57 protein-coding genes and 2 pseudogenes (2 of these 59 running past the window's edge) are annotated in these 55,759 nt (G+C 70.8%); 38 read left to right on the plus strand and 21 right to left on the minus strand.

What is annotated here, in order from left to right; translation table 11 throughout:
• The 4 genes from IPZ69_RS12250 to IPZ69_RS12265 all read left to right on the plus strand — a co-directional run.
• Nucleotides 1-71, plus strand: partial view of a ferredoxin gene (locus IPZ69_RS12250; RefSeq protein WP_235454102.1) — the 3' end only. The gene continues 157 nt to the left of window position 1, outside the view; the window shows 71 of its 228 coding nt (coding positions 158-228); its start codon lies beyond the left edge, outside the window; its stop codon occupies nt 69-71.
• On the plus strand, nt 68-1,459 hold the full coding sequence (locus IPZ69_RS12255) for an NAD(P)/FAD-dependent oxidoreductase (protein WP_235454103.1): 1,392 nt from the start codon (nt 68-70) through the stop codon (nt 1,457-1,459). Before IPZ69_RS12250 ends, IPZ69_RS12255 begins: the two co-directional genes overlap by 4 nt.
• 13 nt (nt 1,460-1,472) lie before the next feature.
• The gene (locus IPZ69_RS12260; RefSeq protein ID WP_235454104.1) at nt 1,473-2,693 is read left to right on the plus strand and encodes a cytochrome P450; all 1,221 of its coding nucleotides are present in this window, start codon (nt 1,473-1,475) and stop codon (nt 2,691-2,693) included.
• Nucleotides 2,694-3,105: 412 nt separating this feature from the next.
• On the plus strand, nt 3,106-3,318 hold the full coding sequence (locus tag IPZ69_RS12265; RefSeq protein WP_235454105.1) for a DUF397 domain-containing protein: 213 nt from the start codon (nt 3,106-3,108) through the stop codon (nt 3,316-3,318).
• Nucleotides 3,319-3,350: 32 nt separating this feature from the next.
• On the opposite strand, the gene IPZ69_RS12270 is transcribed toward IPZ69_RS12265, so the two are convergent.
• Both IPZ69_RS12270 and IPZ69_RS12275 read right to left on the minus strand, forming a co-directional pair.
• Nucleotides 3,351-4,181: a helix-turn-helix domain-containing protein gene (locus IPZ69_RS12270; RefSeq protein WP_235454159.1), complete on the minus strand. Its 831-nt coding sequence runs from the start codon at nt 4,179-4,181 to the stop codon at nt 3,351-3,353.
• Nucleotides 4,182-4,452: 271 nt separating this feature from the next.
• Entirely contained in the window at nt 4,453-4,770 is a 318-nt protein-coding gene (locus tag IPZ69_RS12275; RefSeq protein ID WP_235454106.1) for a hypothetical protein, read from the minus strand.
• Between the two features lie 588 nt (nt 4,771-5,358).
• Between IPZ69_RS12275 and IPZ69_RS12280 the strand changes: the two genes are divergently transcribed.
• The 3 genes from IPZ69_RS12280 (at nt 5,359) to IPZ69_RS12290 (ending at nt 8,492) form a co-directional block, all read left to right on the plus strand.
• The gene (locus tag IPZ69_RS12280) at nt 5,359-6,066 is read left to right on the plus strand and encodes a trypsin-like serine peptidase (RefSeq protein ID WP_235454107.1); all 708 of its coding nucleotides are present in this window, start codon (nt 5,359-5,361) and stop codon (nt 6,064-6,066) included.
• Between the two features lie 203 nt (nt 6,067-6,269).
• Complete coding sequence (locus tag IPZ69_RS12285) at nt 6,270-7,757, plus strand: alpha/beta hydrolase (protein ID WP_235454108.1); 1,488 nt, start codon at nt 6,270-6,272, stop codon at nt 7,755-7,757.
• 51 nt (nt 7,758-7,808) lie between these two features.
• Nucleotides 7,809-8,492, plus strand: coding sequence for a formylglycine-generating enzyme family protein (locus IPZ69_RS12290; protein ID WP_235454109.1), 684 nt, complete (start codon nt 7,809-7,811; stop codon nt 8,490-8,492).
• Here IPZ69_RS12290 and IPZ69_RS12295 read toward each other — a convergent pair.
• Entirely contained in the window at nt 8,489-8,962 is a 474-nt protein-coding gene (locus IPZ69_RS12295) for a hypothetical protein (protein WP_235454110.1), read from the minus strand. The two genes, IPZ69_RS12290 and IPZ69_RS12295, sit on opposite strands and share 4 nt — an antisense overlap.
• Before the next feature lie 122 nt (nt 8,963-9,084).
• Between IPZ69_RS12295 and IPZ69_RS12300 the strand changes: the two genes are divergently transcribed.
• Nucleotides 9,085-9,702, plus strand: coding sequence for an NADPH-dependent F420 reductase (locus IPZ69_RS12300; protein WP_235454111.1), 618 nt, complete (start codon nt 9,085-9,087; stop codon nt 9,700-9,702).
• 44 nt (nt 9,703-9,746) lie between these two features.
• Nucleotides 9,747-10,754 (plus strand): zinc-binding dehydrogenase, encoded by a 1,008-nt coding sequence (locus IPZ69_RS12305; RefSeq protein ID WP_235454112.1) that lies wholly within the window; start codon nt 9,747-9,749, stop codon nt 10,752-10,754.
• A 25-nt stretch (nt 10,755-10,779) separates the two neighbouring features.
• On the opposite strand, the gene IPZ69_RS12310 is transcribed toward IPZ69_RS12305, so the two are convergent.
• Nucleotides 10,780-11,376, minus strand: a complete 597-nt coding sequence (locus tag IPZ69_RS12310; RefSeq protein WP_235454113.1) for a TetR/AcrR family transcriptional regulator — start codon at nt 11,374-11,376, stop codon at nt 10,780-10,782.
• A 188-nt stretch (nt 11,377-11,564) separates the two neighbouring features.
• Here IPZ69_RS12310 and IPZ69_RS12315 point away from each other — a divergent pair, with 188 nt between their 5' ends.
• Nucleotides 11,565-12,083 (plus strand): hypothetical protein, encoded by a 519-nt coding sequence (locus IPZ69_RS12315; protein WP_235454114.1) that lies wholly within the window; start codon nt 11,565-11,567, stop codon nt 12,081-12,083.
• On the opposite strand, the gene IPZ69_RS12320 is transcribed toward IPZ69_RS12315, so the two are convergent.
• Complete coding sequence (locus IPZ69_RS12320) at nt 12,062-12,448, minus strand: hypothetical protein (RefSeq protein WP_235454115.1); 387 nt, start codon at nt 12,446-12,448, stop codon at nt 12,062-12,064. The two genes, IPZ69_RS12315 and IPZ69_RS12320, sit on opposite strands and share 22 nt — an antisense overlap.
• A gap of 238 nt (nt 12,449-12,686) precedes the next feature.
• Between IPZ69_RS12320 and IPZ69_RS12325 the strand changes: the two genes are divergently transcribed.
• From IPZ69_RS12325 to IPZ69_RS12335, 3 genes are all read left to right on the plus strand, one after another.
• Nucleotides 12,687-13,214, plus strand: coding sequence for an SMI1/KNR4 family protein (locus IPZ69_RS12325; protein WP_235454116.1), 528 nt, complete (start codon nt 12,687-12,689; stop codon nt 13,212-13,214).
• Between the two features lie 169 nt (nt 13,215-13,383).
• Entirely contained in the window at nt 13,384-15,114 is a 1,731-nt protein-coding gene (locus IPZ69_RS12330; protein ID WP_235454117.1) for an Ig-like domain repeat protein, read from the plus strand.
• 218 nt (nt 15,115-15,332) lie between these two features.
• Nucleotides 15,333-15,719, plus strand: coding sequence for a hypothetical protein (locus IPZ69_RS12335; RefSeq protein WP_235454118.1), 387 nt, complete (start codon nt 15,333-15,335; stop codon nt 15,717-15,719).
• Between the two features lie 73 nt (nt 15,720-15,792).
• Here IPZ69_RS12335 and IPZ69_RS12340 read toward each other — a convergent pair whose 3' ends face one another.
• The gene (locus IPZ69_RS12340; RefSeq protein ID WP_235454119.1) at nt 15,793-17,307 is read right to left on the minus strand and encodes a sensor histidine kinase; all 1,515 of its coding nucleotides are present in this window, start codon (nt 17,305-17,307) and stop codon (nt 15,793-15,795) included.
• Between the two features lie 203 nt (nt 17,308-17,510).
• On the opposite strand from IPZ69_RS12340, the gene IPZ69_RS12345 reads away from it, so the two are divergent.
• The 3 genes from IPZ69_RS12345 (at nt 17,511) to IPZ69_RS12355 (ending at nt 19,200) form a co-directional block, all read left to right on the plus strand.
• Nucleotides 17,511-18,164, plus strand: coding sequence for a response regulator (locus tag IPZ69_RS12345; RefSeq protein ID WP_235454120.1), 654 nt, complete (start codon nt 17,511-17,513; stop codon nt 18,162-18,164).
• A gap of 132 nt (nt 18,165-18,296) precedes the next feature.
• On the plus strand, nt 18,297-18,506 hold the full coding sequence (locus IPZ69_RS47740; protein ID WP_374293262.1) for a hypothetical protein: 210 nt from the start codon (nt 18,297-18,299) through the stop codon (nt 18,504-18,506).
• Between the two features lie 103 nt (nt 18,507-18,609).
• A complete protein-coding gene (locus IPZ69_RS12355; RefSeq protein ID WP_235454121.1) occupies nt 18,610-19,200 on the plus strand; it encodes a S1 RNA-binding domain-containing protein in 591 nt (196 codons plus the stop codon).
• A 121-nt stretch (nt 19,201-19,321) separates the two neighbouring features.
• Here the strand turns inward: IPZ69_RS12355 and IPZ69_RS12360 are convergent, their stop codons facing one another.
• Together IPZ69_RS12360 and IPZ69_RS12365 are read right to left on the minus strand one after the other, a co-directional pair.
• The gene (locus IPZ69_RS12360) at nt 19,322-21,205 is read right to left on the minus strand and encodes a trypsin-like serine peptidase (protein ID WP_235454122.1); all 1,884 of its coding nucleotides are present in this window, start codon (nt 21,203-21,205) and stop codon (nt 19,322-19,324) included.
• 184 nt (nt 21,206-21,389) lie between these two features.
• Complete coding sequence (locus IPZ69_RS12365) at nt 21,390-22,061, minus strand: hypothetical protein (protein WP_235454123.1); 672 nt, start codon at nt 22,059-22,061, stop codon at nt 21,390-21,392.
• A 386-nt stretch (nt 22,062-22,447) separates the two neighbouring features.
• Between IPZ69_RS12365 and IPZ69_RS12370 the strand changes: the two genes are divergently transcribed.
• A complete protein-coding gene (locus IPZ69_RS12370) occupies nt 22,448-23,302 on the plus strand; it encodes a class I SAM-dependent methyltransferase (RefSeq protein WP_235454124.1) in 855 nt (284 codons plus the stop codon).
• Nucleotides 23,299-23,601, plus strand: coding sequence for a hypothetical protein (locus IPZ69_RS12375; protein ID WP_235454125.1), 303 nt, complete (start codon nt 23,299-23,301; stop codon nt 23,599-23,601). Before IPZ69_RS12370 ends, IPZ69_RS12375 begins: the two co-directional genes overlap by 4 nt.
• Nucleotides 23,602-23,662: 61 nt before the next feature.
• Here the strand turns inward: IPZ69_RS12375 and IPZ69_RS12380 are convergent, their stop codons facing one another.
• The gene (locus IPZ69_RS12380) at nt 23,663-24,526 is read right to left on the minus strand and encodes an enoyl-CoA hydratase/isomerase family protein (protein WP_235454126.1); all 864 of its coding nucleotides are present in this window, start codon (nt 24,524-24,526) and stop codon (nt 23,663-23,665) included.
• A gap of 90 nt (nt 24,527-24,616) precedes the next feature.
• Here IPZ69_RS12380 and IPZ69_RS12385 point away from each other — a divergent pair, with 90 nt between their 5' ends.
• Nucleotides 24,617-24,982, plus strand: a complete 366-nt coding sequence (locus tag IPZ69_RS12385) for a MerR family transcriptional regulator (RefSeq protein WP_235454127.1) — start codon at nt 24,617-24,619, stop codon at nt 24,980-24,982.
• 27 nt (nt 24,983-25,009) lie between these two features.
• Here IPZ69_RS12385 and IPZ69_RS12390 read toward each other — a convergent pair whose 3' ends face one another.
• Nucleotides 25,010-26,008 carry a GlxA family transcriptional regulator gene (locus IPZ69_RS12390; protein WP_235454128.1) on the minus strand — a complete coding sequence of 333 codons (999 nt, stop codon included), beginning with the start codon at nt 26,006-26,008 and terminating at the stop codon, nt 25,010-25,012.
• A gap of 286 nt (nt 26,009-26,294) precedes the next feature.
• Here IPZ69_RS12390 and IPZ69_RS12395 point away from each other — a divergent pair.
• The 3 genes and pseudogenes from IPZ69_RS12395 to IPZ69_RS12405 form a co-directional block, all read left to right on the plus strand.
• A pseudogene (locus IPZ69_RS12395) lies at nt 26,295-26,516 on the plus strand (VOC family protein); the annotation flags it as partial.
• Nucleotides 26,517-26,605: 89 nt separating this feature from the next.
• A complete protein-coding gene (locus IPZ69_RS12400; RefSeq protein ID WP_235454129.1) occupies nt 26,606-27,184 on the plus strand; it encodes a TetR/AcrR family transcriptional regulator in 579 nt (192 codons plus the stop codon).
• Nucleotides 27,185-27,388: 204 nt separating this feature from the next.
• Nucleotides 27,389-28,255, plus strand: a complete 867-nt coding sequence (locus tag IPZ69_RS12405) for an SDR family NAD(P)-dependent oxidoreductase (RefSeq protein WP_235454130.1) — start codon at nt 27,389-27,391, stop codon at nt 28,253-28,255.
• Nucleotide 28,256: 1 nt separating this feature from the next.
• On the opposite strand, the gene IPZ69_RS12410 is transcribed toward IPZ69_RS12405, so the two are convergent.
• Nucleotides 28,257-30,467, minus strand: a complete 2,211-nt coding sequence (locus IPZ69_RS12410; RefSeq protein ID WP_235454131.1) for an MMPL family transporter — start codon at nt 30,465-30,467, stop codon at nt 28,257-28,259.
• 174 nt (nt 30,468-30,641) lie between these two features.
• Between IPZ69_RS12410 and IPZ69_RS12415 the strand changes: the two genes are divergently transcribed.
• From IPZ69_RS12415 to IPZ69_RS12440, 6 genes are all read left to right on the plus strand, one after another.
• A complete protein-coding gene (locus tag IPZ69_RS12415) occupies nt 30,642-31,814 on the plus strand; it encodes a sensor histidine kinase (protein WP_235454132.1) in 1,173 nt (390 codons plus the stop codon).
• Nucleotides 31,789-32,451 (plus strand): response regulator, encoded by a 663-nt coding sequence (locus tag IPZ69_RS12420; protein ID WP_235454133.1) that lies wholly within the window; start codon nt 31,789-31,791, stop codon nt 32,449-32,451. The genes IPZ69_RS12415 and IPZ69_RS12420 overlap by 26 nt, the downstream gene beginning before the upstream one ends.
• A 216-nt stretch (nt 32,452-32,667) precedes the next feature.
• Complete coding sequence (locus tag IPZ69_RS47385) at nt 32,668-33,318, plus strand: RICIN domain-containing protein (RefSeq protein ID WP_235454134.1); 651 nt, start codon at nt 32,668-32,670, stop codon at nt 33,316-33,318.
• 294 nt (nt 33,319-33,612) lie between these two features.
• A complete protein-coding gene (locus IPZ69_RS12435; RefSeq protein ID WP_235454135.1) occupies nt 33,613-34,008 on the plus strand; it encodes a hypothetical protein in 396 nt (131 codons plus the stop codon).
• A complete protein-coding gene (locus IPZ69_RS47745; RefSeq protein WP_374293264.1) occupies nt 34,008-34,160 on the plus strand; it encodes a hypothetical protein in 153 nt (50 codons plus the stop codon). The genes IPZ69_RS12435 and IPZ69_RS47745 overlap by 1 nt, the downstream gene beginning before the upstream one ends.
• 42 nt (nt 34,161-34,202) lie before the next feature.
• Nucleotides 34,203-34,982 (plus strand): inositol monophosphatase family protein, encoded by a 780-nt coding sequence (locus IPZ69_RS12440; RefSeq protein WP_235454136.1) that lies wholly within the window; start codon nt 34,203-34,205, stop codon nt 34,980-34,982.
• A 91-nt stretch (nt 34,983-35,073) separates the two neighbouring features.
• Here IPZ69_RS12440 and IPZ69_RS12445 read toward each other — a convergent pair.
• Nucleotides 35,074-35,406, minus strand: a pseudogene (locus IPZ69_RS12445) (GlcG/HbpS family heme-binding protein); the annotation flags it as partial.
• 37 nt (nt 35,407-35,443) lie between these two features.
• Between IPZ69_RS12445 and IPZ69_RS12450 the strand changes: the two are divergent.
• Complete coding sequence (locus IPZ69_RS12450) at nt 35,444-36,595, plus strand: sensor histidine kinase (protein ID WP_235454160.1); 1,152 nt, start codon at nt 35,444-35,446, stop codon at nt 36,593-36,595.
• Nucleotides 36,592-37,233: a response regulator gene (locus IPZ69_RS12455; RefSeq protein WP_235454137.1), complete on the plus strand. Its 642-nt coding sequence runs from the start codon at nt 36,592-36,594 to the stop codon at nt 37,231-37,233. The genes IPZ69_RS12450 and IPZ69_RS12455 overlap by 4 nt, the downstream gene beginning before the upstream one ends.
• 104 nt (nt 37,234-37,337) lie before the next feature.
• On the opposite strand, the gene IPZ69_RS12460 is transcribed toward IPZ69_RS12455, so the two are convergent.
• From IPZ69_RS12460 to IPZ69_RS12475, 4 genes are read right to left on the minus strand one after another with little or no spacing between them, the layout of a single operon-like run.
• On the minus strand, nt 37,338-37,535 hold the full coding sequence (locus IPZ69_RS12460; RefSeq protein WP_235454138.1) for a hypothetical protein: 198 nt from the start codon (nt 37,533-37,535) through the stop codon (nt 37,338-37,340).
• Entirely contained in the window at nt 37,535-37,936 is a 402-nt protein-coding gene (locus tag IPZ69_RS12465; RefSeq protein WP_235454139.1) for a hypothetical protein, read from the minus strand. Before IPZ69_RS12465 ends, IPZ69_RS12460 begins: the two co-directional genes overlap by 1 nt.
• Before the next feature lie 51 nt (nt 37,937-37,987).
• Nucleotides 37,988-39,451 (minus strand): sensor histidine kinase, encoded by a 1,464-nt coding sequence (locus tag IPZ69_RS12470; RefSeq protein WP_235454140.1) that lies wholly within the window; start codon nt 39,449-39,451, stop codon nt 37,988-37,990.
• On the minus strand, nt 39,448-40,146 hold the full coding sequence (locus IPZ69_RS12475) for a response regulator transcription factor (RefSeq protein ID WP_235454141.1): 699 nt from the start codon (nt 40,144-40,146) through the stop codon (nt 39,448-39,450). Before IPZ69_RS12475 ends, IPZ69_RS12470 begins: the two co-directional genes overlap by 4 nt.
• 292 nt (nt 40,147-40,438) lie before the next feature.
• On the opposite strand from IPZ69_RS12475, the gene IPZ69_RS12480 reads away from it, so the two are divergent.
• On the plus strand, nt 40,439-40,648 hold the full coding sequence (locus IPZ69_RS12480; protein WP_235454142.1) for a hypothetical protein: 210 nt from the start codon (nt 40,439-40,441) through the stop codon (nt 40,646-40,648).
• 5 nt (nt 40,649-40,653) lie between these two features.
• Nucleotides 40,654-42,057 (plus strand): cytochrome P450, encoded by a 1,404-nt coding sequence (locus tag IPZ69_RS12485; protein WP_235454143.1) that lies wholly within the window; start codon nt 40,654-40,656, stop codon nt 42,055-42,057.
• Here the strand turns inward: IPZ69_RS12485 and IPZ69_RS12490 are convergent.
• The 4 genes from IPZ69_RS12490 to IPZ69_RS12505 are packed head-to-tail and all read right to left on the minus strand — an operon-like array spanning nt 42,049 to nt 46,395.
• Nucleotides 42,049-43,833 (minus strand): helix-turn-helix domain-containing protein, encoded by a 1,785-nt coding sequence (locus IPZ69_RS12490; protein ID WP_235454144.1) that lies wholly within the window; start codon nt 43,831-43,833, stop codon nt 42,049-42,051. The genes IPZ69_RS12485 and IPZ69_RS12490 overlap by 9 nt on opposite strands.
• A gap of 15 nt (nt 43,834-43,848) precedes the next feature.
• Nucleotides 43,849-44,856 (minus strand): branched-chain amino acid ABC transporter permease, encoded by a 1,008-nt coding sequence (locus tag IPZ69_RS12495; RefSeq protein ID WP_235454145.1) that lies wholly within the window; start codon nt 44,854-44,856, stop codon nt 43,849-43,851.
• The gene (locus tag IPZ69_RS12500) at nt 44,853-45,614 is read right to left on the minus strand and encodes an ATP-binding cassette domain-containing protein (protein ID WP_235454146.1); all 762 of its coding nucleotides are present in this window, start codon (nt 45,612-45,614) and stop codon (nt 44,853-44,855) included. Before IPZ69_RS12500 ends, IPZ69_RS12495 begins: the two co-directional genes overlap by 4 nt.
• Complete coding sequence (locus tag IPZ69_RS12505) at nt 45,607-46,395, minus strand: ABC transporter ATP-binding protein (protein WP_235454147.1); 789 nt, start codon at nt 46,393-46,395, stop codon at nt 45,607-45,609. Before IPZ69_RS12505 ends, IPZ69_RS12500 begins: the two co-directional genes overlap by 8 nt.
• Before the next feature lie 162 nt (nt 46,396-46,557).
• Between IPZ69_RS12505 and IPZ69_RS12510 the strand changes: the two genes are divergently transcribed.
• From IPZ69_RS12510 to IPZ69_RS12525, 4 genes are all read left to right on the plus strand, one after another.
• On the plus strand, nt 46,558-47,931 hold the full coding sequence (locus IPZ69_RS12510; protein ID WP_235454148.1) for a tannase/feruloyl esterase family alpha/beta hydrolase: 1,374 nt from the start codon (nt 46,558-46,560) through the stop codon (nt 47,929-47,931).
• 24 nt (nt 47,932-47,955) lie between these two features.
• Nucleotides 47,956-49,410 (plus strand): long-chain-fatty-acid--CoA ligase, encoded by a 1,455-nt coding sequence (locus IPZ69_RS12515; RefSeq protein ID WP_235454149.1) that lies wholly within the window; start codon nt 47,956-47,958, stop codon nt 49,408-49,410.
• Nucleotides 49,407-50,429: an extracellular catalytic domain type 2 short-chain-length polyhydroxyalkanoate depolymerase gene (locus tag IPZ69_RS12520; RefSeq protein ID WP_235454150.1), complete on the plus strand. Its 1,023-nt coding sequence runs from the start codon at nt 49,407-49,409 to the stop codon at nt 50,427-50,429. Before IPZ69_RS12515 ends, IPZ69_RS12520 begins: the two co-directional genes overlap by 4 nt.
• A gap of 417 nt (nt 50,430-50,846) precedes the next feature.
• Nucleotides 50,847-52,859: an ATP-binding SpoIIE family protein phosphatase gene (locus IPZ69_RS12525; protein WP_235454151.1), complete on the plus strand. Its 2,013-nt coding sequence runs from the start codon at nt 50,847-50,849 to the stop codon at nt 52,857-52,859.
• A 51-nt stretch (nt 52,860-52,910) separates the two neighbouring features.
• On the opposite strand, the gene IPZ69_RS12530 is transcribed toward IPZ69_RS12525, so the two are convergent.
• Nucleotides 52,911-53,429, minus strand: a complete 519-nt coding sequence (locus tag IPZ69_RS12530) for a MarR family winged helix-turn-helix transcriptional regulator (protein ID WP_235454152.1) — start codon at nt 53,427-53,429, stop codon at nt 52,911-52,913.
• Nucleotides 53,430-53,646: 217 nt separating this feature from the next.
• Here IPZ69_RS12530 and IPZ69_RS12535 point away from each other — a divergent pair, with 217 nt between their 5' ends.
• Nucleotides 53,647-54,612 carry an alpha/beta hydrolase gene (locus IPZ69_RS12535; RefSeq protein ID WP_235454153.1) on the plus strand — a complete coding sequence of 322 codons (966 nt, stop codon included), beginning with the start codon at nt 53,647-53,649 and terminating at the stop codon, nt 54,610-54,612.
• Between the two features lie 274 nt (nt 54,613-54,886).
• A protein-coding gene (locus IPZ69_RS12540; protein WP_235454154.1) for a family 78 glycoside hydrolase catalytic domain crosses the window boundary here: on the plus strand, nt 54,887-55,759 show its start. Its footprint extends 2,880 nt past the window's final position; 873 of the gene's 3,753 nt are visible here — the first part of the coding sequence; its start codon is at nt 54,887-54,889; the stop codon falls past the right edge of the window.

Genomic DNA, 55,759 nt, shown 5'->3' on the forward strand with positions numbered 1-55,759 from the left:
GCCCGGTCCAGGCGATTCTGGTGGACCAGTTGGAGGGACGGGACGTACCGGCTGAGGCGTCTGCGTCATGACCAGCGCCGACAACCTGCGAGCGTTCAAGCGCGACGGCCGCATTGTGGTCGTAGGGGCGTCACTGGCCGGGCTGCGGGCCGCGGAGGCCCTGCGCGACGAGGGTTTCACCGGATCGCTGACCATGATCGGCGACGAGCTCGGCGAACCCTATGACCGGCCTCCCCTGTCCAAGCAGGTCCTGACCGGATGGGTGTCGGCCGGGGACACCACGCTGCCGCGACGTCGTGACATCAATGCGGAGTGGCTGCTGGGTGTGCCGGCCAGCGGGCTGGACCTCGCGACCAACCATGTGCGTCTCGCCGACGGACGAGAGATTCCCTTCGACCGCGTGTTGATCTCCACGGGGGTGCGGGCCCGGCCGTGGTTCGTCGAGAGCGAGGCGGCCCTGGACGGAGTGTTCGTCGTGCGCACCCGCGAGCACGCCGAGGGCCTGCAGCGAGCCCTCGCCGCCGGACCCTCCCGCGTCCTGGTCATCGGTGCGGGATTCACCGGCTCCGAGATCGCCTCCATCTGCCGCGAGCGGGACATCCCGGTGACCGTCGCCGAACTCGCGCCCGCCCCACTCGTCGGAGCGCTCGGTGCCATGATCGGTGACGTCGCGGCGGACATGCAGCGCGCTCACGGCGTCGATCTGCGCTGCGGCGTCAAGGTCACCCGGCTGGAGGGCGACGCGCAGGGACGGTTCCGCCGTGCTCACTTCGACGACGGCAGCACGATCGACGCCGACGTGGCGGTGGTGGCACTCGGCGGCATCCGCAACACCGAGTGGCTGCGGGACTCGGGCCTGGCGGCGGGCGTCTGGGGAATCGCCTGCGACACGGGCTGCCGTGCCCTGGACCTCAACGGCCTGATCACCGACGACATCTTCGTCGCCGGAGACGTGGCACGCTGCCCGAACCCGATCTACGAGTACCGGCTCATCTCGCTGGAACACTGGGCCAACGCCGTGGAGCAGGCCCAGGTCGCGGCCCACAACATGGTGAGCGGCCAGGCGGACCGCTGGCCCCATCTGTCCATCCCGGTGTTCTGGTCGATCCAGTTCGGCGTCAACATCAAGTCCGTCGGCGTACCGACCTTCGCCGACGAGGTCGTCGTCTCCCAGGGATCGGTGTCCGACCGCCGTTTCGTCGCCGCGTACGGCTATCGGGGCCGCGTGACCGCGGCGGTGAGCTTCAACAACGCGAAGTGGCTGGACCACTACCGGAAGCTGATCGAGACGGCCGCACCCTTCCCGCCGCCCTGCCCCACACCCGACCAGCCCGTCGACATGAAGCCGGTGCCCGTCGACTTCCCCGGCCCCACCCTGCTCGCGCAGGGCGCCACGGTGGTCGTCACCGGACATGACCCCGGTGAGCGGCGGGTCACGGCCGCGCAGTACCACCGGTAGGAGGGAGAGCCAGATGACCACGACCGAGATGCCCGGCACGCTGCGCCGGATCCTCGACTACTCGTCCCGGGCCGACCCTTACCCGCTGTATGCCGAGCTGCGTGAGACGCCGGTGGCCCGGCAGGAGGACGGCAGCTACGTCGTCAGCACATATCGTGAGCTCACTCAGCTACTGCACGACCCGCACCTGAGCTCCGACGTCCGCAATCTGGCCCGCCCGATGCCCTCCGCCGAGGGGGGAGGCACGCCGGCGTTCATCAACGTCGACCCGCCCGAGCACGACCGCCTGCGGCGCATGGCGATGCGCCACTTCGGCCCCCCGCACACCCCGGGGATGGTGGCCGGCATGCAGGGCGACCTGACCGCCATCGTCAGCGGTCTGATCGACGACTTCGCGGGCAAGGAGCAGATCGACATCGTCGACGACTTCGCCTACCCGTTCCCCGTCACGGTGATCTGCCACCTGCTCGGCGTGCCACGCGAGGACGAGCCGAGATTCCGGCTGTGGGTGAACGACATCATCAACTCGATCGACTACGACCCCAAGATCGACCCGAAGGAGAAGCTGGAGAACGGCGTGCGGGCCCGCCAGGACCTGCGCGAGTACATCGGCGGGCTGCTGGAGCAACGCCACGGCCGGCCGGGGGACGACCTGTTGTCGCGGCTGGCCAACGACGACGGGCCGGACGGGCGGATGACCGACGCCGAGATCGTCGCCACGGCCAACCTGTTGCTGATCGCCGGCCACGAGACCACCGTCAACCTCATCACCAACGGCATGCTGACGCTGCTGCGCCATCCGGAAGTGCTGCAGCGGCTGCGCGACGAACCGGGCCTGGTCGTCCCGCTGGTCGAGGAACTGCTGCGCTACGAGCCGCCGGTGCACATCATTCCCTGGCGGGCGGCGTACAGCGACATCGCCGTCGGCGACACCGTCATCCCCAAGGGCTCGCAGATCATGCTCATGCTGGCCTCGGGCAGCCGCGATCCGAACCGCTTCCACGATCCCGACCGCTTCGACCCCGACCGGCGTGACAACCAGCACCTCGGCTTCGGCAGCGGCATCCACCTGTGCTTCGGCGGTCCACTGGCCCGCCTGGAAACCCAGATCGCCCTGACCGAGCTGGTACGCCGACTCGACCGCCCCAGCCTGGTCACCGACCCTCCGCCGTACCGGCGAAGCCCGGTTCTGCGCGGGCCCATCCATCTCAACGTCGAGCAGGGTGCCGGTTGAGCACTCGGTCGACATTGACGAAGTGACACTTCGATGGCCGAAGTTGCCGCTACCGGTTCTTCAGCCACCAGACTATGAAGGAAATAATGGCGCCTCCGGCTGCGGAACACGCGCCACGTACGGCGTGGCCAGCCATCGTCCGTCCCCACCTGTCCCAGTGTTCTCGCACCAGTTGGCCGGTTGAGTGATTAGAATCCATCTCAGGGTGCTGCCTTCCCGATCCACGAGGGAGCGCTCTGCAGGGAGCCCCAGGCCGGATGCTTGCCGGCTAGGCCTGGTGGCTCCCCTCCTTTCACTGTTTCCTGTTATGTACCTCTATTCCCGACAGCCTCCCCACGAGCGAAACTGTCGGAAAACGCGCCTTGCCATACAGGGAAAAACCTCCCATACTCGGCAAGCCGAATGATTTCTGATGAGGGTATTCGTGGGGGCTACGGGGGTGTTCGTGAAGCCCGAGAACAAGCCTTGCTGGCGCAAGAGTTCGTACAGTGAACCCGTCGGCGCTTGCCTTGAAGTGGCGCAGGGCCGACGCATACGGGTCAGGGATTCCAAGCTTCCCCACGGCGCCCACATTACGTTTGACAGGGATACCTGGGCCGTGTTCATCGGTGCAGCACCACGGTAAATCCTCGATGACTGAACAGCCTCGCCGCGCGATCACAGCCAGTCACCTTCGCTGATATCCAGCGCGAGCGAGTGCTCCACCCGCCAGAACGCGTCCAAGTAGTCGGACGGACTCTGCCTGCCGGACCTCGGAGTCTTCTCGCTCAGCAGTTCCTCGGTCTCCGGTTTTTCCAGATAGGCCACAAGGTCATCACTGTCCGGGAACTCGAAGATCGTATACGGGCTCCGGAAGAGCGGGTACACCCCCACCTTGAACGGAACGAACTTCACGGTCACATTCGGCCGCTCGTTGGCCGCAACCAAGACCTCGTACTGCTGCTGCATGGTGGTCGCGGATCCGACCTGCCGCCGGAGCGCGGCCTCGTCGAGGATGTAGAAGAACTGCGCCGAGGTGTCCAGCACCTTCTGACGCTTCATACGCAGCTCGACACGCATCCTGCTTTCGTCCTCCGCCACGCCGAAGGACTCCATCAGCGCCTCGGTATATTCTTCGGTCTGCAACAGTCCAGGAATTACGTTCCGTGCGAAGTCTCGAACGATCGAAGCGGATTCCTCGTAGGCGAGAAACGCTTCGAACTCCGGGGACATGATCGCTTTGTACCCCGCGTACCAGGAAGGCTGCCGGGCGGCCCTGGCCAACTCGACGAATCTGTCCGCCTCATCTCCGGCGATTCCGTATTTGGTCATCAGGACCATGGCGTCAGGCACACTGACGGGCTTCGCCCCGCTTTCGATCCTGATGACCTTGGAAGGACTCCAACCGAACGACTCCGCGACCTGCTGCTGAGTGAGTTCGGCCTCTTCCCGGCCTCGCCTCAGGCGCTGAGCAAGACGGTGCCTTGAGTACATGGGATTTTCCGCCATGGTCACATCAGCTCCTCTGGTGCTTCATCAGGTGTCAGCACGTACGCCACACGTGGCGCTTCCGCGCCGTCCGCAACAGACGTCAACATCCGGGTCCTGCGGAATAAGGCAGCGTGACTCATCACCCGATTGCACCATGTGGCTTGCATGCTCATGCCTGTCCACCAGTCCATGTCGCTCACGGCAGAACGAGTCACGACGTCGGGCTTGGGGATACCTTGCCGTCTTCCGCCGTGCACTGACCCGCCATGCTTCATAGCACACCGTGCCACTACGCAAAAACACTTGGCAAGACACGACATCGCAACGCCACTAACGGATGTTGCAGAAGCGATTTCTGACTGCAAGTGGCGTAATTGAGTCGCCCCTCTGACATGCCGGACTGCCTCCTGAGCACCCGTACCAGAGCCTCCTGAACCAGGTCGGCCGCCTCCGCGCGGTCGCCGCACAGCAGGAAGCCGTACTGGTTCAGCTCCGCGCCGCGCTCCCGCGCCAACTCGGACAGCAGCGTTGACCATTCGGCCACATCCCCTCCGATCCCCTCACCCGGCATCACGAACAACTCCCCCATTTCGTTGGGGGTTTTCACCAGGCAGTTTCGAACGGGTCGCACAGGATCAGTCGGGCTTGGCTCCGCGGTCGGCGCCGCTCCGTGATGTCGCTCACCCGCGATCGGCAAATAGTTCGATCATCGAGCATCCGTCCCATATCGTCTGCTCGTTCTGTCCTGTCGCCTACCGAAGGAACACACCGCGTGAAGAGACCCAACGAGTTGTCCAGTTCGTCCAAGCACCGTGCAGGCCGGCGCGGTGCTCTTCTCATGGCGTCCGCGGGCACCGTCGTCGGCCTGATCACACCGATGACCGTGGTGGGCACGGCCGACGCCGCGGACGCTCCCGGGGTGTCCACCGCCGCAACTTCCAAGAGGCCTGCCTCCGTTGCCGAGGGGCCGCGGTGGACGGCTGCGGCAGCGGAGCGGTTCTGGACCAGCCGGCGTATGGCCGAGGCGAAGCCGATCGGGGGTGGCGAATCCTCGGCGGCTGAAAGGCCTTTGTCCCAGCGGGCGTTGTCGGACCGCGGCGCGGTGTCGAGGCCCGAAGGCGCTGGCGCCGGTGCCGGTGTGTCCGGTGTCGGCCCGCGGAGCTCGCACTTCGGCGGGCTGGCGATGATCGGGCGGATGTACATGCAGCGCGGCAGCGGCTCGTACTTCTGCACCGCGAGTGTGATCAAGAGCCGGAACCACAACATCGTGCTGACCGCGGGCCACTGCATGGACGGCAGGGCCGGCGGCGGCGCGATGGCGTTCGTACCGCAGTGGACGGCGGCCAACCCGCGACCGCACGGCATCTTCCCGGTGGCCATCGACTCCCGGGGTCGCAGCCGGGTCTGGATCGATCAGCGCTACTACGACCGCGGCCACACAAAGGGTGCCCCGTGGGACGTGGCCTTCGCTCAGGTCGGGGCACGCAGCGACGGCAAGAAGGCCCAGGACGTCGTGGGTGCCAACACCCTTGCCACCGGGCGGGGTTACGCGTTTGACCGCATCCGGCTGATCGGCTATCCGAACGCCGACCAGCAGCCGCTGACCTGCACCAACTCCACGACCCGCTTCACGCCGACGGACGGCACGCCCGGGTCGTACCTGCGGATCGCCTGCGACGACTACCGGTCGGGTACCAGCGGCGGCCCATACCTGGCGAACTTCAACTCCCGTACCGGGACCGGTGACGTGGTCGGCAGCATAGGTGGCTGGAAGACCGGCGGGCCCACCGCCGACATCTCCTACAGCCCGTACTTCGGCTCCGACATCCAGCGTCTGTACGACGCGGCCGTGAACGGCTCCCCGCCCGCCCGGCCCCGCGCGGTGTCCACCGCGCCGCGCTGACCCCACGCCGCGTACATCGCTTCGGACCGATGCACGCCGCCTCCCTCATCGGATCCGGATGAGGGAGGCGTAGCCGTGCGACAGGGGGAAAACGCGCCAACGCCGCTCCGGGGCAGGGACATCCTCGCCGTGACACAACCCCAGGGCCCTCCGCCTCATCTTGCTTTCCGTCAGCAGCAGAACCGACGTGAAAGCAGGAAGCCTTGCCCAGCGCGACCTCTCTTCTCGTACGACGTGGTGCGGCCGTCGCTGCCGCGTTCGGGCTCGTCACCGTCGCCGGCCCGCAGGTGGCCGACGCGGCGCCGGCAGCCACGGCCACCGGGCCCGCGGCCCCGCACTGGTCCACCTGCCCCGCGGGCTCCGAAGCGCCGCGCGGTACGTACTGCACCACCCTCAAGGTCCCCCTCGACTACGCCCGTCCACGCGGTCGGCAGATCAAGCTCACCCTGTCGGTGGCCGGTGACGCGAACGCCCCGCGCACCCTCGTGGTCAACCCGGGCGGGCCGGGTGAACCGGGTATCGGCACGGCCCAGTTGGTGTGGAGTCAGCTGCCCGCGGACGTCAGCGCGAAGTACAACGTGGTCAGCTTCGACCCGCGCGGCGTCGGCGCCAGCACCCCCGTGTCCTGCGGGGACACGAGGCGGCTGATCAAGCATCCGGCCGGGCCGTACACGCCCACGACGGATGCGCAGGAGCAGGCGCGGCGCACCGTGGCCCGCAAGGTCGCCGAGCAGTGCTACGCGAAGGCCAAGGACCTGCTGCCGTACATCACCACCGAGAACGCGGCACGCGACATGGACCGGATCCGTGCCGCGCTGGGCCGCGACAAGATGGACTACCTCGGGTATTCGTACGGAACGAGGCTCGGCGCCACGTACGCGACCCTCTTCCCGTCGCACACCGGCCGCATGATCCTGGACAGCGTCGTCGATCCGACCGTCACCACCTATGCCTCGCAGTACGAGCAGGATCCGGCGCTTCAGCATCGGGCCGAGCAGTTCTTCGCGTGGGTGGCCAAGAAGGACGAGACCTATCACCTGGGCACGAGCGCGGCGAAGGTGTCGGCCACGTGGGACGCCGTCCGCAAGAAGCTGGATGCTCACCCCGCCGGGGGCAGGGCGGGCAGCGCGGAACTCGACGATCTGCTCGCTTCCGGCATGTACACGGATCTGGAGTGGGCGGACGTGGCCCAGCCCGTCGCCGATTACCGGCGCGGGGATGCGAGCGCCCTGGTCGGCACCACCGACCAGCTCGCCCTCGGCAGCGTTGTCCCGGCCCGGCTCGCCTACAACTGCGTGGACGACGCCTGGCCCCGCGACTGGGCGACCTGGCACCGGGAGACTGCTGCGGCAGCCCCCAAGTCCCCGCTGTTCGCCTGGCTGAACAGCTGGTACAGCGCGCCGTGCGCGTTCTGGAAGGCCCCGACGGCACGCCCCGTGAAGATCGGCTCGGCGCACGTGCCGCCGGTTCTGCTGCTCCAGGCGAAGGACGATGCGGCGACCCCCGTCGTGGGCGCACGCCGCATGCACCAGGCACTGACCGGTTCCGGTCTCGTCGTCGCGGGCGGCGGCAACCACGGCCAGTACCTGTTCGACGGCAACGCCTGCATGGACCGACACGGCAGCCGCTATCTGCTCACCGGACGGCTCCCGGCCGAGGGCGCGACGTGCCCGGCGGCGCCGGCACCGTGAGCGCGACCGGCGATGATCTCGCCGGACCGGGCATGGAGTAGAAGTGTCCTCATGGATGTGGGTGTCGAGTACGAGATGATCGCCGTTCCGGCGGGGCAGGTCACGCTGTCGGACCGGCGGACGGAGCGCAGTTGGACGGTTGAGGTCGCGCCCTGTCAGATCACCAGGTACCCGATCACTCAAGCGGTGTACGCGCAGGTCACCGGCCTGCGTCCAGGCACCGCCCAGGGGGACCGGCTGCCCGTCGAGGGGGTCTCGTGGTGGGATGCGGTCCGCTTCTGCAACACCCTGTCCCACAAGGACGGGCTCACGCCCGCCTACCACTTCCGGGCGGAGGGCGATGACATCGAATGGGACGCCTTCGCGGACGGTTACCGGCTGCCGAGCGAAGCGGAGTGGGAGTACGCCTGCCGGGCCGGCACGACCGGACCGCGCTACGGGCCCCTGGACGAGATCGCCTGGCATCGCGGCAACTCCCACGACCGCATCCACGAGGTGGGCGGTAAGCGGCCCAACCCGTGGGGCTTCCACGACATGCTCGGCAACGTGTGGGAGTGGTGCTGGGACGTCTACGACGCCGAGGTCTACGGCAGCTATCGGGTGCTGCGCGGGGGCGGCTGGTTCGACGAACACTGGAGTTGCCGGGCCTCCGTACGGCGCCGCAGCCACCCCACGTTCCGCGTCGACGACGTCGGATTCCGCGTCGCACGCGGGAAAGCGCCGGAGCAGAGCTAGCGGAGTGATCCGCGCTCGTCGACGTGCACGGTGGGCGCCGCCAAGAACACATCGGCGCCGACCGGGCCGTAGGCGATGTTGAAGGTGTCCATCCAGTACGACCAGTCCCGCACCCCCGCGGCACTGCTGAAGCGGTAGTTGAGCTGCCAGCGGACCCACTGCCCCGGGGCCAGGCGCACAGCCGGGGGCCTGCGCGGCCGGGGCGGTATGGCGAACAGGGGATCCACCCGGGGCTGGACCCGGAGTCGGCCGTCGGTCTCGCGGAGCTGGACGTTGACGCTGCGCAAGGCTTCCTGACCGTCGTACGGCTCGAAGTCGTCTCGCTCGTGCATGCGCACCACGTGGGCGAGGGAAGGTGCCACGACAGGGAGCCTGAAGCCGACCGGAGCCGCGTTCCTGCGTGCGGCGGCGGCTCCTCCCCGGGACTCCTTCGTCCAGGACGTCCGTATCCACTGGACGGTGATCTCCACGGCTTCCGCCTCCGCGAACTCGTCGATGACCGCACCACCCTATGCGCGGCGAGCATCCGGCTCGGCCTGGTGAGAGTTATTATCAAAACGGTACAAAACTGGGTAAATCAGGGAAGAGCATCATGACCACACACCGCACCATCGGCGTGCTCGGCGCAGGAGAGGTGGGACAGGCGGTGGCCGACAAGGCCGTCCATCATGGCCATGAGGTACTCATCGGCAACCGCAGGGGCCCCGAGACCCTCGCGGCCCTCGTGGGCAGGCTGGGGCCGAACGCCCGCGCGGTGACGGCCGAGGACGCGGCGAAGCCGGAGCTCGTCTTCCTCTCGGTGCCGTTCTCCGCCGTGCCGGAGCTGACGGATCTCACCGACTGGTCCGGGAAGATCGTCGTCGACGCGACGAATCAGTTCGCGACGGCCAACCCGTACCAGGGCAGGTACGACGTCGGCGATCTCACGGGCAGCGAGTGGGTGGCCCGCCACCTTCCCGGCGCCCGGGTCGTGAAGGCTCTCAACACCTTGTACGGCGCGTTCATCGCCGCGGAGCCTCGGCATGCGGAAGGTAGGCAGGTGGCCTTCTACACGGGGGACGACGCCGACGCGAAGGCGGCCGTGGCCGACTTGCTGGATCAGTTCGGATTCGCCGCGCTGGACCTCGGCGGGCTGCGCGAGGGCGGGCGACTGATGCAGCTCGACGGTCCGCTCAGCGCGAAGCACCTGCTGCTGCAGGACGTCGACTGACGCCTCGAGCGAGCCTCACCCATCAATGTGCACAGGAGGGTCCGATGAACCGCCGTGCCGTCTACTCCCGTGGCGGCTCGCCCGCCGAAGTCCTGACCGTCGTCGAGGAGCCGGAACCGGCGCCGCCGGAGCGCGGCCAGGTCCTCATTCGCACCACGGCCTTCCCGGTACACCCCGGTGATCTCCTGGCGGTCGCTGCCTACCCGGGAGCGGCCGCGAAGCCGGTACCGGCGGGAATCGAGGCCACTGGAGTGGTGGAGGCGATCGGCCCGGACACGCCGGTGGCGCCGGACGTCAAGGTCGGCGGCCGCGTATCGGTCTTCCCCCAGCCGGGAGCCTGGTCCCAGTGGATCGTCGCGGATGCCGAGCGGGTCGTCGCCGTACCGGACGAGCTGTCGGACGACGTCGCCGCGCAGATGCTGGTCAATCCGCTCACCGCCGTGATGCTGAGGCGTGAGGCCGAGGAGCACCTCGCTCTCGGATATGACGGTGTTCTGGTGCAGACCGCCGCGGGTTCGTCGGTCGGGCGGCTGGTGACGGGCGTGTCCCGGTTCCACGGCCTGGCGCTCGTCAACGTCGTCCGCAGTGAGCACGGTGCCGCCGGGCTGCGCGAGCGGTTCCCTGAGGTGCCCGTCGTGGCGACAGAGCATCCGGGATGGGCCGACGAGGTCCGCAGGGCGGCCGACGGCCGTCCGGTCAGCGTGGCGTTCGACGCGATCGGCGGGAAGCTGGCGGAGAGCCTTCTCGACCTGCTGACCCCGGGCGGGAAGTTGATCAGCTACGGGCTGATCGCCGAGGAGCCGATCTCGGTACACGCCTCGACACTGGTGGGCAAGTCGCTGACACTGCGGGGCAAGAACATCAGCCGGTGGCTGTCCGAGGCCTCCCCCGAGAGGCGGGCGTCCGACGTCGCCACCGCCGGGCAGATCGCGCGGGGGCTCAGGGATCAGTTCGACGTGGCCGCCACGTACGGCCTCGGCGAGCTGGCCGAGGCCGTGGAGCATGCGGTACGGCCCGGCAAGGTCGGCACCGTCCTCGTCCGTCCCTGGTAGCTCCGGACGCGGTCCCGGGAGCGTGCTACTCCGTCGAATCCCGGGGAAGGAGCGCCAAGGCCTGCACCGCGGCCCCGTTGACGACCTCCGGGGTGGCTCCCGCCTTGCCCAGCGCCTCAAGCCCCCGCAGCACGGCCAGGAGCAGACTGGCGAGGCTGTCCGCCTCCGCGTCAGCGGCCAGCGAACCCTCGCCCTGGGCTTGCGCGATGCAGTCCCGCAGCGTGCTGTGCAGCCCGCTGATGACCGCGGCGACGCGCTCTGCCACGTCCTCGTCGACGGATGACAGTTCCGCCGCGCTCTTGGCCATCATGCAGCCGCGCTGCTCCACGTCCCCGGTGATGACTTCGGCGACGTTGCGTACATGCAGCTCCAGCTTGGGCAGGGCGGGGCCCGGGCCGCCCAGGGCCGTGCGCCAGGCTTCCAGCGCGTCGCCGTTGTAACTGTCGAGAGCCGCCAGGAACAGCCCGTGCTTGTCGCCGAAAGCCCCGTACAAACTCCCTCGGCCCAGGCCTGTCGCGGCGCTCAGGTCGTCCATGGAAGTGCCGTTGTAGCCCACCGACCAGAACTGGTCGCGGGCGGCTTTCACGACCTCTTCTTCGTCGAATTGCCGGGGCCGGGCCATGGGCCAACTGTACGTCGCGTTCCGCACCGGTCCGGTGCGAGCACGGCGTCGGGTCCGTCCTGGACAGCCCTTTGTCGCGACGTCCGTTCCGTCCTCTGGCGGACACGCGTAGACCTCCGGCACCATCTGTCTGCACCGCCTGCACAGCCGCCCCAGAGGAAGCTCGGCCGACCGCAGGAAGGGTTCCCATGAAGGCCACCCGAAGGATCACCAAGACCCGCGCCGCCCTGACCGCACTCGCTCTGATCGTCGCCCCCGGCGTCGCCGTCCTCGGCACCGCCACCGACGCCTTCGCCGTCACCAAGATCAGCCACGCGACCGCCACCCAGATGTTCCGCGACGTCGGCATCACGTGGTCGTCCTCCGGCAACTGCTCCAACCGCAACAACTCGACGTGCACGTCCTTCGAGCAGCTCAACCTCGCCACCGCCCAGGGCGCCCAGACCCTCAAGCGCGCCAGCGGCTGCGCCCTCAACATCACCGGGGGTACGGAGACCGGTCACGCCTCCGGCACGTACTCGCACTGGAACGGCTACAAGCTCGACTACAGCAAGTACACCTGTGTCGGGAACTACATCAAGAACAACTTCACCTACATCGGCCTGCGCGGCGACGGCGCCCCGCAGTGGCGCTCCGGTTCCGGCAACATCTACGCGGACGAGGGCAGCCACTGGGACGTCCTCTACTACAACTGCGGAGGCTGCTGACCGCCACCGCCCGCCCCGTTGCGAACCCGACGGTCGGCTCGGCGGCGTGAGTCGTCGAGCCGACCGAACATGACACGGTCCTTCAGCGCCGCGTATGCCCGCTCGACCTCACCCAGATACTGCTCCAGGCGGAAGCGCACCTCCTCGACGACCCTGCCGTCGACGCCCGAGTACATCAGGTCGGACCAGATGACCGTCTCGCCCCGGAGCTGAATCCGGATGGTCAAGCTGTCCGACACCGGCTCTGACAACTCCTCGACCGCCACATCCACGGTGCGCGGCATGTCCGTCGGATAGAGAGGTCCGCCCGGGCGGAGCAGTCGGCGCGGGCCGAGGCCGACCATCCTGCTGTCGCTGCGGGCCACCAGGTCGAGGCCATCGGCGAAGAGGTACGTGTGCGTGTCAGCACACGTCGGCGGCCCGGGACACGCACTGATGAGAAGTGCGCTCAGGGCACCACCAATTGGCCCGCCGGGCACGGTGGCCCTCAGCTCGCGCGGGGATCTACGAGGCATCCGCCTGAAGGGAAGACATGGGCCGAGCGTAGCGGCTACGCCGCACCCGTTCGGAGGGTCGCGCAACCGGGTCTGGCAACCTGTCCGCGTGATTCCCGACGAAGACCGGCGGTTCCCTGCCGCACTCGCCGCCGCGCTGGCGCTTCCGTTCGACTACGACGACGGCCAAGGGGTCGAATTCGAGGCCTTCCCGGCGTTCTTGTCCAAGGAGGAGACCACTGCCTGGTTCCGGGCCTGGACCAGGAACAGGGAGTTGAACGGTGACGCCTTCCGGGTGTTCGGCCAAGACGGCACGGGCGGATACGCGGCGTTCTGGCTGATCCGCCCACAACGCCCGCTCGTCGACCAGCCGGTGGTCTTTCTGGGTTCCGAGGGAGAGACCGGTGTGGTGGCGCGCGATCTGGCTGCCTTCCTGTGGCTGCTGGCCGACGGCTGCGGCGCTCTCGAAGCGGCCACCTCGTACGAGCCCGACTGGGCCCCTCGCCCCAACCAGGAATTGATCGCCGTCGCGGAACGATTCGCAGCCGACCGGAAGCAACCGGGAACCGTCGTCATCGAGCAGGCCACTCACGAGTTCCCGGACTTCGACGACACCATCATGGAACTGTGTCGGTGAAGAGCAGCCGGGCTCGTGCCATTCGTCGAGTCTGATCCGCGAGTCTGATCCGCACGCGCCGATCCTCGCCGCGCCCCCTTGAATTGGCGATCTTCACGCCTGTTTCATGGGTGTTACAGGTGTCTCATTGATCGCAGTGAGCACCCAACACAGCCTGTGGGGGGCACAGTTGAATACTGCACACCGTCCCAGACGCCTCGCGGCGACGTTGCTCGCCGTCACGCTCGCCGGAGCCGGACTGACCGTCGCCGTGGCGCCGGCGGCGCACGCGGCGGCCTCCGACGCGGTGATCAAGCTGCCGTTCTCGTCGTACTCGGCGATCGCCGTCGACTCCGTGCACCAGCGCGTGTTCGTCGCGGACAGCAACACCGACTACTACCTCAACAAGGGCATCATCGCCGTCTACGACTTCCAGGGCGAGCGCATCACCACCATCCAGACCCCGGCCCATGTGTCGGGCCTGGCTCTCAACGCCGACAGCACCAAGCTCTACGCCGGTCTGCGCGAGCAGATCCAGACGTATGACACCACCACCTTCGAACCGGCCCTCCTCTCGTACACCAACACCGACACCTGCGGGCGCGAACTCGCCTTCTCCGGTGGTCAGTTGTACTTCACCACGCCCTACTCGCAGTTCGTGGGAGCGTGTTCCACCGCCCAGACCTACCTGGACGGCATCGTCAACGGCGTGCACACCCGCACCGGTTGGAACGACTACGGCAAGATCAAGCTGGAGTCCGGCCCCGGCGACCGGATGCTGATGGGTCAGCCGCGCAACGACAACGCGGCCAATCCGTTCCTCGCCGTGTACGACACCAGCAACGGCTCTCTCGTACGCAACGCTGCCCGCCGCTTCGCCGACGGCGCGGGCCATGGCGCGCTCGACCTCAAGGACATGGCGTTCTCCGCCGACGGCGGCAAGGTCGCCGTCGCCGACGCCGCCTACGGCACCCGGCTGCTCAACACCGACGACCTGACCGATGCCGCCAACGGCTACCAGGCGCTCCCGGCCGGCGCCACGGCCAGTTCGGTCGCCTTCAGCGCTGACGGAAAGTACGTCGCGCGCGGCGCGGCGGCCACCGGCGCCACGCCCGACCTGCTGGTCCAGCCCGCCGATCCGACGGACTCGACGGCGCCGCTGGAGTTCGTCTTCGAGGGCAGCCTCGACGGCGACCGGGTCGCCCCGCGCGGCATGGAGTGGTCGGCGGACGGCTCCCGGCTGTTCGCGGTCACCACCAACGCGGCCGGCGGACAGTACTGGCTGCACATCATCCAGCCCCCGGCCGTCCAGTACGACACCCGCTTCACCGGCGGTCTCACCCACAGCCCCGCCCAGGCGGTGGCCGGCGAGCCGCTGGCCGTGCGCGGCAAGCTGGAGTCCGACGGGCCCGCTCCCGGCACGCCGCTGAAGGTCAGGGCGACCCGCACGGACGCGACCGGCACCCACGATCTGGGCAGCGCCACCGTCAAGGAGGACGGCACCTTCACGGTCCTCGACGAGCCGGATCTCGTCGGCGACGCCACGTACAAGGTGTCCTTCCTCGGGGATCTGACCCACCGGCCGGCCGAGGACCTCACCCACACCGTCACCGTCGGGAAGGCGCCCACCTCGATCGCGCTCACCGCGCCGGAGAAGGCGACGCTCAGCGGGGGCATCACCATCACCGGCACGTTCAGCGCGCAGGGCAAGGCGCTGCCGGACAAGGCCGTGCTGAAGGTCGTACGGACCGACCGGCTCGGCACCGGCACGCTGTCGTCGGTGACCGTCGGCGCGGACGGCACGGTCACCATCAACGACATTCCGCGCACCCGGCGCGAGGTGACCTACACCGTCAGCTGGCCCGGCGACGACCTCCACACGTCCTCGACCGCGTCGGCGACGGTCTACGTCACGCGCTGATCCCCTTCGGTTCCCGCCGCGAGGGAGGCCATTACCGCTGGCCGGTAGAGCCCCTACCAGCCTCCAGGGTTGTCCCGCTCTTCCGCGCAAAGGCAACGTGGAATGCGCAGAAAAGGAACAAAACGGATGTTGATGGTGCAAGCGCCCGACGGCCTCTGCGCCGTCACCCCTGCGCGCTCGACGCGCTCTCAGTTTCGATCCGTTCCTGGAGATTGATCATGCGTAATGTCAAATGGCCCGTCGCTGCCCTCGCAGGACTGACGCTGGCCCTGGGAGGTGCCGCGTCGGCCGTCGCCGCTCCGGCCACATCGGTGGACGCTGTTCACGGTCACGTCGTCTCCATGGTCGCCTTCGCCAGTGACCACGGCGGCGGAGGCGGTGGCGGCGGAGGCCACGGTGGCGGAGGCCATGGCGGCGGGGGCCACGGCGGTGGAGGCTATGGCGGCGGAGACCACGGTGGCGGAGGCCATGGCGGCGGAGGCTATGGCGGTGATCACGGCGGCTACGGCGGTGACCACGGCGGCTACGGCCATGGCGGCTACGGCGGCTACTTCTTCGACCGCGGCGACCACGACCGCGGCTACTTCAGCGACTGGGGCTGGTAGCTCCGACGGGAAAGGGGCCGGCACGAAGCCGGCCCCTTTCGGCAGCCCAGGATGCCGCCGTACGGCTGGCGAGCTAGTCGTGACCGGCACGCTCGGTCGGCACCAGCGGCAGCTCCGCGATGAGTGTGGTTCCCGCACCGCGCGGACTCTCCAGGAACATCGTGCCGTCGAGCGCCTCCACGCGGTCCTTGAGGCCCACGAGCCCGGTACCGCCGGCGGCGAAGTCGGCGCCACCGACGCCGTCGTCGTGCACATGGACCCGTAGCAGCTTGGAGTCGGCCTCCACCCTGACGGTGACGAGCGTGGCCTGCGCGTGCTTGACCGCGTTCGTCAGCGCCTCCGAGACGACGTAGTACGCGCTGACCTCGACCGGCTCGGGTAGTCGCTCTTCGACGTGCACGTCGAGTTCGACGGGGATGGCCGATCGGCGGGCGAGCCCCTTCAACGCGGGTGCGAGGCCGCCCTGAGCCAGGATCGCCGGATGGATGCCGCGCGCCACCTCACGCAGTTCGTCGAACGCGTCCCTGAGTCCGCCCGCGACGTCGTGGAGTTCCGTGCGCAGATCGTCCAGTCCGTCCAGATCCGACGGGACCGTCGTCTCCGCGTTGTTCAGCCGGATGAGCAGTGTGACGAGCCGCTGCTGGACGCCGTCGTGCAGATCGTGCTCGATGCGGCGGCGTGCCCCGTCGGCGGCGGTGACGATTCGCGCTCGTGAGGCGGCCAGCTCCGCATTGGCCTCGGCGTTCTCGATGGCGATGGCGACGAGGTCGGTGAACGCGGCGATCTGGGCCTCGGTGTTCGCCGGGAAGGGGTCGTCGCTCTTCTTCGCCGTGACGATCACCCCCCACACCCGCCCGGCCACGAGAATCGGGCACGCGACCGACGAGCGGATGCCCAGGGCACGCGCCTCCCGGGCGATCGAACCCGTGGCGTACCGAAAGTCCTCGACACGGACTGGATCGCAGGTTCGCCGGACCTCGTGGGCGACATCCAGTCCGTCGAGGGCGAGCCGGGCGCCGACGCTCGGCGGACCCGGCCCGCTCCGGCGGCTCCAGGTGGCCACGGATCTCACGGAGCCGTCCGCCTCGTAACGCTCCATGCAGGCCAGATCGGCGCCGTACAGGAGGCCCACCTCGCGGGTGACGGCCTCGTACACCCTCGACGGCTGGGCCGACCGTGCGACGAGTGTGGCGATCCGGCGCAGCGCGGACTGCTCCCGCGACAGCTGTGCCGACACGAGCGCCGCGTGCCGCAACCGGGCCGCCAGCCGCCCCACGACCACCGCCGTGACCAGGAAGGCCGCCAAAGCCACGGCGGTCTGCGAGTCGGCGTTCTCGAATCCTTGCGGCCGCGCGAACAGGTACAGATAGGCCACGACGCTCAGTACCGATGTGACGACGGCGAGTACGGTCCCCCACACCATGGCCACGACCAGGACCACGAGCAGGTAGAGCGCCAGAAGGTGCAGGGGCAGTACGTACGGCTCAAGGACGTCCAGGAGGCCGGTGACGGCAGCCACCATCGCCGTACCGGCGATCAGTCCATACAGTCGGCGCCGGCTCAGCGCTTCCGCCCGGCGATGCGCCATCGCGTCGCTTCCCTTGTCCGGCTTGTGCAGCCTTCACCTATTAAGTGTGGCACCCCACCGAGTGCCGCGCAGAGGCGCCGGAAGCCGGTCGGTTCGCGGTCGCCGCGCGGTTGATGACCGTGAGAGTCTGCTGGTAAGCAGGCCGGTCTCGCTGTGGCCGGGGACTTGCCGACCCTGCCGCACATGACGGTGGAGGGCGCCGTATGACGCAGTTGCGGGTGGTTCTGGCGGACGACGACGTGCTGCTCCGCCAGGGCCTGGCCAGCTTGCTGGAGCGGTCCGAGGTGTCCGTCGTCGGGCAGGTCGGGGACGGCCAGGCCCTGCTGCGACTCGCCAGGGAAACGGAGCCCGACCTGGTGGTCGTCGACATCCGCATGCCCCCGACCAACACCACGGAAGGTCTGGAGGCGGCCCGCGTCATCCGCCGTGAGCTGCCGGGCATCGGCATCCTGGTGCTGTCCGCGCATGCCGAGGTCGAGCACGCCATGGAGCTGCTGGCGGGCGGTCGGCGAATCGGGTACCTGCTCAAGAGCCGGGTCGCGGACGTGGAGGAGTTCGTGGAGGCGATCAAGAGGATCGCCAAGGGCGGATCCGTCGTGGATCCGGCCCTGATCCAGGAGTTGGTGTCGGTGCAGCGGCGCGAGAACCCTCTCGACGTGCTGAGCGACCGCGAGCGCGAGGTGCTGGCCCTGATGGCGGAGGGCCGGTCGAACGTCGGAATCGCCCGCCGTCTGTGGGTCACCGAGGGCACCGTGGAGAAGCACGTGCACAGCATCCTGGGCAAGCTGGGCCTGTCCGAGACCGACGACGACCATCGGCGGGTACGGGCCGTACTCACCTTTCTGCAAGCCCCATGACCTCCGCTCGCGCGCGGGAGGGGTGGATTCGGTGCGGCCGCGGATCAGCAAGGTGGCCGCGGCGATGACAGCCATCGCGATGGCCAGTGTGAAGACGATGACCAGGCCGTCGTGGAAGGGCCGGGAGATCAGGTGCGGGAAGAAGTCCCGCCCGGTCAGGACGGCGGCATCGGCCCGCGGGAGGTGGCCGAGGACGGCCGGGCCCAGGAGTTGCTGGATGGGGTTGTAGCCGAGGAACGCGGCGAACAGGACCCCGACCGGCGGCAGAGAGGCGACGGTGTGCGCGGCCGCGGCGGGCACGTGCTGCGCCGTGAGGCCACTGCTGAGCGTGTACGGCAGTGAGCCGGCGAGTCCGGCGACCATCAGGGGGCGGCCAGTCCGGCCCCGCTCGTCGGGTCGCCCGGTCGCGGGCCCGCGCTCAGCCCCTCATGAAAGGCTGAGCGGCATGGGCGAAGGGCTGAGCAGTATGGGCGGACCGTCTGAGAACCCGGCACTCTGGGCCTTCCTGGAGTCGCTCCACCGCGGCGAACTGCTTTCCGGCACAGTCGCAGCGATCGAGCGGTTCGGCGTGTTCGTGGCCCTGGACGACGGCCCCGGACACCCGGTCTTCCCCGGCGTCGGGTTCATCACGGTCCCCGAACTGTCCTGGCGGCGCTTCGAAGCGGTGTCCGACGTCGTGCGGGTCGGACAGCGGGTCTCATGCGAGTTCCTGCGGTTCGACACGTGGAACCTGGAGGCCAGACTGTCCCTGCGAGCCACGCAGCCGGACCCCTTCCGGGAATTCGCTGGCAGTGTTGTGGTGGGACAGACGATGCGGGGACGGGTCACCAAGCTGGTGCCGTTCGGTTTCTTCGTCCAAGTCGCCGACGGAATCCAGGGCTTGGTTTACCTGCGAGAGCTGGGCTCGACGCCCGTAGAGACGCCGTCGGACACCGTGCAGGTCGGCGACGAAGTCACGGTCGCCGTCGCCGAAGTCGACCTGGAGAGACGCAGGTTGACCCTCTCCCAACGGCAGGGCGCAGCCCACCGCCCGTGACTCCCGCACGGGCACCCGCTCCCGGCGCCATGCCGAGGTGGATGCCCGTGGGGTCTGTCATGTGCGTGTGGTGCTGTTCCTCATGTCGGGCGGCCGGTGGGTCCGGCGCTCACCGCGTTCGCTACTTCGGAGCGACGAGCATGCGCTCCGTGCCGAACGTGGCGCCCGTGTGGGTGTACATGGTCGTTTCCCCGTCGGACCAGCGCACGACGAGGTCGTCCGGCCAGCCGTTGCTGTCGTAGCTGCCGGCCGTCATCACCACGTCGTGGGTCCAGACGCTCTGCGGCGCGGCCATCTGGACTTCCTTGCCCAGTCCGCCGGGACCGGTCTCCTGGAACTGGGAGACCTTTCCGTCGGACCAGCGCACCAGGGTGTCCCAGTTCGCGCCGCCCGTGAAGTCGCCCGCGGTGACGAGAGTGGCCTGCTTCCAGGTGTCGTTCGGCTTCAGCAACTGGTGTTCGGTGCCGAAGCCCTTGTCGCCGACCGCCGTGTAGTCGGTGACCTCGCCGTCGCTCCAGCGCACCAGAAGGTCGGAGACGTACTTCGCCGTACCGAAGCTGCCCGCGGTGATCTGGTCGGCATGGCTCCAGATGGAGCCGGCGTCGGCCAGCTTGATCCCACCGCCCAGGCCCTTGGTGCCGACGTCGGGGAGGATCTTCACCTCTCCGCTGTTCCACACGGCCAGCAGATCCGAGCCGGCGCCGCCGGAGAAGTCGCCGCCGGTGAGCGACTTCACGTTCTTCCAGGTGTCGTTGGGCCCGGACAGCCGGCGCTCGCCGACGAAGCCGCCGTCGCCGTCACCGATGTAGAGCGTGACCTCGCCGTCCGTCCAGACAACGATCATGTCGCCGTTCTTGTCCCCGGTGTACTCCCCGGACGCCAGCAGCCTGGCGTGGGTCCAGGTGTCTCCGCTGCCCATGGAGTACGGCAGTGCCGGCTGATCGTAGGACGCGCCGTGAGAGACGTGCTGGTTCTTCTTCGCCTCGTCGTACAGGCGGAAGAACCAGTCGCCGTGCATGGGGCTGTAGGTCAGCCAGTCGACGTTGTCGTCGTTGCCGCCGCCGTTGTAGCCGCCGACGTTCCCGATGATCTCTCCGGTGCCCGCCGCCCAGTCGACCGTGGAGAACCAGGGGCCGCCGGAGACACCGCCCCACATGCCGCGGCACTTGGCCTGGATCTGGTAGAAGCCGGGCAGCGCCTCCGTCTGCGTGGGGCAGCGTACGGCGTGGTCCTCGGGGTTGTGGCTGGACGGGTAGCCGACCATCGTGACCTTGTTGAGGTACTTGGGCGTGCGGAGCAGTTTGTTCGCGCCCACCACGTCCTGCGCCTCTTTGCCGGTCTGCGACGGCTTGAGCCGGCCGAACGCGAAGTCCAGGTCCGAGACGGCCTTCTTGGAGTTGTGCACGTACCGGTTGTCGACGAACCAGTCGGAAACCCGGTAGAAGCCGTACGGCTGCTTGTCCAGCGTCTTCTCGGCGACGTACCAGGGAACGAAGACCGCCTTGCCACCGGAACAGTGACCGGCGGTCAGGATCAGATCGTGGTCCGGGCTCTCCACGACACTGGCGGAGCACTTGTGCGCGTGCATGTGGCCGGTGTCCGGCTCCGTCGTGTAGGTGAAGATCGTCCCTACGGACTTCAGCCCGAGGAAGTGCTCGGCGGTCGGCATGTCGGCTGCCGCCGAGGGGCCGGCCGGGGCGACCCGGTGGAGACCGTTCTTCGCGCTCGGGCTTGAGCTTGGGCTTGAGTTCGGGCTCGGGGCCTGGGCCTGCGCGGGGAGGGCCGGGTCAGTGGCCGTGGCGATGCGCTCGGGCGTCCAGAAACGGATGGCGTCCTCGTCCGTCCAGTTCCCGTCGTCGACAGCCCGGTGAGAGGGCTTGCCCCCGTTCGCCGAGGGGGACGGGGCTGCGGAGGCCGGGGCCGAGGGCGTCGGCGTGACGCCCTGAGCCTGCGCGAGGCCTCCCCCTCCGGCCAGGAGCAGCGCGGTTCCGGCTGCCGAGACCACGAGGCGGGATATTCGTCTGTATGAGGTAGGCAAGGAATGCTTTCTGATTCAGATGCATGGGAAGAGCCGCCTGTGGACCAAGAGCGGCCAGAGGCAGCGGTGAGGGCGGTCGGCAGCGCAAGCAGCAGCGACTGCCCACCGCTCGCTGGGTCGCAGGGCGCGCGACACCCTGCCGAGGGCGCCGCTAGGCGGAGGCAGCGGCCTTGCGCGTACGGCGGCGGCGCAGCGCGATCCCGGCGCCCGCGACGAGCGCCACACCCGCGGCCGCGACGGCACCACTGGTCACCCAGGAAGGGCCGTGGGCGACGGGCTTGCCGGCCACTGTGACCCGCCGCGTCGTGGTCTGCTGCCCACTGTGGCTGACAACGGTCAGCTTGTAGCGGCCGTTGGGGACGTCGTCGCGCACCCGCGTGTGGCCCGCGTAGATCGTGGCCCCGTCGTCGCATTTGCAGCCGGGGTCGTCCGCGCTGCCCGTCCGGATGGTCAACGGGCTCTTGAATATGGGCGAGGTGACGGTCAGCGAGTGCTCGTTCGGTGCGGCCTGAAGGTCGGTGAGAACCACCCGGACCTCACTGCCGGGCCGTACCCGGGCAGAACCGTCGCTACCGGGAAGCGCGTCCCTCGGGCTGATGACGAACCGGCCTATCTCCGCGGATCCTTCGGCCGCGACCTTGAGCCGCGCGGTGGCGACGGTACGGCCATGACTCGTCGCGGTGACGGGGTAGGTGCCGGCGCGCAGACCCGAGCGGATGCGGTGCCGTGTTCCCGGCCTGTCGACCTGGACCGACTGCGTCGCGCCCTTCTTGACCGGGGTGAGGGTGATCGGCTCCACCAGGGCCGGAGAGGTGACCGTCACGGCGTCCCACCCCGGAGGCATCCCCTGGATGTCGAACCAGAGTGCGTCACCCGCCTCGAGGCGCAGACCCTGCGGCACGACGTATGTCAGGCGAACCGAGGCCGAGGGGCTGCTGCTTGCGGCCGGGCTCGCCCCCTCGGCCGATGCCCCTGCCGCGGCTCCCGCCGAGGACACCGCAACGAGACCGGCGACAGTCACGGCTCGCACTGCATTGAGGATCAAACGATCTCCCCCTTCCGTCCGAGGTCGTTCGACGATTTCGATCATGAAGAGGGTGGTTCCGCACAGAAGGTTGCTTCACCGCGCGTAGTACGGACGGCCGGGCGAACAGGCCGATGCCGGACAGTTGGACCGGCATCCCAAACCCCTGTCGCTAGCCTCTGCGCATGCCCGACGACCTCACGCCCGCACAACGCGACGACAGGCCCGACGAGTCCCGGCGGGCGCGCCTGAGCCGGATCTTCGACGAGGACGCGGAGCTGTACGACCGGGCCAGACCCGGATATCCGACGGAGTTGTACGACGACCTCGTGGAACTCGCGGGTGCCCGCCCCGGCAGCCGCGTACTGGAGGTGGGCTGCGGGACCGGCCAGGCGACGGTGCCTCTGGCCCGGCGCGGCTGCAGGATCACGGCCGTCGAGGCGGGACCGCGCATGGCCGCGCTCGCCCGCCGCAACCTCGCCGAGGCCGCGGCGCCGGGGTGGGTGGAAGTGGACGTGGTGACGGCGGAGTTCGAGAACTGGCCGTTGCCGGAGCAGCCGTTCGACGCGGTCGTCTCGGCGACGGCGTTCCACTGGATCGACCCGGCGGTACGGATGGCCAAGGCCGCCGACGCACTGCGTTCGGGAGGTGCGCTCGCCGTGGTGCGCAACCAGCATGTGTGGGGTGGCACCGAGGAGTTCTTCGTGGAGGTGCAGCGCTGCTACGAGCGCTTCGACCCCGCGACGCCACCCGGGCTGCGCCCTCCCGCGGCCGCCGAGGTCGAGGGCTTGGACCATGCGGAGGAGGTGGCGCGGAGCGGGCGGTTCGGCGCCACGGTCTTCCGCCGCTACGAGCAGGATCTCACCTACACGACGTCGGAGTATCTGGAGCTGTTGCGGACCTACTCCGGCCACCGCGCCCTCCCGGAAGCCGCCAGGAACGGGCTGTTGGGGTGCATCGCGGGCCTGATCGACGGGCGGTACGGCGGCCGGGTGACCAAGCGCTACCTCTTCGAGTTGGGAGTGTCACGGCGGCGGTGACACCGGTCGACCCACTGCGGCCACCGTCATGGGCGATCGGTCAAGTCCGCGACCGGCTCCAGTTCCTGGCCGAGTTTCGCTCCGACTGGCCGCACGTCGAGGTGAGCCGCTTCCATCGTGCGCTGTCCGTGTTCGTCTCGTCGGTGGCCATCGCCCTGGTGGCGGCCGAGACCGTCCGCCACCACCGGCCCGCCGAGATCACGATCTTGGCGGCTGTCCTCCTCCCCCACTGTGCGATCGCGACGCTGTTGGTCCGGCGGATGGGGAGGTCTCCGCACGGCGGTGAGCACAGAGGGTGAGCCGACCCGCCGCGAACAGGAGGCGCTGCGCCTGATCGCGGCGGGACGGGCCGCGGGTCGGTCAGGAGACGCGGTCCAGCGAGCCCTCAAGGTCGAGTTCGCCCTCGCGGGTCTGCGCCCCGGCCTCCACGGCGGCACGCATACGGTCGACCACCGCGTCCGGCGCCGGATACACCCCGCCCAACGCCTTGCTCTCCTCGCCGAGTCCCTCCAGCAGGTTCCCGCTGGTGACCGCGGCACCGACCGCCGCCTTGGCCGCGGCGATCTGCTCCGGGCGCAGCACCGCGATGCGACGGGCGAGCGCGTCGACGAAGGCGTCGAGTTCCTCCGCCGGGAGTGCGCGGTTGATCCAGCCATAGCGCTCGGCCAGGTCCGCGTCGAAGAGGTTCCCGCCCAGGATCACCTCCAGCGCCCTGGCCCGCCCGACCAGCGGGGTCAGCAGCTGGGTGCCGCCGCCACCGGGAATGATGCCCATGCGGGTCTCGGGCTGGGCGAGCCAGGTCCGCCCCTGGGCGGCGAAGCGCATGTCGAGTGCCATGGCCAGCTCGTTGCCGCCGCCGCGCAGGCGCCCGGCGAGCTTGGCGATCGTCACCTGCGGCAGCGCGCGCAGGCGCAGCATCAGCTTCTGCATCGGGTTGATCAGCGACTCGTCGGCGCCGGTGCCGCCGTCGGGGTTGGCCAGCTCGGCGAAGGTCTCCGGCTTGAGCATGAAACCCAGGTCGACGTGGGCGACGAAGAAGTCCGGGTCGGCGCTCTGCAGCACGATCACGCGCACCCGCTCGTCGTCCCGGACGGCTCCGACGAAGTCGTGGAGTTCGTTGATGAGCGTCGTGTCGAGCATGTTGACCGGCGGGTTGTCGAGCGTGACGTGAGCCACGCCCGCGTCGATCGCCACGCGCAGATCCGTGTATCCGTCGTAGGACATATCGCGCTTCTCTCATGAAATCTCTGGCCACTGGCCCGTACGTCGGTCACGCTAAGAGCTGACGCTGACGTCAGAGGCAAGGGGAAAATGATGCGCATCGGTGAACTCGCCGCCAAGACCGGCGTGAGTGTGCGGGCGCTGCGGTACTACGAGGAGCAGCACCTGCTCGGCTCCGAGCGCAGCACCAGCGGGCAGCGGCACTACGCCGACAACGCGGTCGACCGCGTCCTGCTGATCCAGCAGCTGTACGCGGCGGGGCTGTCGAGCAGGTCGATCGTGGAACTGCTGCCCTGCGTCGTGACCGGTGAGGTGACGCCGGAGCTGCTGGAGCGGCTGTCGGCCGAGCGGGACCGCATCGACCGCCAGATACACATGCTGACCGACACCAGGGACAGGCTGGACACCATCATCACGCAGGCCACCACCACCTTCCGGACGGGCCGCCCCTGCGACTGACGCGATCACAGCGTCACGAGACCTGCTTCAGTCGCCGGTGCCCGAGTGCCGGAACCGGCTGCGGTACTCGGTCGGGGTGGTGTTCAGCTTGCGCCGGAAGGCCCGTATGAGGGTGTCGATGGTGTTGAAGCCGCAGGCCGACGCCACGCGGTCGAGAGTGTCGTCCGTGGTTTCGAGTCGGTGCCGTGCGACTTCGACACGGGCGGCTTCGACGTAACGGCTGGGCGTGGTGCCGAGTTCGTCATTGAACAGCCGGTTGAGCTGTCGTTCGCCGACATTGACATGGGCGGCGAGATCGGCGACGGACAGCGACCCGGCTATGTTCCGCGTGATGTAGAGGCGCAGGTCGTCCATGCGTCTGGACGTGGAACCGGTCTCGATAGGCACGCTGAACTGGCTCTGCCCGCTGGGCCGCTTCAGGTACATCACGAGCTGTCGGGCCACCCGCATGGCCGCGGGTTCCCCGAAGTCCTCCGCCACCAGGGCCAGCGACAGATCGAGGCAGGCGGTGAGCCCGGCTCCCGTCCATACGTCGCCCTGCCGAATGAAGATCGGGTCGGCGTCAACCTCCACCGACGGGTGCTCGGCGGCCAGTTGCTGAGCGGTCGACCAGTGGGTGGTGGCGCGCTTTCCGTCGAGCAGCCCGGCCGCCGCGAGGAGATGCGCACCGACGCAGACGGAGGCGATACGGCGGGAGCGGCCGGCGAGTTCCTTCACCCGGGCGACCACGCCCGGATCCACGAGGGCCTGGACCTGGCGCCGTTGGTCGACCTCGACGGAGCCGGGAACCATGAGCGTGTCGATGGGCCGCCGAGCCACCTCCTCGAAGGTCGCATCGGGCAGCACCCGGACGCCCGCCGCCGTGGTGACGGGGTTCAGGGCCTCGGCCGCCAGGACGACTTCGTAGCCGGAGTCCCCGTCCAACTCCCGCTCAAGCAGCGTGAACACTTCGGGCGGTCCGGTGACGTCGAGCAGGTCGACACCGTCGAAAAGCACGACGACGACGAGTCTTTGGATACAGCCCATGTCAGTCACCAGTCCCCCGGACGTTCGGGCGGCATGTCGCTTTCTGCAAGTAGTACGACATTGCCGCCATGCAGCACGGATCGTAGCGTGCGACTCGGCCGCCACGGAGGGCCGGAAACGTCCAACGTACGACCGCGGAAGGGGCAGTTGTGCCTCCGAAGACGCTACGTGACTTCGACGCCTCGACCGTGCGGCCGAACTCCGACGCCACAATGACACCCTGAGCCACCAGCCTCACCGATCAGTCCGAAGATGTCTCGCCGCTGCAGATGAAGTTGACCGCCATCACCTCGACTGCGCGGTGGAGGACCTGGACGCGGCCGAGGCCCGATTGCTGGAGCCGGGGGCGGGGAAGCCGGCTCACCAGCCGGGGAAGGACAGGTGGCGGGACTTCACGGATCCGGCCGGTCACCCCTTCTGCCTGGTCAGGCGAAGTGGCAACGAGTCGGCCCAGACGCATGAGGGGACTACGGCCGCGTCTGGATGTCGATCTCATCGAGGGCATTGACGAGGTCTTCGACCAGCCTGTGCTGCCGCTCTCGCTCGGGATGCCAGGCCGCGCCTCTCGGGCTGCCGGCGGCCCTTTATGCTGAGACCGTGACACCCAGAACCGGGCAGGGCCCCGCGCTGCGAGCGGATGCCGCGCGCAACCGTGCCCGGGTGTTGCAGGTCGCCCGGGAGCAGTTGGCCGCCGGTGACGACTCGCTCCAGCTGAACACCATCGCCCGGCTCGCCGGCGTGGGCGTGGGAACCGTGTACCGGCACTTCCCCAACCGTCATGCGCTGGTGGAGGCCCTGTCGGCAGAGCGCCTCCGGGAGCTGCTCGACGAGGCGCAGGCGGCCGCCGCCACCGAGAACGCGCTCACGGGCCTGCACCGCCTGCTCGGCTTCACGCTCGACCGCGCGCTGGACGACCCCGGGTTCGCCGCCGTACTGGAGTCCGCGAACGATGCCGAGGCACAGACCTCGCAGATGAAGGCCGAGCTCGACCGGGCCGTCGCGGACCTGCTGGACCGCGCCCGCCTCAGCGGTGCCATCCGAGCCGGTATCGAGGCGGAGGACGTGCGGCGCCTGCTCTGCGGGATCGAGCACGCCGTACGCACCGGCGACAGCGACGCCGCCCGCCGAGAGCTCTATCTCGACGTCCTTCTTGAGGGGCTGCGCCCTCCGCGCTGACGGACGGCAGACCGCACCCCTCCCCCGGCACCCCTCCCCCTGGCACGTACACCGGCCGACCGCCACCGAGGCAGTCGGCCGGGCCGCCCGCCCACCCTTCCTCAACCGGATAGCCATCCGCTTGTGCTAGCGTGCCCTCATCGAACCGGATAGCTATCCGGATGTGCGCCAACGCGGAGGGGCAGAGCTGTGGAGCCAAGGGCAGTGGTTACGGCGGGGACCGGGGGTATCGGCCTGGAGACCGCCAGGGGACTGGCGGCGCACGGGCTCGCGGTCACCGTCGTCGGGCGCGACCCCGAGCGCGGCGCCCGCGCGGTCGAGCGGATCGCCGAGGTCGCGACCGGAGCCGACCCGCGCTTCGTGGCCGCCGACCTCGCGTCGCTCGACGACGTCCGGGCGCTCGCCGCACGGCTGGCGACCGAGGGTCCGCTGAAGGTGCTGGTCAACAACGTCGGCGCGATGTTCGCGGAGCGGCAGCGGACGGTCGACGGGATCGAGGCGTCGTTCGCCGTCAACCATCTCTCGCCGTACCTGCTGACCGAGCTGCTGCTCGACCAGCTCAAGTCCGGCGAGCCGAGCCGGATCGTGAACGTCAGCTCCGGTGCGATCAAGGTCGCCAAGCGCACCTTCGACGCCGTCGAACCGCCGGGGGGCTACTACGGCTTCCACTGGTACGGCCGGGCCAAGCTCGCCAACCTCGCCTACACCCTTGACCTGGCCGAACGCCTCCGCGGCACCGGCATCACCGTCTTCGCGGCCGACCCGGGCGGCGCCGCGACCGACATGACCAACGGCACCATGACCTCGCCGAAGATCGTCTCCCCTGGGCTGCGTCTGATGTGGCCGCTGGTCCGCCGGGCCTTCGAGCGCTCCACTGCCGGTCCCGCGTCCGTTGCCGCCCGGCCGTCCGTGCTCGCCGCGACCGACGCCTCACTCGACGGGCGGACCGGCCTGCTCATCGGCCCCGAGGCCCACCCCGTCCCCGCCTTCCGCGGATCCACCGACCCCCAGGTCATCGACAACGTCCTCAGGCTCAGCCGACAGCTCGCGCCCCTGGCCTCGGGCCATTGAGTCAGCCGGCCCGGCCCCCGGGGAGCACCCGGTCCAGCCACCTCGGCAGCCACCAGTTGGCCTTGCCGAGGAGCGTCATGGTCGCGGGTACCAGCACCATGCGGACGACCGTGGCGTCGATGAAGATCGCGGTGGCCAGGCCGAGGCCGAACATCTTGGTGGACGGGTCCTCGGCGACGACGAAGGACAGGAAGACGGCCACCATGATGAGCGCGGCCGATGTGATGACCCGGGCGGTACCCGAGACGCCCCGCACGATCGCCGTGTTGTTGTCGCCGGTGCGTTCGTACTCCTCGCGCACACGCGACAGCAGGAACACCTCGTAGTCCATCGACAGGCCGAACAGGATGGCGAAGAGGAACATCGGGATGAAGGACACGATGGGCACCGTCGTCTCCAGCCCGATCAGTGCGCCGCCCCAGCCCCATTGGAAGACGGCGACCAGGATGCCGTAGGCCGCGCCGATGCTCAGCAGGTTCAGCAGCACCGCCTTGAGTGGTACGAGTACCGAGCGGAACACCAGCATCAACAGCGCGAACGACAGCGCCAGTACGGCGGCGACGAACACCGGCAGGCGCCGGCTGGTCCGTTGGCCCACATCGGACAGGCTCGCCACGGCGCCGCCGACGTGGGCCCTGGCCGGGCCTTGGCCGACCACGGTGGGCAGGACCTCGGCGCGCAGCCGGGCGACCGTGTCGGAGGTCGCCCGCTCCTGCGGGCCGGTGTTCGGGAACACCACGAGGGTCGCGATGCCCGTGGCCCGGTCCACCTGGGCCGGTGCGACGGAGGCGATGCCCGGGTCCGCGGCGACCGCCGCGACGAGCCGGTCCAGCACCCCCGGAACACCGGCAGGGTCCGCGGCGATGACGAGCGGACCGTTGGTACCGGGACCGAACCCCTCGGCGACCAGGTCGTACGCGCGGCGCTCGGTGCGGCTCGGTGGCAGCGAGCCGTCGTCGGGCAGGCCGACGCGCAGGCCGAGCACGGGCAGCGTCGCCGTCAGCAACAGGCCGGCGGCGCCCACCGCGTACGGCAGCGGGTGCCGGCTGACGTGCCCGATCCAGCGCCGCCATCCGGAGGCGGGCGCGGCGCCCGCCTCGGTACCCCGTCGCCGGACGAGCCGGCCCGGCCTCCCGGACCCGAGGGCCCGGACGAGCCGACCGGCCCGGGCCAGCCGCGGGCCGGCGGCGCCGAGGAAGGCCGGCAGCAGCGTCACCGACGCGACCACCATGGTCAGGACGACGATCGAGACCGCGAGCCCGCCCACCGTCATGAACGGCACGTTCGCGACCGCCATGCCGAGGATGGATACGACGACGGTGCCGCCGGCGAAGACCACAGGACGCCCCGCCGTGGCCACCGCATGCCCGGCCGCCGCACGGGGATCGAGCCCGTTCGCGAGGTACTCCCGGTGCCGGGCGAGCACGAACAGCGCGTAGTCGATGCCCACCCCGAGCCCGACCATGCTGCCCAGGACCGGTGCGAACGTGGGGATCCGGGTCATCCCCGCGAGGACCGTCATCGTGGCCACCCCGACGGTGAGCCCGAAGACCGCCATGCCGATGGGCAGCGCGGCGGCGACGAGCGAGCCGAACGCCAGGAACAGGATCGTGGCCGCGGCGAGGATGCCGATCAGCTCGCTCGCGCCGCCGTCGGGGTCGGAGAAGACGTAGAAGAGATTCCCGCCCATCTCGATGCGCAGGGGCAACTCGCCGCGCAGCCGGTCGCCGAGGTCGACCAGGGCGTGGAGATCCTTGGCCGACAGCCGGCTCTGGTCGGGGTACTGCACCCGGACCACCGCGATCCGCCCGTCGGCCGAGACCAGACCGTCGCGCACGGCGAAGTCGCCGCCCCGGTCGAGTGCTCCCGCCGGGTCGCTCGTACCGAGCACGTGCGGCAGTCGCCGCACCTCGGACCTGAGCCTCGCCAGCGCGGTGCGCGTGCCGCCGTGGTCGAAGAACGTCGCCCCGCGGTCGAGCGGCGTGACGACCACCTGGGCGGTCATCCCGTCCTGCCCGGTGCCGGCCCGCTCGATCAGCTCCGCGGCCCGCTGGGAGTCCAGTCCCGGAGCGGTCATCGAGTCCGCGGTCCGCCCGCCGAAGGCGACGGCGGCGACGACCGCGAGCGCGGCCGCCAGTACCCATGCCGCGATCACCCGCCAGGGATGGCGGGCGGCACAACCACCCACACGGAAGAGGGCTTTCGAGAGCATCGGTCCTCCAACCACCTTGTCGGCCGCCTCCGTACGGCCGCCGATGCCGAGGTTCGTCGGAGCGGCGCTCCGGGACATCGGCTCGCGAGCCGCCGATCCGTCCGCCCCGGGACCGAGCGACGTCCCGTCCTTTCGGCCGATGCGCGGCGCGGCGTGCTCCCTAAGCTGAGCACCGTGCTGCGAGACGACCTGCGAACCCTGTGGACCGAACCACGGCCGCCCAACGCGCCCGGCCGGGTGTGGCGGGACTGGGCGCTGCTCGCCGCGGGCCTGACCGGTGTGGTGCTGGAGGCCACGCTGCGCGCGGACGTGGTGTGGCGGCCGGTGGCCGTGGTCATCGCCGTCTGGCTGTGCGTGCTGCCCCTGTGGCGCCGGACCCGCCCGCTGACGACGGTCGTGCTCGCGTTCGGCGCGATGATCGTGCTCCAGGTCGTCTCGCTGGTGGCCACCCCTCGGGAGCCGGTCGGTCTGCACGTCGGCTTGGTCGTCCTCCTGCTGGTGTATGCGCTGCCCCGGTGGGGGTCGGGGCGGGAGATCGTGCTGGGCGTCGCGGTCGTCCTGGCGGCCTTCGGTCTGTCGGCGGTCACGGACCGGACCCCGGCCGGCGAACAGGTCGCGGGATTCGCCTTCCTGTTCCTGCCCGCGGTGATCGGGGCATCCGTACGGTTCCGGGCGACCGCCCGCGAGCGGCAACTGGAGCGGGTACGTTCCCGCGAGCGCGAGCAACTCGCCCGGGAACTGCACGACACGGTGGCCCATCACGTCTCGGCGATGGTGATCCGCGCCCAGGCGGGCCGAGTGGTCGCGGGCACGGATCCGGCCGCCGCCGTCGAGGCACTGGAGGGTGTCGAGGAGGAGGGTGCGCGCACGCTGGAGGAGATGCGAGCCATGGTCGCCGCGCTGCGCGACGCAAGGGCCGGCGCCGAGCTGACGCCGCCGGCCGGTGTCGCCGACCTGGAGCGCCTGGTGCGCGCCCCGGGTGGTCGGCTCCGCGTCGACCTGGGGCTCGTCGGCGAGTTGACCGCGTTGCCGCCGGCCGTGGACGCGGCGGTCTACCGCATCGTGCAGGAGTCGGTGACCAACGCCATGCGCCACGCGGTCAACGCGACCGAGGTCGTCGTCCGGGTCACCGGAGAACCGCGGAGGATACGGGTGACGGTGCGGAACGACGGCCAACGGGCCGGCCGGGTCCGCGACGGCTACGGTCTCGCCGGGTTGCGTGAGCGCGCCGCGCTGCTCGGCGGACAGTTGCGGGCCGGTCCCGGCGCCGACCAGGGCTGGCTTGTCGAGGCCGAGTTGCCGAGAGGGAGGGCGGGCAGCGGTGTCCATCCGCGTCCTCGTCGCTGACGACCAGGCGATCATCCGTACGGGGCTGCGGATCATGCTGAACGCGCAGCCGGGCATCGAGGTGGTCGATGAGGCGGCCGACGGGCAGCAGGCGGTACGCCTGGCCCGCGAGCTGCGCCCCGACGTCTGCCTGTTCGACATCCGGATGCCCCGGCTCGACGGGCTGGAGGCCACCCGGCTGATCGCCGGTCCGGGCGTCGCCGATCCGCTGGTCGTCGTCGTGATCACCACGTTCGATCTCGACGAGTACGTGTACGGCGCCCTGCGCGCGGGGGCCCGGGGCTTCCTGCTCAAGGACACCGGGCCGGAGCTGCTGGCACAGGCCGTGCGCTCGGCCGCCGACGGCGAGGCACTCATCGCGCCCAGCGTCACCGTGCGCCTGCTGCGGGCCTTCGCGGACCTGCCGGCCGGGCGGCCCGCCGCCCAGCCCGTCTCCCCGGTCACCACCCGCGAGGAGGAGGTACTCCTCGCCGTCGCCCGCGGGCTGACCAACACCGAGATCGCCGATGCCCTGCACATCAGCCTGAGCACGGTGAAGACCCACCTGGCGAGCCTGATGGCCAAACTCGGCGCCCGCAACCGCGTGGAAATCGCGATGTGGGCCTACGAGACCCGCCGGATCATCCCAGGAACCTGACCGGCCGTCTGCCCCGGCACCCGCTCGAACAGGTCCCAGGGCGGGGATCGTTGGGCGGTGGCGAAGGGATGGGCGGCGACGCAATGGGCCGTCCGGTGGCCGTTGGTGATCTTGTGGACGTGTCGCGTTGCCGGGCGGGACTTCGCCTGGTCCACTTGCCGCCAAGTCCCCATCAGGGCAAATCGACGCCAATGCGCATGTGAACACGGAGGCTTCGTGTCCCGTCAGCTGTCACGCCCGAAGGCCAGGACCGGCCTTCGTACCACCACCGCCCTGGGCGTCGTGTCCCTCGCCCTGACCCTGAGTGTCGCCCAGCCGGTCGAGGCGTCGCCGTCCGCTCCTGCGGCGGCGGGGCCCCGGATCGTGGACATCTCGTCGCTCAGTGAACTGCCCGCTCCCGCGGACGCGAAGGTCCCCGCCACGCGGAAGGCGTCGGACTGGATCATGTACCGCTTCCAGAAGATCACCAGCCGGGCGACCGGCAACCTGTGTCTCGACGCGGACGCCAGCACCCTCCCCAACAACGGGACCAAGGCGCAGCTGTGGGGCTGCAACGGCAACAACAACCAGGTCTGGTACTTCTCCGTCATCTCCAGGGGCTACTACTACGTGCAGACCGGCCAGGGCTTCCAGTGTCTCGACGCGGACGCCAACACGATTCCCAACAACGGGACCAAGGTGCAGCTCTGGGACTGCAACGGCAACAACAACCAGGTGTGGTCCCCCTCGGGCAACTCCCTCGTGAACCGCGCGTCGGGCACGTGTCTCGACGCGGACGCCAACACCATCCCGAACTACGGGACCAAGATGCAGCTCTGGGGCTGCATCTCCGGCGCCGCCAACCAGGCGTGGTCGTACTACGGGTGACTCGACGGCGGGCTCGCCCACTCGGTCCGGGTGAGCCCGTACTCGACCTCGCCGTATGCGGAGCCCTCGATCGGCTCGGGCCAGTCCTCGGCGAAGTTCCGTAGGAACTTCAGGCCTGCCCGGGTCCGCCACCCGATGTCGCCCTGAGGGTGCGGCCATTCAATGGGTGTGCCTCCTCCACATCCTGTCCGGCACACCCGCAGCATGATCGGCAGACGGATCACCCCTGTTGGTGGCCGAGGTCCGGGACACCATCGACCAGCTGAACGGCCCGACGCACCTGTCACGCAGGAGGTGTACGACGAGGCCGTCTGCTACTTCGAGGAACGGGCTCGGTGGACCGCGGAGCGGCCCTCCCGGATCCCGGCCGACGGACCGGCGACCTCGCACGCTCCCGCGGTCAAGCTGAACCACTCGTATCCGCAGGAGCGAGTGGCCGACCCGGGCACGCGTGGCCTGCGCAACGACTACCCCGCCCCGGTCGTCGTCGCGGAGGTCGCCTATCCGTCCGTCGCCCACGCCTACTGGGCGCTGTCGGTCGCCGACCCCGCGGTGGGGGACGCGGTCGCGAGGGCGGACACGGGCGACGCGGCGCGCGGGCTTGCCGCCGAGGCACCGCGTCGGGAGGGAAGTACGGCCAGCATCCCGACCTGGCCGAGATCCTTCTGGGAACCGGCAACGCGGCCCTGATCCACGACGACGCGGACTCGTACTTCTGGGGCGACAACTCCGGCCGGGGCCGTAACTGGATGGGCCGGCTCCTGGAACTCGTACGCTCCGAACTGCACGCACGCCAGGTCATGGGGCAGGCCGGGCCGGGCGGTGGGCCGCCGATGTTGTAGAACTGGCGGGACAGCGGGAGCGACTGTGGCGGTGGGCGACTGATGGACCGGGAACTGGCAGTGGCGACGGAACTCGCCGAATGGGCCTCGGAACGGATCCGTCAGCCTCGCGCCACGGACGACGTGAGCGACGTACGGGAGAAGGCCACCCCCGCCGACATCGTGACGGACACGGACGAAGCGGTGGAGGCCCACGTCCGGGCCGTCCTGCGCCGCGAGTTCCCGGAGTACGGCATCGAGGGCGAGGAGTACGGCGTCCACGAGGGTACGAAGGGTGCGCCGCACTGGGTGATCGACCCGGTGGACGGTACGACGAACTACGCGCACGGCATCGGCTGGTGCTCGTTCTCGCTGGGCCTGGCGAGCCCGCGGGGTGTCCCGTTGCTGGGCGTGGTGGCCGATCCCTGGCGCCGGGAGATCTTCACCGCGACCCGGGGCGGCGGAGCGCACCTGAACGGCCGTCCGATCCGTGCGGCCGCCCACGACACCCTGACCGGGCACGTGTTCATGACGGAGTGGGCCGCCCACGCCCACTGGCCGGGCATGGACGACCTGCTGCGAGAGCTGTCGTCCCGGCACTGCACCGTACGGGTCATGGGCTCGACGGCCCTGTCCCTGGTCCAGGTCGCGGCGGGCCGCGCGACGGCGGCGGCGATCGGCGAGTTCCACCCGGTGGACGCCCTGCCGCCCCTGTTGATCGCGACGGAGGCGGGCGCGGTGGCGATCCCCGAACTCCCCGCGTACGACACCCCGTTGCTGCTGGCCGCACCGGCGGTGGCGGACGAGGCGACGGCCCTGTGGCGGGAGACGGTGCTGCGCTAGGGCATGGCAGGACAGGCCCTGGTGCGATGCGTACCTGTGGGTGCGGCCCCGACCTGCGCCGGTCGGGGCCGCGCGCACACGCTCGGGAAGGTCAGTGGCGGGCGATCGCGTTCGCGCCGGCCCGGGCGAACTTCTCGTCCAGCGCGCCGGACGGAGCGCCCGCGACGCCGATGCCCGCGATCGGCGCGGTCCCGTCGGTGACGGGGACACCGCCCGCGAGGAACAGCGTGCCGGGGACGTCCTTCAGGGTCGGAGCCTGCTGCAGACGCTCGACCAGCTGGGAGGTGGGGGCGTTCCAGGAGACCGCGGTGAACGCCTTGCGCTCGGCGGACTCGTAGGACTGCGGTCCGGCACCGTCGCCGCGCAGGGTGACGATCGTGTTGCCGTTGCGGTCGACGACGGCGACGGTGACCCGCTGGTTCGAGCCGAGCGCCGTCGACAGCCGGTGGCTCGGCGCCGTGATGCACGCGGCGTTCTTCCTGCTGCTCGGCGGGGCGCTCGCCCGGTTCCTGCTGCGTCATCCCGGTGAGCCGCGCACGCCGTGGATCATCGGGCTGTCCGTCGTGCTCGCCGTGCTGCATCTGCTGGGGCCCGGCGGGCGGGGCGACACGGGCCCGGGGGCCACCCGGCGGCGCTCGGCCTGGCTGGCGCTGGTCGTCGTGGTGTGGATGGTGCTGGTGGTACTCGCGCCCAGCTTCGCGTGGTGCGCCGTGCCCCTCTTCTACACAGGCCTGCGCATGCTGCCGCCTCGTGCCGCACTCGTTCTCGTGGCGGTCCTGACGGCTTTCGTCGTCGCCGCGCAGGTACAGCTCGCCGGGCGCTTCGACCCGAACCTGGTGCTCGCGCCGCCCGCCGTCGCCGCCCTCGCCACGGCCGTCTTCCTGCAGATGGAACGGCACACGGCCCGCCAGCGCGTGCTGATCGACGACCTGATCAGCACCCGCAGGGAACTCGCCGCGTCGGAGCGCCGCGAGGGCACTCTCGCCGAACGCGAGCGGCTCTCCATGGAGATCCACGACACGCTCGCCCAGGGCCTGTCCAGCCAGCGGATGCTGCTCCAGGCGGCGGAGCGGGTGTGGGAGACCGAACCGGACAAGGCCCGCGCCCATGTGCGCACCGCCGCGTCCGTCGCCGAGCACAACCTCGCCGAGGCCCGGCGCTTCGTGCACGACCTGGCCCCCGCCGACCTCGCCCGTGGCGGCGGCCTCGACCAGGCGCTGCGCGCCCTGGCCGAGCGGGAGTCCGGCGCGCACCTCACCGTACGTGTCCATGTCGATGACGACGGCCAGCTCGCCCGGCTGCCGGACCGCGTCCAGTCCGCCCTGCTCCGCATCGCGCAGGGCGCCCTGGCCAACGTCCGGGAGCACGCCGGCGCGAGCGGTGCCGCGCTCACCCTCACCCTGCTCGACGACGAGGTCGTGCTGGACGTCTCGGACGACGGCCACGGCTTCGACCCCGACGCGCTGCCCGACTCCCCCGGCGACGGGCGCGGGCACGGGCTGCTCGCCATGCGGGCCCGGCTGCGCGCGCTCGGTGGCACCCTGACCATCGAGTCCACACCCGGCGAGGGCACGGTGCTGTCCGCCGCCGTCCCCCTGGAGGCGCCCCGATGACCCCCGACCGCGCTCCGGTGCGCATCCTGGTCTGCGACGACCACGCCGTCGTACGGGCCGGGCTGCTCGCGCTGCTCGACAGCGCCCCGGACATCGAGGTCGTCGGTGAGGCCGGTACCGGCGAGGAGGCGCTCGCGCTGGCCGCGAAACTCGGCCCGGACGTGGTGCTGATGGATCTGCAGCTGGGCGAGGGCATCGACGGGGTGGAGACCACCCGCCGCCTGACCTCCGCGCCCGGCGCCTCGCCGCACGTCCTGGTCCTGACCACCTACGACACCGACGCCGACATCACCCGTGCCATCGAGGCCGGCGCCACGGGCTATCTGCTCAAGGCGGAGCGCCCCGACGAGCTCTTCGCCGCGATCCACGCCGCCGCCGAGGGACGCACCGCCCTGTCCGCGCCGGTCGCCGACCGCGTGATGGCCAATCTGCGCCGGCCCCGGCCTACGCTCACCGACCGCGAGCGCGACATCCTGGCCCAGCTCGCCCGCGGCATCGGCAACCGGGACATCGCCCGCGCCCTGTACATCAGCGAGGCCACGGTCAAGACCCACCTGCGCCGCATCTACGACAAGCTCGGCGTGGACACCCGCGCGGGCGCGGTCGCGGCCGCGAAGGAGCGGCGGCTGCTGCCGTGAGAGCGGGCCCGGCACGCCGGCGAGCCGTAGCCTCCGGGTCCCCGGAGGAACGCGGCCGGGTCGGGGCCCCGAGGGGTCCTCGCCCGGCCGTGCTCCCCCGCGGGTCAGCGGTCCGCGTTCGAGGCCGCGTCCCGGTCGGCCGCGGCGGCCGCCGACTCGGCCGAGTTCACCTTCTGCTGCATCTGCGAGTAGCCCGACGGCGTGGCCGCGGGAGTCTTCGACGACGCCCCGTCGTGGCCGGAGCAGCCGACGGCGAGAGCGGCCAGCAGCACCGCCGACACGGCGAGGGCCCGTGCGCGCATCAGCCCGCTGCCTTCCCGCCGTCGTTGTCCTGGCACCACGTCTTGACCTCGGCGAGGTCCTTCTGCCGCTGCTTGAGCATCGGTACCAAGGCCTTGCGGGTCGTCAGCCGGTCCCCGAGAAACGTGGCGATCTCGGTGTGGCCCGCCTTCTTGGCGTTGTCCACACGGCGCTCCAGCCGGGCCACCGAGCCGCGGGTGCCCGCGCCGGCCTCCAGTCGCTTCAGCGCCCGGTCGATCCGCCGGTCGATCTTCGGCACCCGCTTGCACAGCGCCTTGGCGCCGTCGCCGGTCGGTCCCGGGGCGGGGGTGCTGTCGGCCGCGGCCGCGCCCGTGCCGCCCGCGAGCAGCGCGGCCGTGGCGAGCCCGGCCAGCAGGGTGCGGCGCCTTCGCCGGTTGTCCATCACGTGCCTCCGTTTCCGGACGGACCGCTCGGCCGCCCGTCCCGCGGCAGGCTAGGAGCCCTCTTTGGGGAAACTCTGTGACCGGTATGTCCCGGCCGTACCGATCAGCCAGTCACGGCGGTGCGGCAGTTCCCCCGCTCCGGCCGGCAGCCGTACCTCGAAGCGCGCCCCCGTGCCGCCGGGAGCCCCGCCGACCGTGATGGTGCCCCGGTGCAGCGCGGTCTGCTGGGCCACCAGCGTGAGGCCGAGCCCGGAGCCTGCGCTGGCCGGGCCGCGCCGGAACCGCTCGAAGATCCGCTCCCGGTCCTGCTCGGGCAGCCCGGGGCCGTCGTCGTCCACGGTGAGTACGATCCACTCCTCGGCGCGCCGTATCCCCACCGTCACGCTCACCCGCCCCCGCGCGTCGACGCCGTGCGCGACGGCATTGGCCAGCAGGTTGTCCAGCAGCAGACGCAGTCCCGGTTCCCAGCCGCGCACGGTGATCCCCGCCGGTGCGTCCAGCGCGATCAGCGCGTCGGGCGCGCGGCGCCGGGCATCGGCGACGGCCGTCTCGGCGAGCTCCGTCAGGTCGGCGGTGCGGAACGCGTCCGCCTCCACCAGGTCCCCGCGCCCGAGGTCGCGCAGCATCACCAGCAGGCCCAGCAGCCTGCCGTGCTCGCTCCGGAGGTCGGTGAGGACCTCCGTGCGGTCGGGTTCGGGCAGCCCGGGGTGATCGGCCAGGATGTCCAGGTTGGTGCCCATGCTCATCAGCGGAGTGCGCAGTTCGTGGGCGGCGGCCGCGGAGAAGGAGCGGGCCGTGTCCAGCGCCTCGGCGGTTCGGGCGGCCTGTTCGTCGTAGCGGGCCAGCACGGTGCGCACCGTCGCGGCCAGCTCGTCGGCCTCGGTGATGCCGGTCCGCTCCAGCGGCGGGCGCGCGCGGTCGGTGCGCGGGTCGAGTCCGGCGGTGCTGCGGGTCAGCCTGCGCAGTGGCGCGGCGGCACCGGCGGACATCCCCCAGGCCAGCAGCCCGGACAAGGGGGCCGCCAGCACGGTGGTGACCAGCACCCGGCGTCGGACCAGCCGGAGCTGGCCGCGGTCGGCGGTGTCCGGCGCGAACACCCACAGGGTGCCGGCGGCCCGCGGAGTGCGCACCGGGCGGGCCAGTGCCCGCCAACTGTCGCCGCCGCCGCGCACGGTGACCGGAACGCCGGTCCGCGCGGGCAGGCGCACGGCGGCATCGGGCTGCGGCCCGCCGCTGAAGGAGCCGTCCGGCCCCACGACCCGTACGCCCACGTCGAGCGCCGCACTGTACAGGGCGCGTTCATGGTTGTCCGCCGCCTTGGGCCGGCCGGCCGCCCCGGCCCGCACCAGCGCCCGGGCGTCCGGGACGAGGGCCGCCGCCCGTTCCCGCAGATGATCGTCCTCCGCGCGGTGCAGGTCGCGGGCGACGAGCTGGAGCAGCAGCCATCCGCAGGCCAGTACCAGCAGCGGTACCGTGCAGCCGACCGCCAGCCCGATCCGGGCCGACAGCCTCACGGCTCCTCCCGCAGGACGAAGCCGACCCCGCGCACGGTCTGGATCAGCCGCGGCGCGCCGTCGGCCTCCAGCTTGCGCCGCAGATAGCTGACGAAGGTGTCGACGGCATCGGTGCGCACGTCGAAGTCGTAGCCCCACACCCGTTCCAGCAACTGGTCGCGGGTGAGGACGAGTCCGGCGTTGCGGGCCAGCACCTCCAGCAACTCGAACTCGCGCCGGGTGAGGTCCAGCGGCCGTCCGCCCCGCCGGACGGTGCGGGCGGCGGTGTCGATCAGCAGGTCCGCCACCCGCAGCGCCTGCTCCTGGGCGGCGGGCGGCCGTCGGCGCAGCAGCGCGCGCAGGCGCAGTACCAGTTCTTGCAGGGCGAACGGCTTGACCAGGTAGTCGTCGCCGCCGGCCTGTAGGCCGGCTATCCGGTCGGCGGTCTCGTCGAGCGCGGAGAGCATGAGCACCGGCAGGTCCCGGCCGTCGGCGCGCAGCCGTGCGCACACCTCGATGCCGCTCATGCCGGGCATCGACACGTCGAGGACCAGCACGTCGGGCGGTCCGTCCGCGACGGCGGCCAGCGCGCCGAGCCCGTCGGGCGCGGTGCGCACCGTGAATCCGCTCAGCCGCAGCCCGCGCTCCAACGACCGCCGGATGGCCGCGTCGTCGTCCACGACCAGGACCGTCCCCGGGGGTGCCGTCCCGCCCATGCGTCCCTCCCTCACCCACTGCCGGCGCCCGGCCGACCAGGGTCCTTCCCCCCGTCCGCCGTCAGCGCCCGGTCAGCGTACGGCCCCCTCTCTTCCGGCGGTCATCGGCACCTTCGGCACTTTCGGCGCCGATGACCTTCCGGCTGCCGTGCGGCCCGCTCACCCGATACACCTCCGGTCGCCTTTTGGCACGTCCCGACATTCCGTGACGTGCCCCGACGGCGCCGGACCGTGCCAATGGGAAGCAACGCACGGGCGGACCGGCCGCCCGGCGGGTGAAAGGAGGACGGCCATGACCGCCATGAAGCACGCACGCAGGATCCTGCTGGTCACCGTCACGAGCATCGCGGCGCTGCTCGGCGCCGGATCGGCCTTCGCGGCCACCGGCACCAGCGTGACCCCCGACCCCTCGGGGGCCAGGCTGGGGCACAACAGCTACGTGAGGAGCGTGTTCGGCAACACGGGCTCGCACGCGCTGTACTACTACAACGTGGGCGGGTGATCCCGATGGCGGCGGCTTCCGTGCCGCCCGGCCCCGAGGGGTACGGGTTCGGCAACAGGCTCGCGTTCGGGCGGGACGCGCTGGGTTTTCTGCTCCGGCAGCGGGAGTACGGGGACCTGGTCCGCTTCGACGACAGCCTGTACATGGTCAACTCGCCGGTCCTGGTCGAGCAGGTGCTGAAGAACACGAACGGCACCTACGCCATCACCCGGGACCTGCTGGGCGAGGAGACCGACGGAAGCCGCGCGTCGCAGGACGTGGCCCGGTGGATGCGTGCCCGCGGACTCGCCGGGCGGGGGCTGAACCGCACCGGTCTGCGGGCCGCCGGGGACGGGATGGCTCGGGTGGTGGCCGGGCACGCCGAGCGCTGGCGGGCCGCCGGGAGCATCGAGGCGATCGGGGCGCTGGAGGAGCTCAGCGCTCGTCTCATCGCCGAGTTCTGTCTGGGGCCCGAGCCCGGACGGGTGCCCGACCTGGTGGCGAGGCTGCAGGACGCCCGGCTGCCCGCCGCCGTGCCGTGGTCCGGCGGGACGTCACTCCTGCGCAGGCGACGACTGCGGCGCGCCGGGCGGGAGTTGGTGACAGAGGTGTCGCGCCTGGTGGCGGCCCGTGGCGCGGAACCGGCGGGTGCGCCTCCAGCGGTCGCCGATCTGCTGATCGAGGCCTGCGCCGAGGGCGCGCTCACCTTCGAGGGTGCGGTCAGTGTGATCGTCGCGAACCTGTTCGCCGCGCACGAGACCACCGCCGCCGCGCTGGCCTGGCTGTTCCTGCTGCTGGACCGGCATCCGCAGCTGCACGGGCGGGTGGTGGACGAGGTCGACCGGGAACTGGCCGGGCGGCTGCCCGTGGCGGCCGATCTGCCGCGCCTGCAGGTCACCGAGGCGGTGGTGAAGGAGACGCTGCGGCTGTATCCGCCGTTGTGGTACCTGGAGCGGACGGTCGAGGAACCCGACGTGCTCGGCGGTGTCCCACTGCGGCCGGGACAGCGGGTCGCGATCAGCCCCTTCGCACTGCACCGGGATCCGGCGCTCTACGAGGACCCGTTGGTCTTCGACCCGGACCGCTGGATCGACCGCGCGGCGACCCCACGGCTGCCCGGATACACGTACCTCCCCTTCGGCGGCGGGCCACGCATGTGTCTGGGCGCGCACTTCGGGACGGTCGCGATGGTCATCGCCACCGCGACGGTCCTCTCCCGCTACCGGCTCGCCCCGGCACCGGACCGCACGCCCGTGTTCGACACGCGCACCATCCTGCAGCCCAAGGGGCTGGTCCTCGACGTCACCGACCGCGAACCCGCCACCGCTTCGCACGGACCAGGGACGACCCAGCAGAGCGAGCGGCGTTGGACCGAAGACGACGCCGCTCTCCGCCGACCGGCGAGGGTGCCACCGTCCCGCTCATCCTGAGGCGATGTGGGTCTTCAGCGCCAGGTGCACCTGCAGTGCCCGGTCGCCGTGGCGCCACTGCGGGCCCAGCAGCGCCGAGATCCGGTCCAGGCGCTGGTAGAGGGTGTTGACGTGGATGTAGAGCGCCGCGGCGGTACGGGCGAGGCCGCCGTCGCAGGCGAAGTAGGTGAGCCCGGTGCGGACCAGGTCGCTGCCGCGGGTCTCGTCGTGGTCGAGCAGCGGGCCGATGGTGCGGCGGACGAAGCGGGCGAGTTCCTCGCGTCCTGCCTGGCCGAGCAGGATGCCGTGGATGCCGAGGTCGTCGCGGGACGCGCCCTCACCGGCGCGGTCGAGGGCGAGCAGCACGTCCAGGCAGCGGGCCGCGTCCCGGTGGGCCTCGACGATGGCCGTCGCTCCGCCGGCGCCGGCCTCCCCGCCCACGGTGACCGGCCGCCCGGACGCGGCGGCCAGCGCACCGGCCAGGGCACGCGCGGCCGCTCCCGGTTCGTCGGTGCCGGGCAGGACGACGACGGTGTTGCCGCCGTACTCGCCCGCGATGCCCCCGAGCCGGGCCGCGTAGGCGCCCGCGGCGTCCGTGATGCGGCGCCGCCCGCCGCGGTCCTCGCCGCGGGCCACCAGCACCACGTGTTCCCGTCCCAGGTCCAGTCCCACCAGGGAGGCCCTGCGGCGCAGCCCCTCGGGGTCGCGGTGCGGCGTGCCCAACAGGTCGTCGAGGATCTCCCCGCGCAGCCGCTGTTCGGCCTCGGCGACGCCGCGTTCGCTCAGCAGCATCAGCGCGGCGGCCTGGGCGGCGCGCTCCATCGCATGCACGTCGGAGGCGTCGAGCCCGCCCCGCACGAGGAGGAGCGCGCCGAGGTACTCGTCGGCGGCGACGATCGGGGTGACACAGGACCCGCCGCGTACCGCGGAGGCGCGGCTTGTCCGTGCCTCCGTCATCTCCCGTACCAGGCCGTCGGGTTCGGGCGGGGAGTCGCCGGCGGCGGCCAGCGGCCGGTCGGCCGCGTCGAGGACGCGGACGCTGCCGCGCAGGATCTCGGCGAGCGCCCGGGCCAGTCCGGCCGCGCCGCCGCCCTCCAGGGCGACGGCGGTGAGGCGTTCGTGGACGGCGGCGGCCTTGTGGACCTCCTCGAAGAGGGTCGCGTTCTCGATGGCGAGGGCGGCGTGGTTGGCGAGCGAGATCAGCAGGTCGACCTCGTCGGGCGAGAAAGGCCGTACGCGGCGGTTGGCGACGAAGAGGACCCCGTACACCTGGTCGCCGAACTTCAGCGGCACCCCCTGGATGGCGACCAGTCCCTCCTCCCGGATGACGCCGTCGACGTAGTCGGAGTGCGCGAAGCGGGCGTCGTTGGGGTAGTCGGCGGTGTGGTACGGCTGTGCCGTCTCCGCCACCAGACCGCCGAGGCCGGTGCCCACCGCGAGCCGGCCGGTCTTGAACGCCTCGGTGCTGATGCCGTCGGTGACCCGGACGTAGGTGTCGCCCTGCTCGGGGTCGTAGAGCAGGAGATAGGCGACGTCGGTGCCGACCAGGGTGCGGGCGCGGCGGACGATGGCCTGCAGCACCTCCTCCAGGTCGCGCAGGGAGGCGAGGTCGCGTGCCGTCTCGTAGAGCGCCCCGAGCGCGGCCTCGCGCCGCCGGTGGGCGGCCAGCCGGGCACGTATCTCCAGCGCGGCCTCGACCAGGGGCTCGTCGGCGCCGAGGGTGTGGAACTCCGCTTCCTCCGCCTCCTGTCTCAGGAGCCGGAGCAGGTCACCGGTGGCCGTGCGCGTCGTCGTCACACGGGCAGTGATACCTCACGCCCGCAGCTTCCTTGGTATGGATGTGTCATCTACCAATTCCGCTCGGGGTGTGGATGTTTTCTCCATGGCCCTTCGTGCCAGGGCGGCCGCTGTGCCCCACAGCCCGCGCCGGACGAGCAGGACGACGGCGATGAAGACCGTCCCCGTCACCACCTGGGTCTGCTCGAAGCCCGCCGTGGCCAGCCAGTCCTCCAGCCGGACCAGGGCGGCCGCGCCGACCACGGCGCCCCACAGGGTGCCGATCCCGCCGAGCAGCACCATCACCACCGCCTTGCCCGAGGTGGTCCAGTAGACCTCCTGGAGCGAGGCGAAGCGGTGGTTGATCGCGTAGAGGCCGCCGGCCACGCCGGTGAGGAAAGCGGAGCCGGTGAAGGCGGCGAGCCGGTAGCGGTCGGCGGAGTAGCCGAGGGCCCGGGTGCGGTCGGGGTTGTCGCGCACCGCGGTGACGACCCGGCCGAACGGGGAGCGCACCGTGCGCCAGGCGGCGAACAGGGCGGCCAGCACGAGGGGCAGCGCGGCGTAGTAGAAGGTGAACGCGTCGTCCAGGTCGAGGCCGGGGAGTTTCCGGGGGATCGCCTGGAGGCCGTTCTCGCCGCCGGTCACGTCCTTCCACTGGTTGGCGGTGAAGTACACGAGCTGGGCGAAGGCCAGGGTGACCATGGCGAAGTAGATGCCGGTGCGGCGTACGGCGAGGAAGCCGATCGGCAGCGCCAGTACGGCCGCGAGCACCGCGCCGCCGAGCACCGCGACGGGGAAGGGCAGCCCGGTGTGGATCGCGATGAGTCCCGTGGCATAGGCCGAGGAACCCCAGAAGGCGGCGTGTCCGAAGGACAGCAGCCCGGCGTAGCCGATGAGCAGGTCGAGGGCGACCGCGAACAGCGCCCAGCACAGGATGTCGGTCGCGACCGGCGGGTAGAGCAGCCACGGAAGCGCGAGGGCGAAGCCGAGCGCGAGCACGAGCAGCGGCAGGCCGCCCGCCCCCGCGAGTCGTCTGAGGATCATGCTTGCCCTTCCTTGCCGAAGAGTCCGGCCGGGCGCGCCAGCAGGACGACGGCCATGAGCAGGAAGACCGAGGTCTGGGAGAGCACGGGGACGTAGAGGTTGCCCAGCGCCTGGAGCATGCCGATGGTGAAGCCCGCGACCACGGCGCCCGGCACGGAGCCGAGGCCGCCGATGACGACCACCGCGAAGACGGTGATGATCAGGTCGGCGCCCATCTGCGAGTGCTGAGGTTCAAGGAACGCACCGGCAAGCTCCCCAGGGGCGAGGCCCTCCGTGGGCTCGTCGCAGAGCATCACGCGGGAGCCCATCCGCAATACCCGGGCGAGGGCGAGGAATTGCTGCTCGCCGCCGGAGAGCTTGGCGGCCGGGGTGCGGCGGCGGTCGGCGAGCACGGGGAACGTGTCGTGGATCCGCTCCAGCGTCCAGCCGTTCGCCCGGTCGTGGTGCGGGAACGCCAGGTGCTCGGCGACGCTCAGCCCGGCGTAGATCCCCCGGTCGTCGGGGACATGGCCGAGGCCGAGGCGGGCCCGGCGGTGCGCGGGAAGGGCACCGATGTCCCGCCCGGCCAGGGTGATCTCGCCCGCCGTCGCGGTGTGCAGGCCCATGACGCAGCGCAGCAGGGTGGTCTTGCCCGCGCCGTTGCGGCCGACGAGGGTGACGACCTCACCGGGTGTGACGTGCAGGGACACCTGGCGCAGCGCCTGGGCCCCGCCGTAGTGGGCGTCCAGGTCGCGCACCCGCAGGAGTGGCTCAGTCATGGCCCGTCCCCAGATAGGCCTCGACCACCCGTTCGTCGGCGCGGACTTCGTCGTACGCGCCCTCGGCGAGGAGCCGGCCGCGTTGCAGGACGGTGACCCGGTCGGCGAGGGAGGCGACGACCGACATGTTGTGCTCGACGAGGACGACGGTACGGCCGTGCCGGATCCGCGCGATCAGCTCGACCGTGCGCTCCACGTCCTCCACACCCATGCCCGCGGTCGGCTCGTCGAGCAGCAGCAGCCTGGGGTCGAGGGCGAGGGCCAGGGCGAGTTCGAGCGCGCGGCCGCGTCCGTACGGCAGCCGGCCGGCGGGCTCGCCGGCCCAGTCGGCCAGTCCCACTCGGTCCAGCAGATCCAGGGCGGGTGAGCGATGACGGGCCAGTTGCCGGTCGGAGCGCCAGAAGGCGCGGCCGAGCGAACTGCCCGACATCAGCGCCAGCTCGACGTGTTCGACCGCGCTGACGGTCGCGAACAAACTGGTGACCTGGAAGGAGCGCGCGACGCCGAGGCGGGCGATGCGCTCGGGCGGACGGCCCGTGCCATCCCGCCCGGCGAGGGCGATCCGGCCCGTAGTGGGCCGCAGGTAGCCGGTGAGCAGGTGGAAGAGGGTCGTCTTGCCGGCACCGTTGGGCCCCACGAGGGCGTGCACGGTGCCCTCGGCGACGCTCAGGTCCACCGGGCCCAACGCGGTGAACCCGCCGAAGGACTTGGTGAGCGAGTGGGTCGTGAGCAGGGGCCGCGCTGTGCCGGGCGGCCCGTGGGTCGACGTGCTGCTGGTCATGGCTGCAGACGGTAAGGACCGGTCACCGTCCGCCGCGATGGAGTGAAGCTCCACTCCTCGTGGCCCGACAACGTGGATTCACTCCATGGCCTGGGTCGTGCCCGAAAGCGAACCATGGCTGACGTTACTCATACGTCAACTCCGTGCTCCCGGGAGGTCTCCGTGCGGTCCCACCGCAGAACCGGTCTGCTCGCCGTCACGCTCGCGCTGCTGGCCTCCGCAGTGACGGCGACCGACGCGCTGTCCGCCCCGGGCCACCGGGGCTCGGACTGCCCCGGGGTGCGGGTGCCGGGTGCCGCGTACGTCCGCACCGCGTGCCTGGACGACATGTCCAGCACCGCGCTCACCGGTACGGACTACACCGACCCCTCGGACTGGAAGGGGCTGTTGTCCGCCCGTACCGAGAACCCGCCCGGTGTGCCCGGCGTGCAGCTCGACGGCTACTTCCCGGACACCTCGACGCTCAACACCACGCACGGCTGGAGACATGACGCCCAGTTCGTGATCCGGCTGCCCGAGCACTGGAACGGCGGGCTCGTCGTCACGGGAGCCCCGGGCACCCGCAAGCAGTACTCGCTCGACCGAGGGATCTCCGACTGGGTACTGGCCCAGGGCTACGCCTTCGCCGCCACCGACAAGGGCAACAGCGGTGCCGACTACTACACGGACGGGCGGCGGCCCGGTGACGCGGTCGCCGAATGGCACCGGCGGGTCACCGAGTTGACGCGAGCGGCGAAGAGGACGGTCGGCGCGTACTACGGGCGCACCCCGAAGCGCACCTACATGACGGGAATCTCCAACGGCGGCTATCTCACCCGGTGGCAGCTGGAGCGTCACCCCGAGTTGTACGACGGCGGCGTCGACTGGGAGGGCTCGCTCCTGACCGCCGACGAGCCCAACATCTTCAGCTACCTGCCGACAGCCGTGGCATGGAGTCGCGGCGCGGCGAGCCACAACGACATGATCCGGGCCGGTTTCCAACCGGGCAGCGAATTCCTGTGGCCCTACCACGCGTTGGCGTACTGGGGCGTGACACAGAAGACGTACCGGGCGGAGTTCGACCCGGCCTACGACCCGAACTGCCCCGGTGCGTCAGCCGGTTCCAGCCCCGCCGAGATCGTCTCGCCCTGCGCCTCGGACGCCGAGTACGTCTACTCCTCACGCCCCGCCTCCGTGCGCGGGGCACTGCGCCGGGTGGCGCTGACCGGTCGGATCGGCAAACCGCTGATCACCCTGCACGGAGACCTCGACGCGCTGCTGCCGATCCGCACGGACTCCGACCGGTACGCGGCGATGATCGCCGCTCGCGACCGGGCGGAGCTGCACCGCTACTACCGCGTCGAGGACGGTACGCACATCGACGCGCTCTACGACGTACACCCGCTTGAGCTGCGCCCGATCCTGCCCTGCTACCGCGAGGCGTTCACGGCGCTGACGGCCTGGGTGGAGCACCACGACGCCCCACCGCCCAGCGGCACCATCGCCCGGCCGGCGCCGCCTGCCGACGTCGCCAACTCCTGCCCCCTCCCCCACTGAACCACCACGCCAAGGAGTTCCTTCGTGAATCTCGCCCGGCTGCTGTCGAATACCGCCGCAAGCCACCCCGACCGGCCCGCCCTCCGGCTCGACGACGAGGTCGTGACGTACGCCCGGTTGGAGCGGGAGTCGGCGCGCGCCGCCGCCCAGCTGCGCTCGCGCGGCGTGCGGCCCGGCGACCGGGTGGGACTGAGCCTGCCCAACGTGCCGGCGTTCGCGGTCCTCTACTACGGCATCCTGCGCGCGGGCGGCGTCGTCGTGCCGGTGAACCCGCTGCTGAAGGAGCGCGAGGTCGAGCACTGCCTGGCGGACTCGGGGGCGCGGCTGCTGGTGGACTCGGCGACGGTCCTGGACGGGCACGAGCCGCTCGCGGAGACCGCCGAGCGCGATCCGGGCGACACGGCGGTCATCATCTACACCTCCGGCACGACCGGCCGCCCCAAGGGGGCCGAACTCACCCACCACAACCTGCTGCACAACGTGGAGGCGACCAACTCCTCGCTGCTGCGCCTGACTCCGGACGACGTCGTCTTCGGCGGACTGCCCCTCTTCCACTCCTTCGGCCAGACATGTGCCCTCAACTGCGCGATGGCGGCCGGGGCCTGCCTGACCCTGCTGCCGCGCTTCGACGCGGGCCGGGCACTGGAGATGCTGCTCCGGGACGACGTCACGATCTTCGAGGGCGTCCCCACGATGTTCGGGGCGCTGCTCGCCCACCCGGCGCTGACGGACGCGCATCGCGGGCGGCTGCGGCTGGCCGCGTCCGGTGGCGCGGCGCTGCCGGTGGAGATCCTGCACGCCTTCGAGGAGGCCTTCGGCTGCCCGCTGTTGGAGGGCTACGGCCTGTCCGAGACCTCCCCGGTCGCCTGCTTCAACCGCCCCGAGGGGCCGCGCCGTGCGGGCACCGTCGGGCTGCCGATCGACGGCGTACGCGTCCGCGTGCAGGACGACGAGTGGCGCGAGCTGCCCGACGGGACCGCCGGCGAGATCGCCATCAGCGGCCACAACGTGATGAAGGGCTACTGGCAGCGGCCCTACGCGACCGAAGAGGCTCTGCGGGACGGCTGGTTCCGCACGGGTGACCTCGGGGTGCGCGAACCGGACGGGCTGCTGCGGATCGTCGGCCGCAAGAAGGAACTGATCATCCGCGGCGGCTTCAACGTCTATCCGCGCGAGATCGAGGAGGTGCTGTACGAGCACCCGGCGGTCGCCGAGGCCGCCGTGCTCGGCACCCCCCATCCGGAACTGGGCGAGGAGGTCACCGCCGTCGTCGCCCTGGGATCCGGCCACGAGGGGACCGTGGACCCCGACGAGCTGCGGGAGTTCGTCCGGGCCAGGGTCGCCCCGTACAAGTACCCGCGTCTGGTGCGGATCACCGACGCGTTGCCCAAGGGGCCGACGGGCAAGATCCTCAAGCGCGAGATCACGCCGCCGGTCCTGCGGGAGAATCCCCCATCAGTGAAGGAGAGCGCACAATGAGGTTCCGCTCCCTGAGAGCCGCCGCTGTCACCCTGGCAGCCGCCCTGGCCGCCGCGTTCGGCGTCACCTCGCCCGCCCAGGCCTGGGGCGAGCCGGGCCTGCCCGGCCTCGACATCACCGACACCTACGTCACCGGGATATCGTCGGGCGGCTTCATGGCCTCCCAGCTGCAGGTGGCCTACTCCGGCACGTTCAAGGGCGCCGGCATCGTCGCCGCGGGCCCGTACTACTGCGGCAAGGGCGGTATCGTCACCGGCCTGATCGCCTGCGGGACCGGGCTGATCTCCACCGACCCGGAGGGCATCGAGAACATCGCCCGCCGCTGGTCCGCCGAGGGGAGGATCGACCCCGTCTCCAACCTCGCGGGCAAGCCCGTGTGGACGTACCACGGTACCAAGGACCCGCTGGTACAGGACCGGGTCAGCGACGAAGGGGTGCAGTTCTACCGGGACTTCGGGGCGCGGACCGCGTACCACGACACCGACCCGGCGGGGCACGGCTGGCCCACCCCCAACGCCCCGCTTCCGTGCGGCTGGACCTTCTACCCGTTCCTCATCAACTGCGGCGACGACCCGCAGGGCGAGATGCTCCGGCACTGGCTGGGCAGCGGCAACGTCAACCCGCCCGCCGACACCCAGACCGGCACGCTCACCGAGCACGACCAGGACCGGTACACGCCGGGCGGCTGGGCCCAGTGGTACAGCATGGGGAGCAAGAGCTACCTCTACACGCCGTCCTCCTGCGCGGCGGGCGAGGCGTGCAAGCTGGTCGTCGCCCTGCATGGCTGCCTCAGTGACAACAAGTTCGTCGGTTCCCGCTTCGCCCGTGAGTCCCACCTCAACGAGTACGCGGACACCAACCACCTGGTGATCCTCTACCCGCAGACGGACATCAGCCTGGTGCGCCTCAACCCCCAGGGCTGCTGGGACTGGTGGGGCTACACCGGCAGCGACTACGCCCAGAAGTCGGCACCGCAGATGCGCACCATCATGAACGAGGTGCACGCCCTCGGCGGTTGATCGGGGCCGTCGGCTCCTGCGGGCCGCGGGCCGGCAACTGCCGCCGCGCTGGCGCGTGTTCGGACCCGGGTCCGCGGAGTCAGGGGCCGCCGCGACACCGAAACCGGTGCCGACACCGCTCCCGGCCCCGGTCCCGGCTCCGGCCGGTACGGCCTGGACTCCTTGACCGCCCCCGCGCGGTCGCCCCGCGCCGGGCGGCCGCGCGACACCACCGGGACGCGGAGCCGGCCTCGTCGGCGTCGGCCTCCGCGCGCACGCGCCCGCTCGCGTACCGTCTCCCGGCTGATCGCGAGCTCCCCGCTCACGCCGTCGTACTCACTCGTCCGGTCCGCGCCCCGACGGACCCGCCGGACGAGTCGCAGCCTGTGGGAGACCGCACGATAATGAAGGGGCGTCGCTCGACAGGCAGGTCACAACGTGCACGAATCCGGCAGCAGCGCTTCGACGGCCGGCCGGGACACAGCGGCGGTGGTGATCGACCGCCGGGGCGTGGTGATCTTCAGTACCCCCGCGGCGGCGGCCGACCTGCGCTGTTCGCCAGGTCAGGTGTGCCCCGCCCTCGCAGAACTCGTCCGGCACGGCAGCGGCGTGCGCGAAGCCGTACTGAGCGGGCAGACGCCGGGTGCGGCACACGAACGACGGTGTGTGGTCCTGCCGCTCCTCGATGCGGCCGAGGCCCACGGCGACAGCGAGCACTGGCTGATCGTCCTCTCCCCGCGCACACCTGCGCGAGGACCGCGGCGGGACTACGCGGAGCTCGCGCACGAAGCCGCGACGAGCCTCGGCGATTCGCTCGACGTGACGGAGATCGGCCAGTCGCTGGTGAACCTGCTCGTCCCGGGCTTCGCCGACCTCGCCACCGTCGACCTCTCCGAAGTCGTCCTGGTGGGTGACGAACCCCCGCCGCTCCATGCCGGCAGCGACGTACGTCTGCTCAGGGTCGCCGCCGCGCAGAGCCCCGGCGTCTCCGCGGAGTATCTGCTGCCGACGGGAGAGACGGTCCCTCCGGTCCCCGAGAGCACGATCATGAGCCCGTTGACGCGGGGGCGTGCGCTGATCGCGTCCGACATGGCAGCCCTGCGGGCCGGACTCGGGGTCGATGCCGCGACCCTGCGCGCCCTGGTTCCCGAGGACGCGCACGCGTCGGTCGCGGTCCCCCTCTACGCACGCGGCCACGTCCTGGGCTGCCTCACCGTCTGGCGTGGGCAGATCTCCGAGCCCTTCGGCGAGGACGATGCCGCACTGTTGGAGGACATCGCCTCCCACGCGGCCCTCAGGGTCGACAACGCGCGCCGCTATCTGCGCGAGCACCGCTCCGCCGTCATCCTCCAGCGCAGTCTGCTGCCTCAGGCGTCCCTGAGCCTGCCCGCCGGCGACACCTGTGGTGTCTACCAGCCGGCAACAGGAGACGTGGGCGTCGGCGGCGACTGGTTCGACGTCGTACAGCTCCCCTCGCTGCGGCTGGGTCTGGTGGTGGGGGACGTGGTCGGTCACGGGCTGCACGCGACCGCCGCCATGGCTCGCCTCCGTACGGCGGTGCAGGCGCTGGCCGACCTGGACCTCCAGCCGGACGAGCTGCTCGCCCACCTCGACGATCTGGTGCTCGGACTCACCGCCGAGGCGGAGACCGGGCACACCGGCTCCGCCCTCCTCGGGGCGACGTGTCTGTACGCCGTCTACGACCCGGTGGCGGGTACGTGTTCCTTCTCCAGCGCCGGGCACCTGTCTCCGGCGGTGACGCAGCCCGACTCGGGCCCGGCGTTCCCCGACATCAAGCCGGGGCCTCCGCTCGGGGTCGGCGGAGCGGCTTTCGTGGTAACCGACCTCGACGTGCCGGCCGGCTCGTTGCTCGCGCTGTTCACGGACGGCCTCGTGAAGACCGGCACCAGCGGGATCGACGGCGGGATGAGGCGCCTTCTTGAGTGTCTCTCCCACGTCGGACGCCGGTCCCTGGAGGATGCGAGCCTCGACCTGTTCGCCGAACTGGTGGCTCCCACCCCGCCCGACGATGTGGCGCTTCTCCTGGCCAGAACGCGCCGCATTCCGGCACGGGACATCGCCGACTGCCGGCTGCCCGCCGACCTGTCCCAGGTGGCCACGGCGCGGGAGTTCGTCGAGAGGCAGCTCGCGCAATGGGGGCTGGACGACCTGGCCTTCGCCACCGAGCTCATCGTCAGTGAGCTGGTCACCAACGCCATCCGCTACGCGGGCGGTCCGGTCGGCGTGCGCCTGGTCCGAGACCGCGTGCTGGTCATCGAGGTGAGCGACCCCGGTGTCACCCGGCCTCGGGTACGCCGAGCCCGGGACACCGACGAGGGAGGACGCGGGCTGTTTCTCGTCTCCGAGCTCGCGGACCGGTGGGGCAGCCGCTTCACGGGCAGCGGCAAGACCATCTGGGCGGAGCAGACGGTTCAGCCCGTCCGCGTCTGACCAGGGCGGAGAGCGAGTTGCCGCCGCCCCCTCCGCCGGGCTGGGCCGACGTCAGCCCCGCGTGACGTTCGTCGTGATCAGGCGGAGCAACTGCTTCGCGGTGGCGTCCTCGGCCGGGGTCAGGTTCATCGCGTCCCCGATGGCGAGCGGGACCGTTCGGGCCTTCTCCCGTAGGTCCGCACCGGCCTCGGTGAGGCGGATGTCGACGGAGCGCTCGTCGTCCGTACGCCGCTCACGCAGGACCAGGCCCTTCGCTTCCAGGCGCTTGAGGAGGGGGGACAGCGTGCTGGACTCCAGCTGGAGCGCGGCGCCCAAGTCACCGACGGAGACGGGGTCCTTCTCCCAGAGGGCGAGCATCACCAGGTACTGCGGGTAGGTCAGTCCGAGCACGTCCAGCAGCGGCCGATAGCGCACCGTGACCGCGCGCGAGGCCGCGTACAGTGCGAAGCAGAGCTGGTCCTCCAGCAGGAGCGAGCCAGGCTCCGACCGAACCGGCTCCGACCGAACCGGCTTCGACCGAGCCGGCTTCGACCGAGCCGGCTTCGACTCTCCGGTCGCCGCTTTGTCCATGGGACCCATCCTCTGTCTCCGCTGTTCCGCCTGCCGGATCCCCCGACTCTCTCATTCTACAGATAGAAGCGCGCACGACCATAGTGTGCTCGTTTAAGTTGTGCACGACTAAATAGTTCGCTACTTTCTGGGTGTGCCCGCCGGACGGCGACACAGCGGCCCTCGGAGCCCGTCGGCACCCGATGCCGCACGCCCTGATCACTTGGAGGAGTTCGACATGACCGAGACAAGCGCCCGGCCGATCCTGGAACCCGCCGCGGCAGCCTTCGCCGAGGCCACCGCCAACCCGCCGTTCCTCTTCGAGCTCGCCCCCGCCGAGGGCCGCAAGGCCGTCGACGAGGTGCAGTCCGGCTCCGTCGACAAGCCCGCCGTGCACGAGGAGTGGGTGACCGTCCCCGGCGGCCCCACCGGCGAGGTCCGCGCCCGGATCGTCAAGCCCGCCGGTGCCACCGGCACCCTGCCGGTCGTCCTCTACATCCACGGCGCGGGCTGGGTGTTCGGCAACGCCCACACCCACGACCGCCTGGTGCGCGAACTCGCCGTCGGCGCGCACGCCGCCGTCGTCTTCCCCGAGTACGACCTCTCGCCCGAGGCCCGCTACCCGGTCGCCATCGAGCAGAACTACGCCGTGGCCCGCTGGATCGTCACCGAGGGCGCCACCAAGAACATCGACGGCACCCGGATCGCAGTGGCCGGCGACTCCGTCGGCGGCAACATGGCCGCCGCGCTGACCCTGATGGCCAAGGAACGCGGCAATGTCCCCCTGGTCCAGCAGGTGTTGCTCTACCCGGTCACCGACGCCTCCTTCGACACCGGCTCCTACCACCAGTTCGCCGAGGGCTACTTCCTGCGTCGGGACGCGATGCAGTGGTTCTGGGACCAGTACACGACCGACGAGGCCGACCGCGCCCAGATCACCGCCTCCCCGCTGCGCGCCACCACCGACCAGCTGACCGGCCTGCCCCCGGCCCTCGTCATCACCGCCGAGGCGGACGTGCTGCGCGACGAGGGCGAGGCGTACGCCAACAAGCTCCGCGCCGCCGGTGTGCCCGTGACTTCGGTCCGTTACCAGGGCGCCATCCACGACTTCGTGATGCTCAACGCGCTGCGCGAGACGCACGCCGCCGAGGCCGCCATCAACCAGGCGATCCGCACGCTGCGCACCGCGCTCGGCACCGCCTGATCCGCACCCCGAGGGGCCGCTCCGGCACCGCATCGGCACACGACCGAGGCGCCGGAGCGGCCCGCTCGCAGGGAAAGCGGTTACTCGCGCAGGCCCTTTCACAGATGGGTTTCTGCATCGCTTCAAACGTTGCGTCTGATCTATTGACGACCCATGACAACTCCCATACGTTTCCACCGCATTCCCATTTTGAAACGATTCAACCCTTCCTGGATCCCCCCGCCTGCACAGCCAAGCCGTCCTGCTTCGCCCGACCTGTGTGAAGGAGTACTTCGTGGCCAGACAGAACACTCCCCCCGACCCGGACTCGCCCGCCGCCCACGACCAACCGCCGCTCAGCCGACGCCACTTCCTCGGCACGGGGTCGGCGCTGGCCGTCGGCGCGCTCGCCATGGGAGCCGTCGGTGCGCTCGCCGACCGCGCACAGGCGGCCCCCGGCGCGCCGCGCGTGAAGGCCCTCGACCTCTCCGCGGCGCACTGGATCTGGTATCCGGAAGGAGATCCGCGCGCCGACGCCCCCGCCGAATTCCGGTACTTCCGCAGGAAGTTCAACGTCTCCGACGGCGAGGTGACCGAGGCGCAGCTCGTCGTCACGGGCGACGACACGGTCGACGTATGGCTCAACGGGAAGCCCCTCGCCGGATCCCCCCGGGTCGCCAACTCCTGGCGCAGCGCCCTGTATGTGGATCTGAGGCCCGCACTGGCGGCGGGCGCCAACACCATCGCGCTGGCGTGCCGGAACCAGGGCGGCCCGGCCGGGGTCCTCGGGCAGCTGCGCGTCCGTACGGCCGGCGGAACGTCCGACGTCATCACCGACGGCGGCTGGTCGGCGGGCAAGGACGCGCCCGAGGGGTGGGAGCAGCCCGACTTCGGCGACGGCGGCTGGCCCGCCGCCCGGGACCTCGGCGCCTACGGAACCGCGCCCTGGTACACCGGGGTCGCCGCTCCCGACCTCGCAGCCGCGTCGCCGCTGAGCGTGGCCGACTGCACCGTGGAGCACCACGCCAACCCCCTGGGGATCGACGCCGCGCGACCGCGGTTCGGCTGGACGCTCGACTCGTCGGCGCCGCAGCAGCGGCAGGCCGGATACCAGATCCAGGTCTCCGCCACGGCCCCCGGCACCGGCGACCTGTGGGACAGCGGCCGT

The organism is Streptomyces olivochromogenes, assembly GCF_021538895.1.
Lineage (GTDB): Bacteria > Actinomycetota > Actinomycetes > Streptomycetales > Streptomycetaceae > Streptomyces > Streptomyces olivochromogenes_A.

Coding starts and splice junctions, on each gene's coding strand:
- IPZ69_RS12465 (WP_235454139.1), bottom strand. CDS start 37,936: ATGGACAACCGGCGAAGGCGCCGCACCCTGCTGGCCGGGCTCGCCACG.
- IPZ69_RS12335 (WP_235454118.1), top strand. CDS start 15,333: ATGCGTAATGTCAAATGGCCCGTCGCTGCCCTCGCAGGACTGACGCTG.
- IPZ69_RS12300 (WP_235454111.1), top strand. CDS start 9,085: ATGACCACACACCGCACCATCGGCGTGCTCGGCGCAGGAGAGGTGGGA.
- IPZ69_RS12450 (WP_235454160.1), top strand. CDS start 35,444: ATGCACGCGGCGTTCTTCCTGCTGCTCGGCGGGGCGCTCGCCCGGTTC.
- IPZ69_RS12440 (WP_235454136.1), top strand. CDS start 34,203: ATGGACCGGGAACTGGCAGTGGCGACGGAACTCGCCGAATGGGCCTCG.
- IPZ69_RS12455 (WP_235454137.1), top strand. CDS start 36,592: ATGACCCCCGACCGCGCTCCGGTGCGCATCCTGGTCTGCGACGACCAC.
- IPZ69_RS12385 (WP_235454127.1), top strand. CDS start 24,617: ATGCGCATCGGTGAACTCGCCGCCAAGACCGGCGTGAGTGTGCGGGCG.
- IPZ69_RS12280 (WP_235454107.1), top strand. CDS start 5,359: ATGTACATGCAGCGCGGCAGCGGCTCGTACTTCTGCACCGCGAGTGTG.
- IPZ69_RS12530 (WP_235454152.1), bottom strand. CDS start 53,429: ATGGACAAAGCGGCGACCGGAGAGTCGAAGCCGGCTCGGTCGAAGCCG.
- IPZ69_RS12485 (WP_235454143.1), top strand. CDS start 40,654: ATGGCGGCGGCTTCCGTGCCGCCCGGCCCCGAGGGGTACGGGTTCGGC.
- IPZ69_RS12340 (WP_235454119.1), bottom strand. CDS start 17,307: ATGGCGCATCGCCGGGCGGAAGCGCTGAGCCGGCGCCGACTGTATGGA.
- IPZ69_RS12310 (WP_235454113.1), bottom strand. CDS start 11,376: ATGGCCCGGCCCCGGCAATTCGACGAAGAAGAGGTCGTGAAAGCCGCC.
- IPZ69_RS12265 (WP_235454105.1), top strand. CDS start 3,106: ATGAGGGTATTCGTGGGGGCTACGGGGGTGTTCGTGAAGCCCGAGAAC.
- IPZ69_RS12255 (WP_235454103.1), top strand. CDS start 68: ATGACCAGCGCCGACAACCTGCGAGCGTTCAAGCGCGACGGCCGCATT.
- IPZ69_RS12390 (WP_235454128.1), bottom strand. CDS start 26,008: ATGGGCTGTATCCAAAGACTCGTCGTCGTCGTGCTTTTCGACGGTGTC.
- IPZ69_RS12355 (WP_235454121.1), top strand. CDS start 18,610: ATGGGCGAAGGGCTGAGCAGTATGGGCGGACCGTCTGAGAACCCGGCA.
- IPZ69_RS12260 (WP_235454104.1), top strand. CDS start 1,473: ATGACCACGACCGAGATGCCCGGCACGCTGCGCCGGATCCTCGACTAC.
- IPZ69_RS12305 (WP_235454112.1), top strand. CDS start 9,747: ATGAACCGCCGTGCCGTCTACTCCCGTGGCGGCTCGCCCGCCGAAGTC.
- IPZ69_RS12370 (WP_235454124.1), top strand. CDS start 22,448: ATGCCCGACGACCTCACGCCCGCACAACGCGACGACAGGCCCGACGAG.
- IPZ69_RS12520 (WP_235454150.1), top strand. CDS start 49,407: ATGAGGTTCCGCTCCCTGAGAGCCGCCGCTGTCACCCTGGCAGCCGCC.
- IPZ69_RS12505 (WP_235454147.1), bottom strand. CDS start 46,395: ATGACCAGCAGCACGTCGACCCACGGGCCGCCCGGCACAGCGCGGCCC.
- IPZ69_RS12410 (WP_235454131.1), bottom strand. CDS start 30,467: ATGCTCTCGAAAGCCCTCTTCCGTGTGGGTGGTTGTGCCGCCCGCCAT.
- IPZ69_RS12535 (WP_235454153.1), top strand. CDS start 53,647: ATGACCGAGACAAGCGCCCGGCCGATCCTGGAACCCGCCGCGGCAGCC.
- IPZ69_RS12270 (WP_235454159.1), bottom strand. CDS start 4,181: ATGGCGGAAAATCCCATGTACTCAAGGCACCGTCTTGCTCAGCGCCTG.
- IPZ69_RS12345 (WP_235454120.1), top strand. CDS start 17,511: ATGACGCAGTTGCGGGTGGTTCTGGCGGACGACGACGTGCTGCTCCGC.
- IPZ69_RS12380 (WP_235454126.1), bottom strand. CDS start 24,526: ATGTCCTACGACGGATACACGGATCTGCGCGTGGCGATCGACGCGGGC.
- IPZ69_RS12460 (WP_235454138.1), bottom strand. CDS start 37,535: ATGCGCGCACGGGCCCTCGCCGTGTCGGCGGTGCTGCTGGCCGCTCTC.
- IPZ69_RS12290 (WP_235454109.1), top strand. CDS start 7,809: ATGGATGTGGGTGTCGAGTACGAGATGATCGCCGTTCCGGCGGGGCAG.
- IPZ69_RS12315 (WP_235454114.1), top strand. CDS start 11,565: ATGAAGGCCACCCGAAGGATCACCAAGACCCGCGCCGCCCTGACCGCA.
- IPZ69_RS12475 (WP_235454141.1), bottom strand. CDS start 40,146: ATGGGCGGGACGGCACCCCCGGGGACGGTCCTGGTCGTGGACGACGAC.
- IPZ69_RS12495 (WP_235454145.1), bottom strand. CDS start 44,856: ATGATCCTCAGACGACTCGCGGGGGCGGGCGGCCTGCCGCTGCTCGTG.
- IPZ69_RS12500 (WP_235454146.1), bottom strand. CDS start 45,614: ATGACTGAGCCACTCCTGCGGGTGCGCGACCTGGACGCCCACTACGGC.
- IPZ69_RS12480 (WP_235454142.1), top strand. CDS start 40,439: ATGACCGCCATGAAGCACGCACGCAGGATCCTGCTGGTCACCGTCACG.